Genomic DNA, 57,671 nt, shown 5'->3' on the forward strand with positions numbered 1-57,671 from the left:
GGCCGCGCAGATGAAGTCGTTTTCCGACAGGCCGCCGACATCGTGGGTCGAATACCGCACGACGACGCGGTCGTAGTGCACGCCGAGATCGGGATGGTGGTCCTCGCGGTGGGCGACGAACGCCAGGGCATTCACGAAGGCCATGGTGCGGTGATAGTCGTCGAACCGGAACGTCCGCGTCAGTGCCTGGCCGTCTTCGGCCAGCGTCCAGCCCGGGACATCGGGCAGCAGTTCGCGGATGCGGGCTTCGGGCAGGCGGTGCTCGGCGCCCCGGCGGGGCAGGCAGTGGGCATCGGCGAGCGGGATCAGATCGGTCATGGTGGCTCCTTGCGGGCGTGTGCGGTATTCATGCGACAGACGGACAGGGCCACGTGCCGCCGCGCGGGGCCGGTAGAATACGCCGCATGATCAACATCTCCGAAACCGCCCAGGCCCACTTCCGCAAGCTGATCGAACGCGAAGCGACGCCGGGACTGGGTGTCCGGCTGTCGGCCGTGCACGCCGGGACCAGTCGCGCCGACGTGCGGCTCGAGTTCGCCGACAGCGGCGAGCTGCTCGGAGACGAATGGGCGATCGACTGCGAGGGCTTCACGCTGTGGCTCGACGCGCCCAGCGTGCCCTACCTCGACGGTGCGGACATCGACTACGAGGCGCGTGCGACCGGCGGGCAGTTGCAGATCCGCGCGCCCAAGATCAAGGGCGAGGCGCCCCCGGAGGCCGCCTCGCTGGTCGAGCGCGTGCGCTGGGTGGTCGAGAACGACGTCAATCCGCAGCTGGCCCAGCATCGCGGCCACGTGACCGTGCAGGAAGTGACGGCCGACGGGGTCGTCGTGCTGCGCTTCGGCGGCGGTTGCCACGGCTGCGGCCTGGTCGACGTGACCCTGAAGCAGGGCATCGAGAAGACCCTGATGGACAAGGTGCCCGGCGTGACCGCGGTGCGCGACGCGACCGATCACGACACCGGCGACGCGCCGTATATGCCGCGCGACGTCGCGTAACCGGCCACGACGACGGGCGGCCGCGAACGGATGTTCACTTCCGCTGACCTGATCGAGGTCCTGCGCCGCCGTCGGCGGCGTTCGATCCGGCCCGAAGCCGCCGTCGATGGCCTGCCACCCGGCTGGGCGGCATGGCTGTCGGCGATGCGCGTCCGTGCCGGCGCCGTGACCGGGGCGACCGCGGCGGCGATCGTCGGGATCCTCGCGGCCCGTCCACCGGTGCCGCGGACGCGTTTCCCGGTGCCTGCGACCCGGCTCCAGGCCTGGGCGGGACTCCGGCATCCGCTGTGGGAACCCCCGCCGCGCGATCAGCGCGGCCTGCGCCGCTGGTCGCTCGGGGCGTCACTGCTGGTCCAGGTCGTCTGGATCAGCCTGCTGTTCGGACTGATGAACGCACAGTTTCTCGCCGACGCGCCCTCGGCGCTGGGCGAGGAGCACGTGGTCCAGGCCGTGTTCATCGGCACGGGCACTCCGGACGCCGCAGGTGGTGGCGCGGCACCGGAGATGCCACAGCCGGAGGATGCCGGCGCTGCGACCCCGGCCGATGCCGGGCCGCCGCCGGTGGCGTCGGCATCGCCGGTGTCGGCGATCGACCCGCCTGCCGAGCCCGTGCCCGAGACGGCGGCCGCTCCTGATGGCGAGGCCGCCGCAGCGCAGGTGCTGCAGATCACCGATACCCCGATGCCCGACATCGACTTCACCCTGCCGCCGCCGCGACCGTCGACGGCCCTGCCCGAGGTCGCGGTGCGCGAGCGTGCGGTGGCCGGCGCGCCGATGCAGACGGTCGAGGTCCCCGTTCTGCGTGCGCCCACGCCGGTGGCCGCGCCGGTGCCGGTGCCGCCACGCGAGGTCCGGATCGAGGTGCGCGAGCGGGCAATGGCCGAGATCGCCGAACGCGCACCGGCGCCGGTGATCGCGCAGCGCGACATCACGCTCGAGGCGCCGGCCGCCCCGGCGCGGTCGACCCCCGACGTGGCCGCGCGGGAACGGACGGTGCCGCTGCGCGATCCAGCACCTTCGGCCGCACCCGCCGCACCCGCCGCGCCCGCGGCGTCCGCGGCGCCGTCGTCCACGGCGTCGACCGCGCCCGCGGCGCCGCAGCCCGGGCAGGGCGCGCGTACGCCGGCGCCGACGGCCGGCCGCGGTCCCACCGCGGGTGCGCCGCCCGGTGCGACGCCGTCGCCACGGGCGGCCGATGACTGGGGGGATGGCGCGCGCGCGCGCGATGGCGGTCAGCGCGGTACCCCCTCGGGCCTGCTCGGCGCGGACGGCCGGCCGCGTCTGGCCGACGGCGGCCGTGTGGGCGGCGGGCTTCCGCCGGGCACGATCACCGAGGATTTCGCGCGGATCGACCGTGAGGGCACCTGGTTGCGGCGCCCGCCTACCGATTACGAACCCACCAGCTTCGACCGCTTCTGGGTGCCGAGCGAGACCCTGCTCGAGGAATGGGTGCGGCGCAGCATCAAGACCGTGCTGATCCCGATTCCGGGCACCAGCAAGACCATCCGCTGCAATGTCGCGCTGCTCGCCTTCGGCGGCGGCTGCGGCATCACCGATCCGAACATGCAGGACGTCGAGACCGACGGGCGGCCGCCGCCCGACGTGCCGTGGAAACCGGAGTTGCAGGAAGACCAGGGCAGCCTGGGCAACTGAGTCCGGCGCATCGCGGCACGGACGTGGCCGGGTCCGGTCGTGCCTGCCCGCGCGCGTCCGCGGGCACCGTCGACCTGGCTCGATCGCCTCAAGCGGAGGTTCCGTGTTGTCGCGTGGCGTCGTCCCGTCGCGCCGCAAGATGGTGCACAAGCGCGTGTACGGGCAGACGTCGGGACCGGCCGGCACACACCACGACGCGCTCGCCGCGCCTGGTTCCATGCGATGGACCGCATCCGCCCCTGTACGTCTCGATCCGTCCGGCATGCGGACCCGATCCCGGCTTCTCGCGAACGCCGGGGTCCAGCGGCTGCGGGTTCAGGCGCGCGCAGGCGCGGGCGACGCGTCGCCCGGCTGCTGCGAGGTGCCCCGCGGTCGCGGGAACACGGGTGTGCGGTGGCGGTGGTCCGAAATGGATGCAACGCCCGTCCGCCCTGCATCGAAGGGAACGTGCGACGCACTGGCGACGCCGCGTACAGGCGCGCGGCGCAACCGGCGGTCTGCGCTGCGGCGCCGGTCGATCCGACGCACACCGGTCGAGACTCCGGGCGCGTGCAGCGCCCGGACCTGCGGGATCAGTTGTCGTGCGCGCCGCGCAGGTCGCGCAGCCGGCTCGGCTGCGCCGCGAAGTAGGCGGCGAGGTCGGCGATCTGCTGGTCGCTCAGGTCGGCGGCCTGTTGCGACATCAATGCATGCTCGCGGTCGCCGTCGCGATAGGCCTGCAGCGCATGCGCCAGGTAGTCGCGGTACTGGCCGCCAATCTTCGGATAGGTCGGATCGAGCGGCTCGTTGCCGCCGGCGCCGTGGCAGTCGATGCAGGTCTGCCCGGTCGCCGCGCTCTTGACGTTGGCCGCCTGCTCGCCGGCGTCGATGCGACCGGTCGGCAGACCGGCCGAGGACGTGGTCCGCATCGGCTGGGCATCGGGATCGTGCTCGGCGCCGCCGCAGGCGGCCAGCAGGCCGACCAGCACCACGGGCAGGAGACGGACGGACAATCGGATCGAGGCACCGGTCACGGGGTCAGCTCCGAAAGAAAGGCGGCGATGTCGGCGATGTCCTGGTCCGAGAAGCTCTTCGCCTGCGCCTCCATCGTCGGGTGCCGGCGCGTGCCCCGGCGGTATTCGTGCAGGGCGTTGACCAGGTATTCGCTGGACTGGCCGCCGATCTTGGGCACGTGATAGTGCGGGTAGACGTTGCGATAGCCGTCGATGCCATGGCAGCCCTGGCAGGTATAGGTCAACGTGCGCCCGGTCGCCGCATTGCCCGTCAGCGGGGCGTTGCCGCTTTCCGGCGCCGCGGCTTCCTGGGCGAGAACGGGCGGCGTCATCGCGCCGAGGGCAAGACAAACGGCTAGCAGCAACGGTCGCGTCATCGTGGTTTTCCGCAATCCTGGAGGGCTGGAACGTGGCGATCTGGGCGGCGTGATGGCGTGGGGAACCGGCCGGCTGCATGAACCGGCGCACAACCGGGCCAGTATAGCCACGCCGTCACGGCAAACCCAACGTGCGATACCCGGTGTGCATCGCCATCACCATGACCAATGGCGCATGAACCAGCAGTTCTGGTGATGTACCTTGCTACTACACCGTAGGGGCCTTTCGAATCCAATGTCCACACCGCATGCCATCGCGTCCGCGGGACGCGTTCTCACCGGCGCCGCTCTGCTCTCCGCCGCCCTCGTCCTGTCCGCCTGCAAGGGGGGAGGGGGAGACGCCCAGGCCAAGTCCGCGGACGAGGCGCAACCGCCCGTTCCGGTGGAAACGGAGCAGGTGACGCGGCGCAGCGTGGCCGCGAGCTGGGTGGGCACGGCGGCGCTCGAGGTGCCGCGCGGCGCCGACGTGGTCGCCAAGACCTCGGGCATCGCGCTCGACGTACTGGTGGAGGAGGGCGACCAGGTCCGCGCCGGCCAGCCCCTGGTGCGGCTCGATCCCGACCGCGCCCGCCTCGCGGTGCAGCAGAGCCGCGCGACGATGGGCAAGCTCGACAACAGCTACCGGCGCGCGCAGCAGCTGGTGGGCCAGCAGATGATCAGCGCAAACGATCTGGACCAGATCAAGTTCGACCTCGACAACGCCCGCGCCCAGCACGAGATGGCGCAGCTGGAACTCTCCTACACGACGGTCACCGCGCCGATCTCGGGCGTGATCTCGCAGCGCATGATCCGCACCGGCAATTTCGTGCAGATCAACACGCCGATCTTCAGCATCGTCGACAACGCCCGCATCGAGGCCACGCTCAATGTGCCCGAGCGGGAACTGCGCGTGCTCAAACGCGGCCAGCCGGTGCGGCTGAGCGTGGACGCCTTGCCGGGCGAAGTGTTCGAGGGCGTGGTCGAGCGTGTGGCGCCGGTGGTCGAATCGCGCAGCGGCACATTCCGGGTGGTCTGCGCGTTCGAAGGCAACGAGGCGCTGCGGCCGGGCATGTTCGGGCGCATCCGTATCGACTACGACCAGCGCGCCGACGCGCTGGTGATTCCGCGCAGCGCCCTGCTCGAGGACGGCGACGAGACCGCGGTATTCGTCGTGCGTGACGGCAAGGCGGTGCGCATGCCGGTCACGCTGGGCTATGTGGACGGCGCGCTGATCGAAGTGCGTGACGGCCTCGCCGAGGGCGACGCGGTGGTCACGGCCGGCAAGGTGGCCCTGCGCGAGGGCAGCGCGGTGCAGGTCGTCGGCGCCGATACGCCGGCCGCGACGCCCGAGCCGGCCGCACCGGCGGCCGACGCCGCCCAGGGTGACGCGCCGTAATGACGACCACGCCGAACCAGGAGCCGGCGGGCGGCCCGCCTGCACACGCTCAGCCGATGGACCCGCATGCCGCGCCGGGGCGATTCGATCTGGTGGAGTTCTCCACCCGGCGCCGGGTGACCGTGTGGATGTTCGCGATCAGCCTGATGCTGTTCGGACTCATCGCGCTGACCAATCTCAAGGTCAACCTGCTGCCCGACCTCAGCTATCCCACGCTGACGGTGCGCACCGAATACACCGGCGCGGCGCCTGCCGAAATCGAGACCCTGGTCAGCGAGCCGGTGGAGGAAGCCGTCGGCGTGGTCAAGGGCGTGCGCAAGCTGCGCTCGATCTCGCGCACCGGCCAGAGCGACGTGGTGCTGGAATTCGCCTGGGGCACCGACATGGACCAAGCCAGCCTCGACGTGCGCGACAAGCTCGAGGCCTTGCAGCTGCCGCTCGAGGTGACGCCGCCGGTGCTGCTGCGCTTCAACCCCTCGACCGAACCGGTGATGCGCCTGGCGCTCACCGCCGGCGGCAGCGGCGATGCGGTGGCCGAACTCACGCGCATGCGTCGCTATGCCGACGACGACCTGAAGAAGAAGCTGGAGCCGGTGATCGGGGTGGCCGCGGTGCGGGTGGGCGGCGGTTTCGAGGACGAGGTGCAGGTGGATCTCGACCTGCAGCAGATGGCGCGCATCGGGCTGCCGATCGAGAACGTGATCCAGCGCCTGCAGCAGGAGAACATCAATCTTTCGGGCGGGCGCCTGGACCAGGGCACCCAGCGCTATCTGGTGCGCACGGTGAACCAGTTCGCCAGCGTCGAACAGATCGGCGAGATGCTGGTCGCCACCCAGGGCGGCGGCGACGACGCCGCGGCCAGCGCCGCGCAGCAGATGGCGGCGATCGCGGCGGCCAGTGGATCGCAGGCGGTGCTCGCGGCGGCTGCGTCGGTGCAGAGCACCTCGGGCGAGGGCAGCAGCACGATCGCCGGTGGTCGTGCGGTGCGCCTGCGCGACATCGCCACCGTGCGCCAGGGCTACAAGGAGCGCGAGAGCATCATCCGGCTCGGCGGCAACGAGGCCGTGGAACTGGCGATCTACAAGGAAGGGGACGCCAACACCGTGGCGACCGCCGATGCGGTGGACGCCCGGCTCGAGGCGATCCGCAAGGAACTGCCGGCGGACATGACGCTCACCGTGGTCGACGACCAGTCGAAGTTCGTGCGCGCCGCGATCCGCGACGTGCGCACCGATGCGCTGATCGGCGGCACGCTGGCGATCCTCATCATCTTCCTGTTCCTGCGCAACGGCTGGAGCACGCTGGTGGTCAGCCTGTCGTTGCCGGTATCGATCATCACCACGTTCTTCTTCATGGACCAGTTCGGCCTGAGCCTCAACGTCATGTCGCTCGGCGGCCTGGCGCTGGCGACCGGCCTGGTGGTCGACGACTCCATCGTGGTGCTGGAGAGCATCGCCAAGGCGCGGGACCGGGGCCTCGGCGTGCTCGAGGCCGCGATCGTGGGCACGCGTGAAGTGGGCATGGCGGTCGTCGCCTCGACGCTGACGATCATCGCGGTGTTCCTGCCGCTGGTATTCGTCGACGGCATCGCCGGTCAACTGTTCCGCGACCAGGCGCTGACGATCGCGATCGCGGTCAGTGTCTCGCTGCTGGTTGCGCTGACCCTGATCCCGATGCTGGCCTCGCTCAAGGGCCGTCCACCGCTCGCCTTCCCCGAAGAACCGCCGCATCCACAGTGGCGCCCGGAGCGCCGTTGGCAGAAGCCGATGGCGGCGACCGGACGCGGCCTCGGCGCCGGTATCCGCGGCGTGCTGTTCGGCATCGTCTGGCTGGTGGTGCGTGCGTGGCGCGGCGTGTCGCATGTCGTCGGGCGGATCATGGGCCGGGCCAGCGATGTGGCCATGGCGCCCTATGCACGTGCCGAACGCGGCTATCTGCGTGCGCTGCCCGCAGCGCTGGCGCGGCCGTGGCTGGTGCTCGGCGCGGCCTTCGCGGTCTTCCTGGCCAGTCTGCTCGCGGTGCCGCTGCTGGGCACGGACCTGATTCCGCAGCTGGCCCAGGACCGCTTCGAGATGATGGCCAAGCTGCCGCCGGGCACGCCGCTGCGCGAGACCGACCGCATCATGCGTGAGGTCCAGCTGGCCCACGCCGACGACGAGGGCGTCGAACTGCTGTTCGGCGTCAGCGGCAGCGGCACGCGGCTGGACGCCAATCCCACCGAGAGCGGCGAGAACATCGGCCGTCTGAGCGTGGTGATGAGCGGGGGCGGCAGCCGTGCGTTCGAGGCCGAGCAGAGCGATCGCCTGCGCGCGACCATGCAGCGGTATCCGGGCGTGGCCGTCGACTTCAGCCGGCCCGCGCTCTTCAGCTTCTCCACGCCGCTGGAGATCGAATTGCGCGGTCAGGACCTCGACGGGCTCGCCCGCGCCGGGCAGCGCATGGCCGAACTGCTGCGCGGCAATCCGCACTACACCGACGTCAAGAGCACGGTGGAGCAGGGCTTTCCCGAAGTGCAGATCATCTTCGACCAGGAACGCGCCGGCGCGCTGGGCCTGACCACGCGGCAGATCGCCGATGCGGTCGTGCGTGCGGTCCGCGGCGAGGTCGCCACGCGCTACAACTTCCGCGACCGCAAGATCGACGTGCTGGTGCGTGCCCAGGAAAGCGAGCGTGATTCGGTCGACCGGATCCGCAACCTGGTGGTCAATCCGGGCGGCGCCACGCCGGTGCGCCTGGACTCGGTGGCCGACGTGGTGGCGACGATCGGCCCCAGCGAGATTCACCGCGCCGACCAGGTGCGCGTGGCGGTGGTGTCGGCCAACCTGCGCGGCATCGATCTGGGTACCGCGGTGGCCGAAGTGCGGCAGATGGTCGCGGAGAATCCGCTCGGTCCCGAGGTCGGCATGCACATCGGCGGCCAGGGCGAGGAGCTGGCCGAGTCCCTCCGCTCGCTGCTGATGGCGTTCGCGCTGGCGATCTTCCTGGTGTATCTGGTGATGGCCTCGCAGTTCGAGTCGCTGCTGCATCCGTTCGTCATCCTGTTCACCATTCCGCTGGCGATGGTCGGCGCGATCGGTGCGCTGCTGCTGACCGGCAATACGATCTCGATCGTCGCCTTCATCGGCCTGATCCTGATGGTCGGCCTGGTGGTCAAGAACGCGATCATCCTCATCGACAAGATCAACCAGCTGCGCGAAGCGGGCGTGGCCAAGCGCGAGGCGCTGATCGAAGGCGCACGCTCGCGTCTGCGGCCGATCATCATGACCACGCTGTCGACGCTGTTCGGCTTCCTGCCGCTGGCGCTGGCCTTCGGTGAGGGCGCCGAGGTGCGCTCGCCGATGGCGATCACGGTGATGGGCGGCCTGGCCGTGTCCACACTGCTCACCCTGCTGGTGATTCCGGTGGTCTACGACCTGCTGGACCGCAAGTCCGATGCGCACTACGCCGAACGCGGGCGCCGCGCGCGCCTGGGCGCAGCGGCCGATCTGGAGGTCGCCGCGCAATGAGCATCGCCGAGCTGAGCCTGCGTCGCCCGGTCACGACCATCATGTGCTTCGTGTCGATGGTGGTGATCGGCCTGATCGCCTCGGTGCGCCTGCCGCTCGAAGCGCTGCCCGACATCACCGCGCCGTTCCTGTTCGTGCAGTTGCCCTACGCCGGCGCGACGCCGGCCGAGGCCGAGCAGAACCTGCTGCGGCCGGCCGAGGAAGCGCTGGCGACGATGAGCGGAATCAAGCGCATGCGCGGCCGCGCCAATGCCGACAGCGCCGACATCTTCATGGAGTTCTCCGACTGGGACCGCGACATCGCGATCAGCGCGTCCGAGGCGCGCGAGCGCATCGACGCGATCCGCGGCGAACTCCCGGATGATTTCCGCCGCTACTTCGTCTTCAAGTGGTCCAGCGGCGACCAGGCGGTGCTGCGGATCCGTCTGGCGGCGAACGTCGACCTGAGCGGCAGTTACGAGATGATCGACCGGCAGCTCAAGCGCCGGCTCGAACGCGTGCCGGGCGTGGCGCGGGTGGAGATCAGCGGCGCGCCGCCCAACGAGGTCGAGATCGCGGTCCAGCCCGACCGGCTCAACGCGCACGGCATCGAACTCAACGAGCTCGCCACGCGTCTGCGTGCGCTCAACTTCTCGGTGTCGGCCGGGCAGATTCTCGAGGGCGGGCAGCGCCTGCGGGTGCAGCCGATCGGCGAGATCGACGACCTGCAGGAACTGCGCGAGCTGGTGATCAACCCGCAGGGCCTGCGCCTGGGCGACGTCGCCGACGTGCGGTTCAAGCCGCAGCGCATGGACTACGGACGCCGCCTCGACGGTCGCGCCGCGGTGGGTCTGGACATCTACAAGGAACGCGACGCGAACCTGGTGGAGGTCTCGCGCTCCGTGCTGGCCGAGGTGGAGGCCGCGCGCAGCGAGCCCGGGCTCGAAGGCGTCGATCTGAAGGTGATCCAGAACATGGGCGACGAGGTGACCTCGTCGCTGCTCGAACTGGTGGAGGCCGGCGCGATCGGCCTGCTGCTGTCGATCATCGTGCTGTACTTCTTCCTGCGTCACTGGCCGTCGACGCTGATGGTGACGCTGGCGATTCCGATCTGCTTCGTGATCACGCTGGGCTTCATGCACTTCTTCGGCGTCACGCTCAACGTGCTGTCGCTGATGGGGTTGCTGCTGGCCGTCGGCATGCTGGTCGACAACGCCGTGGTGGTGGTGGAGAGCATCTACCAGGAACGCGAGCGCATGCCCGACCAGCCGTGGCTGGCGTCGGTGGTCGGCACGCGCAACGTGGCGATCGCGCTGTCGGCGGGCACGCTGAGCCACTGCATCGTGTTCGTGCCCAACCTGCTGGGCGAAACCAACAACATCAGCATCTTCATGACCCAGCTGGCGATCACCATCTCGGTGTCGTTGCTGGCGTCGTGGCTGGTCGCGGTGAGCCTGATCCCGATGATGTCGGCGCGGATGAAGACGCCGCCGGCGGTGGCGAAACCCGACGGCCTGATCCCGCGCCTGCAGCGCCGCTACGCCCGGCTGCTGCGCTGGTCGTTGCAGCATCGTGGCTGGACGCTGCTGGCGATCGGCGCGCTGGCGGCCGCCAGCCTGGTGCCGCCGACGCAGATGAAGTTCGACATGTTCGGTAGCGGCGAGGGCGGCAAGGAGATCAACGTCTTCTACCAGTGGAAGGGCAGCTACAACCTGGCCCAGCGTTCGGAGGAGGTCGCCCGCATCGAGGCCTTCCTGGACGCGCGCCGCGACGAATACCGGATCAAGCAGCTCTATTCGTGGTTCGGCGAAGGCGGCGACTCGGGCACGATCGTCACCTTCAACGACGACGTGGGCGATACGCGGCCGCTCAGCGAAGCGATCAGCAAGGCGCTGCCGAAATCCGCGCGGGCCGAGATCGGTGTCAACAGCGGCGGCGACCAGGGCGGTGGCGGCGGGGGCGGCGGCGTGCAGGTGCAGCTGGTCGGCGATTCCAGCCAGGTGCTGCGCGAACTGGCCGACGGCGTACTGCCGCTGCTGTCGGCCAATCCCGCGCTGCGCGACGTGCGCGTGAACGCCGGCGACCAGAACCAGGAGCTCACCATCCGCGTCGACCGTGACCGTGCGGCGGCCTTCGGCTTCAGCGCCGAGCAGGTGTCGAGCTACATCGGCCTCGCGCTGCGCGGCTCGCAGTTGCGCGAGTTCCGGCGCGGCGACGACGAGGTGCCGGTGTGGGTGCGTTTCGAAGGCGCGGAGCAGTTCGAGCAGTCGGACATCGCCAGTTTCATGGTGCGTACGCCCGATGGACGGAGCGTGCCGTTGACCAGTCTGGTGGACATGACGGTCGAGCCGTCGGCCAGCCGCATCGATCGATTCAACCGGCAGACATCGCTGACGCTGCAGGCGAATCTCGCCGGCGACGCGACCATGCCCGATGCGCGCAAGGCCATCGAGACCACGCTGGACAACGTGGTGTTCCCGCCGGGCTACGGCTACAGCTTCGCCGGCAGCGGCTTCGAGGACGACTCCGCGGCGGTGCAGCAAATGCTCTTCAACTTCGTGATCGCGCTGATCATGATCTACGTGGTGATGGCCGCCGTGTTCGAATCGCTGTTGTTCCCGGCCGCGATCATGAGCTGCGTGGTGTTCTCGATCTTCGGCGTGTTCTGGCTGTTCTGGCTCACCGGCACCTCGTTCACGGTGATGGCCTTCATCGGCATCCTCGTACTGATGGGCGTGGTGGTGAACAACGGCATCATCATGGTCGAGCACATCAACAACCTCAGGCGACGCGGCTTGCCGCGGCTCGAGGCGCTGGTGGAAGGCAGCCGTGAGCGTCTGCGTCCGATCCTGATGACCATGGGCACGGCGATTCTGGCGATGATTCCGATCTCGCTCAGTGACACGGTCGTACTCGGCGGCCTGGCGTATTCGCCGATGGCACGTGCGGTGGCGGGTGGCCTGGCGTTCTCGACCGTGGTCAGCCTGCTGTTCCTGCCGACGATCTACGCGATCCTCGACGACCTGCGACACGGCAGTGCGCGCCTGATCCGCCGGGCGCGGGGCGTGCAGCCGATGGCGCCGGCGGCGGACGCCGGCTGACCGCCGCCGTGCGCCGGAACGGGCCGCACGTGCGGCCCGCGTCCGGGCTCCAGGCACGGCGCCGTATCGCGCAAGCCCTGCCGCGCGCACGCGCGCCGACGGAGGCTGGATGGAGAAACGGGCCGATCGTGCGGCCCGTTTCCGCGTTTCGGACGCTGCGCCGCGATCAGCTGAAGACCTTGCCCGCGATCCGCAGTCCGGCAACCCACACGCCGATGCTGGAGCCGATGTTGGTCAGCATGAAGTTGAGGATCGTGCGCGACACGCGGTTGCGATACCAGCCGCGCAGGGTGCCGGCGTCGTCGCGCAGGGCGAGAAAATCGCCGTACGCCGGCTTGCGCACGTTGGCCTCGATCAGCGCGCTGAACAGGCCCGGCGAGATCCCCGGCGGCCGGATCGGCTTGAGCGGTGCGGCAATGGCCGCAGCGAGGATGCCCAGAGGATGCGCCAGCGCCGCGAGGGCGCCCAGCGCGGCGAACCCGGCGGTGATCAGCACCCATTCCTTGATCAGCTGGCGGCCCAGTTCCGCGCCGCCCTGGTAGTAGCCCCAACCGATCATCGCCAGGATCAGCAGGGTGATCAGGGTCATCACCCAGCGCAGGCTGCGTCCGGGCGGGGCGTGTTCGAGATCGGCGCGCGTCTGCGCCGGTGCCTCGGTGTCCTCGGCCAGGTGCTTGGCGAGGCCGGCCAGATGGCCGGCACCGACGACGGCGAGCACCTCGCGCGCCTCGCCCGCGCTCTCGCGCAGACGTGCGGCCATGTAGCGGTCGCGCTCGGCGATCACCGTGGCGTAGAGCTGGGGGCTGGACCTGGCGAACTCGCCGAAGCTCGATTCGAGCATGTCGCCCTGCTTGAGGTTCTCGATCTCGTCCTCGCCCAGTTCGTCCGACGCCAGCAGGCCGCCGAGCAGGCTGCCCATCAGCTTCATGCGGCCGAAGAAGCCGAGCTGGCGCGAGGCGCGCTTGAAGGTCAACCCCACGTCGCGGTCGATCAACGCCACCGGCAGGTCGCGGGCCTTGGCCAGCGCCACGGCCTGCTTGAGTTCGGCGCCCGGTTCGATGCCGAGCTGCTCGGCGAGCCGGCGCTGGTAGGCCGACAAGGCGAGATTCGCAGCGAACAGTGCCACCCGGCCCTTGCGGATCACATCGACCAGATTCAGCTTGCCCAGCGCATCGGGATCGGTGATCGCCTGCAGGCGCTGCGGATCGAGTTCGACCGCGACCGCGTCAAACGCGCCGCTGCCGATCGCATCCTCGACCGCCTCTACGCTCACGCGCGAGACATGGGCGGTGCCCAGCAGTGTGTAGCGCACCCCGTCGCGCTCCACGATCGCGTGCGGCTGGCTCTGCCAGGACGTTGAAGAGGCTTCGGTCATCGGAAAATCGTCATCATTCGAAAGGAGGCGTGGTGGCGCCGTCGCCCAGCGCGCGCTGCATCTGCAGTCCGTCGAGCCAGCGCCCGTGTTTGTGGCCGATGCCCGGGAAGCGCCCGCTGACGCGGAAGCCGAGGCGCTCGTGCAGCCGGCGCGACACCACATTGTCGGCGTCGCCGATCACGGCGATCATCTGCCGGAAGCCCTGCGCGGTGCAGCGGTCGATCAGCGTGGTCATCAGACGTCGGCCCACACCGGCGCCACGCGCGTGCGCGGCCACGTAGACCGTGCTCTCGACGGTCCAGCGGTAACCGGCGCGTGTGCGATACGCGCTGGCGTAGGCGTAGCCGGCGAAGCGGCCGTCGAGGTCCGCGGCGATATACGGATAGCCGCCCTCGACGAGTGTGCGCCAGCGCTGGCGCATCCCCTCGACGTCCGGTGCTTCGGTCTCGTAGGTCGCCACCCCGTGCTCGACCTCGTCCGCATACAGCGCGGTGATCGCATCGAAATCGGAGGCCGCGGCGTCGCGCAGGTCGACGTTCACGCTCAGTCGATGTAGCGCTTGAGCAGGTCGCCGTAGGCGTCGATGCGCCGGTCGCGCAGGAACGGCCAGATCCGGCGCACGTGTTCGCTGCGCTGCAGGTCGACTTCGCAGGTCAGCAGCGTCGGATCCGTGCCCGCTTCGGCGAGGAATTCGCCTTGCGGCCCGAGTACGTGGCTGTTGCCCCAGAAGTCGATGCCGGCGGCGCCGAGCGGGGAGGGCTCGTGGCCGACGCGGTTGCACGACAGCACCGGCAAGCCGTTCGCGACCGCGTGACCGCGGTGACTGAGAATCCACGCGTCGCGCTGGCGCGTCTTCTCGTCGTCGGCATCGGTGGGGTCCCAGCCGATCGCGGTCGGGTACAGCAGCAGATCCGCACCCGCCAGCGCCATCAGGCGCGCGGCTTCGGGATACCACTGGTCCCAGCAGACGAGCAGGCCGAGCCGGCCGACCGACGTGTCGATCGGCTTGAAGCCGATGTCGCCGGGGGTGAAGTAGAACTTCTCGTAGAAGCCCGGGTCGTCGGGGATGTGCATCTTGCGGTACTTGCCCGCGGTGCTGCCGTCGGCATCGAAGACCACGCCGGTGTTGTGGTACAGCCCGGCCGCGCGCCGCTCGAACAGCGAGCTCACGACGACGATCTTGTGCTGCCTGGCCAGCGCGGCCAGGCGCTCGGTGCTCGGACCGGGAATGGATTCGGCGAGATCGAACTCGTCCACCGATTCGTGCTGGCAGAAATAGGCGCCGTTGTGCAGCTCCTGCAGCAGCACGAGTTTCGCGCCCTGCTTGGCGGCCTCGGCGACGCGCGCTTCGATGACCGACAGGTTGGCGTCGGCGTTGCCGGCGCCCTGGTCGATGATGGCGCGCTCCTGGATCAGGGCGACGGGCAGCGTGGTCTTGCGGGACATGGATTCGAACCCTCGGGGGATGGCGGCAATGCTAACGCGGCGTCGCGGACGGGCCGGATGCACCGGCGCGCGTGGGCGTGGCCCGATTCATGGTGGCGGCGCGCGTGTGGGCAAGCCGTCGCGGCGCAGGTCGCGAGCCGCGGTACAGGCGGCCCGCGACGATGCGGACGGACTCACGCGCGCAGCAGGCCCTGCGGCAGTTGCATGGTGATGCAGTGCAGGCTGCCGTTCTGCCAGATCAACGCCCGGCAGGGGACCTGCACGATCTCGCGTCCCGGATGCGCCCGGGCGAGCACCGCAGCCGCGGCCTCGTCGGCCGGGTCGCCATAGGCCGGCATCAGCACGGCGCCGTTGACGATCAGGTAATTCGCGTAACTGGCCGCGAGCCGGCGGCCGTCGTCGAGGATCGGCTTGGGCCACGGCAGCGGGAACAGTCGATAAGGCTGGCCGCCCGGCGTACGCAGCGCGGCGATCTCGGCGGCCATCGCCTGCAGCTCGGCGTGATGCGGATCGGACGGATCGTCGCAGGCCTGGAACACGATGGCGTCGTCCGGCGCGAAGCGGGCGAGGGTGTCGATGTGGGCATCGGTGTCGTCGCCCTCCAGATACCCGTGGTCCAGCCACAGCACGCGTTCCTGCGCGAGCCAGTCGGAGAGCTGCGCGGTCAGGGTCTCGCGCGCGACGTCGGGATGCCGCTCGTGCAGGCAGCGCCAGGTCGTGAGCAGGGTGCCGGCGCCGTCGGTCTCGATCGCGCCACCCTCCAGCGCGAAGTCGATCTCGCGCCGTTCGGCGGATTCGGCGAACACGCCGGCGTCGTGCAGATGGCCCACGAGACGGTCGTCGCGGCTCGCGTCGAACTTGCCGCCCCAGCCCGTGAAGCGGAAATCGTTGAGCCGGAAGCCCGATTCGCCCCGCAGGGTGATCGGGCCGGAGTCACGCAGCCAGGTGTCGTCGTAGGTGGCTTCGACGAACTGCACGCGGTCCATGTCGATGCGATTCGACGCCAGGCGCACGAAGGCGTAGCTCTGCACATCCTCGTCCGGCACGCAGATGACGACCGGCTGGAAGCGGGTGATGGCCGCGACCAGCGCGATGTAGGTCTCTTCGACCTCGCCCAGGCGCGCGGCCCAGTCGGTGTCTTCGGTCGGCCATGCGATCAGGATCGCCGACTGGGGCTCCCACTCGGCGGGGAAACGCACTGCGGATTCGCTCATGGACTCAACGGATGGCGGGCTTGGGACCGACCTCGGACGCGGTGGCCCGGTTGGCGACCGTGTCGATGACCCGGTTGCGCTCGAAATAGACGGTGAAGGCGGGGTAGACCCAGCGATGGATCGTGGGCCACTGCTGCTTCTGGCCGCCGCGCGGGTCCAGACGCTCGCTCGGCGCACCGAAGCGGGCTTCGACATCCGCCATGCTCATGCCGCGCGTCGGCACGGGCACGCCGGCGGGCTGCTTGGTGCGATCCACCAGCAGGGTGTCGGCGGACGCCGGCGCTGCGGCCGACAGCAGGGCGCCGGCGAGCGCGGTCGCGGCGAGGACGGGCACGAAGGAACGCGACATGACGGAACTCCTGGAATGGATTCGACGGGCGGGCCGCCACGACCGGCGGTTCGCCCGCCTGTTTAACAGAAATACGGTCCGGGCGCTGTCGCGCGCGCCGGGATGCCGGCCACGAAAAAGGCCGCATCGCTGCGGCCTTCGTCGTGACCGGCCGCGGATGCGGCGGCGTCGCGAATCAGCGCTGGCGCGCCTTGAAACGCGGATTGGACTTGCAGATCACGAAGACCTTGCCGCGGCGACGCACAACCTTGCAATCGCGGTGGCGGGTCTTCGCCGACTTCAGGGACGACAGGACCTTCATGACAAACCTCTGGGATGGGATACGGACGCGAAGCCGGCTATTCTAACGTCTGATTTCCCCGCAATTCAAGCGCTTGGGCGATTGCCCCGCGCGACAGGAGTTCCGCATGACGGCCGAGGTGCCTGTACTGACGATCGACGGGCCGTCCGGCTCGGGCAAGGGCACCATCAGCCGGGCAGTCGCGCAGCGGCTGGGCTGGCATTATCTCGACTCCGGCGCCCTCTATCGCGCGGTCGGCGTGGCGGCCGGGTGGGCCGACCTCGACCTCGACGACGCCGGAGCCCTCGTGCGCTGCACCTTCGACACCACGATCGGCTTCCGAGACGACAGCGGCGGCGAGCCGCGCGTGATCGTCAACGGCCACGACGCCACCGACGAGCTGCGCACCGAAACCGCGGGCGCGGCGGCGTCGGCCATCGCGGCCATTCCGGAGGTGCGGGCTGCGCTGAAGGATCGGCAGCGCGCATTCAGGAAACCCCCCGGGCTTGTCGCCGACGGGCGCGACATGGGCACCGTGATCTTTCCGGACGCGCGGTGGAAAGTGTTCCTCACCGCGAGCGCCGAAGAGCGCGCCGAGCGCCGCTATAAGCAGTTGAAGAACAAAGGGGTTTCGGTGACAATGGACGGTCTGCTGCGCGAGATTCTCGCGCGTGACGCCCGCGACGCCAACCGCGCGGTGGCGCCGCTGCGACCGGCCGAGGAGGCCGTCCGCATCGATACCACCGGCCTCGGCATCGAGACGGTCGTTTCGCAGGTGCTGGCCCTGTTGCCGGCGCGCATGGACTGACGGTCCCGCGCCCGGTCATCCGAGGCCACGCCCCGGCAGATGCCGTCCGCCCGCATGGAATGCGGTGCGGGCGTCGTTCGCGTCGTACCGCTGTACCGCTCCACGGTTCCGGCATCCGCGTCCTGCGTGGATGGCCGGGTTTCGCAACACCACCAACACTCACGGCCATGCAATCCCGCGACGGCCGATCAACGGGTGGACCCCGGCATCGAGCGCCATGCTCGCCCGGCGGTCTGACACAAACCAGGTATTTACCAATGACCGAATCATTCGCAGAACTGTTCGAAGCCAGTCAGAACAATCTGGCCAAGCTCAAGCCGGGTGCCATCGTCACCGGCGTCGTCGTGCAGGTGCGCACCGACGTCGTCGTGATCAACGCCGGCCTGAAGTCCGAAGGCATCGTGCCGATCGAACAGTTCCGTAACGACGCCGGCGAGATCGACGTCGCGGAAGGCGACACCGTCAAGGTGGCGCTGGACTCGCTCGAGAACGGCTTCGGCGAGACCGTGCTGTCGCGCGAGAAGGCCAAGCGCGCCATGGTGTGGGACGAACTCGAGGAAGCGCTCGAGAAGAACGAGACCATCACCGGCCGCATCAGCGGCAAGGTCAAGGGCGGCTTCACCGTCGACATCAAGGACGTCCGCGCGTTCCTGCCGGGCTCGCTGGTCGACGTGCGTCCGGTGCGTGATCCGGTCTACCTTGAGGGCAAGGAACTCGAGTTCAAGCTGATCAAGCTCGACCGCAAGCGCAACAACGTCGTTGTGTCGCGCCGTGCGGTCGTCGAGAGCGAGCACTCGGAAGAGCGCGAGCAGCTGATGGAGAAGCTGGTCGAAGGCGCCGTGCTCAAGGGCGTCGTCAAGAACCTCACCGATTACGGCGCGTTCGTGGATCTGGGCGGCATCGACGGCCTGCTGCACATCACCGACATGGCCTGGAAGCGCGTGCGCCATCCATCCGAAGTGGTGGAAGTGGGCCAGGAGCTCGAAGTCCGCGTGCTCAAGTACGACCGCGAGCGCAACCGCGTGTCGCTCGGCCTCAAGCAGCTGGGCGAGGATCCGTGGGACAACATCGCCCGCCGCTACCCGTCCAACACCCGCGTGTTCGGCAAGGTCTCGAACGTCACCGATTACGGCGCGTTCGTCGAGATCGAGCCGGGCGTCGAAGGCCTGGTGCACGTGTCCGAGATGGACTGGACCAACAAGAACGTCAACCCGTCCAAGGTGGTGCAGGTCGGTGACGAGCTCGAGGTCATGGTGCTCGACGTGGACGAGGAGCGTCGCCGCATCTCGCTCGGCATCAAGCAGGTCACCTCGAACCCGTGGGAGACCTTCGCGGCCATCCACAAGAAGGGCGACAAGGTCGACGGCCAGATCAAGTCGATCACCGACTTCGGCATCTTCATCGGTCTGGACGGCGGCATCGACGGCCTGATCCACCTGTCGGACATCGCGTGGAACTCCACCGGCGAAGACGTGGCCCGCAACTTCAAGAAGGGCGACACCGTCGAGGCCGTCGTGCTGGCGGTCGATCCGGAGCGCGAGCGCATCTCGCTGGGCGTCAAGCAGCTCGAGCAGGACCCGATGGGCCAGTTCATGGGCAACACGCCGCGCGGTTCCAAGGTCACCGGCACCGTGAAGGAAGTGGACGCCAAGGGCGCTGTGATCGATCTGGGTGACGGTGTGGAAGGCTACGTGCAGGCGCGCGACATCAGCGACCAGCGCGTCGACGATGCCAGCCAGCACCTGAAGGTCGGTCAGGAGATCGAGGCCAAGTACTTCGGCGTCGACCGCAAGACCCGCGTGCTGCAGCTGTCGATCAAGGCGAAGGACGAGGCGGAAACCGCCGAGACCTTGGCCGAGTACAACAAGCAGGCGTCGGAAGCATCGAGCGGCACCACCAAGCTGGGCGCGCTGCTGCGCGAGCAGCTGGGCAACAAGGGCGAGTAAGCCCCTACGGCGCCGGTCCGGGTTCGTCCCGGACCGGCGCTGTCGCATTCGCAAGAACGAGACATGACGAAGTCGGAACTCATCGAACTGCTCACCCAGCGGCAGGCCCACCTCAAGGGCGAGGACGTCGACCTGGCGGTCAAGGCCATGCTCGAGATGATGGGCGGTGCGCTGGCGGCAGGTGATCGCATCGAGGTCCGCGGCTTCGGCAGTTTCTCGCTGCACTTCCGTCCCCCGCGGACAGGACGCAACCCCAAGACCGGCGATGCCGTCGCCCTGCCGGGCAAGCATGTGCCGCATTTCAAGCCGGGCAAGGAGTTGCGCGACCGCGTCAGCGACGTGCAGCCGATGCCGGCCGACGAGTGATGTCCGGCGCTGCGTTCGACGCGCAGGCCATCTGAGTTTCCGCGCGCCGCCAGGTGGTTGGCGCGGCCGATCCCCGAACAGGTAGGATCATCGACGGCCCGCCGGCGGGCCGGCGGATGCGCGCGACAGTCCGCGTGCTTCGCGCCCGTGCTCGCACGGCATGACCGGCACCCTATGGAGTGTGTGCATGGCGTTTGTGACCGAATGGTTCTGGTTCTTCCTGCTGCTGCCGATCGCCGCCCTCAGTGGCTGGGTCATCGGACGTCGCGGCGGTGAGCGACACAGCGACACCCAGGTCAGCCGGTTGTCGACGACCTACTTCCGCGGACTGAACTATCTGCTCAACGAGCAGCCCGACAAGGCGATCGAGCTGTTCCTGCACATCGCCGAGCTCGACAAGGACACGTTCGAAACCCAGGTCGCGCTGGGGCATCTGTTCCGCCGCCGGGGCGAGGTGGACCGCGCGATCCGGCTGCACCAGGGCCTGGTCCAGCGCGCCGATCTGACCGACCAGCAGAAGGTCCAGGCCTTGCTGGCGCTCGGCGAGGACTACATGAAATCGGGCCTGCTGGACCGGGCGGAGACCGTCTTCAGCGATCTGGCGCGCATCGATCAGCGCGCACCGCAGGCCCTGCGTCACCTGATCGGCATCTACCAGGCCGAGCGCGACTGGGCCAAGGCGATCGAGAACGCAACCCGCTACGAGACGGTGACCGGCGAGCCGATGGGCAAGCTGATCGCCCAGTTCGAATGCGAACTCGCCGACCGGTTGCGTTCGGCCGGCGATGCCGAGGGTGCACGGGCCGCGGTGGCCCGGGCCTATGCCGCCGATTCGGGCTCGGTGCGCGCCGGCATGCTGGAGGGACGCATCGAAATCGATGCCGGCAACGACGCTGCCGCGATCCGCGCCTTCGAACGCGCGGCGCGGCACGATCCGGATTTCCTGCCTGAACTGCTGGCTCCCCTGCTCGCCGCCTACGAGCGGGTAGGCGATGTGCCCGGCGCACGGAATTTCCTGTCGCAGATGACCGAGCATTACAAGGGCGTCGCGCCTGTTCTCGCGCTGACCCGCCTGGTCGAGCAGGAGGAGGGCGTGCGCGCCGCACGGACCTATCTCACGCGCCAGCTCAAGGATCGCCCCTCGGTCCGCGGCGAGGCGGCGCTGATCGAGCTCACCCTGGCCGATGGCGTCGACCACGCGGGGACGCTGCAGGAGCTCCGGCTGATCACCGAGCAACTGCTGGTGCGCAATCCGAGCTACCGCTGCAAGCAGTGCGGATTCGGCGCGCGCAGCCATCACTGGCAGTGCCCGAGCTGCAAGGAATGGGGCACGATCAAGCCCCTCCTGAACTACGCCGTGGTCTGAGTGCAGCCGTCCGGGTCATGGACGCTCGCGGCAGCGGTCTTCGTCGCGGCGCTGGTCGGCACCGGGTGCGCGCGGTGGTACGCGTTGCGGGCTCGGCTCATGGACGCCCCCGGCGCGCGTCGAAGCCATGTCGTGGCCACGCCGCGGGGCGGTGGGGTCGCCATTGTCGTCGCGGTCGTGCCCGTGCTCGCCTGGATGGCCTGGCAGAGTGCGGAGAGCAGGATGCTCGCGCTGGCAGCGATGTCGGGCCTGGTGCTGGTGGCCGGTGTCGGCTGGCTCGACGACCATCGGCCCCAGTCGGCCGCGCTGCGACTGCTCGTCCACGTCGCGGCGGCGACACTTCTGGCGATGGGCATGGCGGCAACGGGTGCTGCGCTGTGGTGGTGTGCATGCGTGTGGCTCCTCGCCGTCGGCCTGGTGAACGTCTGGAACTTCATGGATGGCATCGACGGCCTTGCGACCACCCAGGCGATCCTCGTTGGGGCCGGGGCGCTGCTCCTCGCAGGTGCGTCGGCGCTTCCGGTGGCGCTGGTTGCGGCCTGTACCGGTTTTCTGCCCTTCAATGCGCCGCGGGCGCGCATCTTTCTCGGTGACGTCGGCAGTGGAAGCCTCGGGTACCTGATCGCGTGCCTGTTCGCCTGGATGCCGGCGGAGGCCATGGCAGAGCAGTGGCTGCTCGCCCTTCTCCTAGCCGCATTCATGATTGACGCCACATTGACACTTCTTTCGCGCATGCTTCGCGGCGAACCATGGTGGCAGGCGCATGTCCAGCACCTCTACCAGCGCCTCGTGCAGAGAGGTGCCTCGCACATGCAGGTGACGCTTGCATATGCAGTGGCCACGCTGTTCGCCGTCGCGGTGCTGCACGTTTTGGAGGGTCGTCCCCTCGCCATCATCATCGGAGTGGTGTCCGCGTGGTACCTCAGTGCAGCCGCCATCTGGTTCATACTGCGTGCCGGGCTGGACGCCGGCACAGGCCGTCAGGGATGACACGCAATGACTGATATGAGAACCCGGCTCGGCGTGCTCGGGCCGCGCATTTCTGTGATCGGCCACGACCTGCTGATGGTCTGGCTGTGCTGGGTCGGCCTTCACCAGTTCCGTCATTCGGTGATGGAGCAGGCGCCGGCGTTTTCGATGTTCTCCGTCGAAACGGCGCTGATTCTCGCCGCCCAGGGGGTGATCTTCTGGCGCGTGGGCCTGTACCGCGGGGTGTGGCGCTTCGCGAGCGTTCCGGACCTGATGAACATCGTCAAGGCGTCGGTGCTCGGCCTGTTGTCGATCCTGCTGGTCCTGTTCGTCTACAACCGCCTGGCGCTGGTCCCCAGGACGGTACTGATCGCCTACCCGTTGCTGCTCGCGGCGATGCTCGGCATGCCGCGACTGCTGTACCGGGCATGGAAGGATCACGGCAGCATCCGCCTCGACCAGGCCGCGGTGCGGGTACTGATCCTCGGCGCCGGCCAGGCCGGCGAGACGCTCGTCCGTGACCTGCGCCGCACGGGTGCCTATGATCCGGTCGGCTTTCTCGACGACGCCCCCAAGCTGCGGGGCAGCCAGTTGCAGGGCGTGCCGGTGCTGGGCCGGGTGGACGAGGTGGAGAGGATCGCCCCGGAAACCGCGGCGAAACTTCTGGTGATCGCGATGCCGTCGGCGGACGCGCCGGCAATGCGCCGGGTGGTCGCCGCCTGTGAGCGGACCGGCCTGCCGTTCCGTACCGTGCCGCGGCTCGACGACCTGCTCGAGGGACGCTCGCTGCCGGGTGAACTGAAGGAGGTCGCGATCGAGGATCTGCTCGGTCGCAAGCCGGTGATGCCCGACTGGAAGGCGATCCGCGCGTGGCTGCATGGACGCAGCGTCCTGGTCACCGGCGCTGGCGGTTCGATCGGCTCGGAACTCTGCAGGCAATGTGCACGTCACGGCGCGGCGCAGATCGCGCTGGTCGAGATGGACGAGCTGGCGCTGACCCGGATCGAAAGCGAGCTGCGCCGTGACTTTCCGAACATCGAGATCACGCCGGTCCTCGGCGACTGCGGCGATACCGCGGTCATCGAGCACGCGCTCGGCCTCGCGTCGCCCGAGGCGGTCTTCCATGCCGCTGCCTACAAACAGGTGCCGGTGCTGCAACAGCAGCTGCGCGAGGGGGTCCGCAACAACGTGCTCGCCACGCGCACGGTGGCGCGCGCCGCGATCGCCGCCAAGGTCGGCACCTTCGTCCTGATTTCCACGGACAAGGCGGTCGATCCGGTCAATGTGCTGGGCGCGACCAAACGCCTCGCGGAAATGGTCTGCCAGGACCTCGCCGGCTCCGACAGCACCCACTTCGTGACCGTGCGGTTCGGAAACGTGCTGGATTCCGCCGGGAGCGTGGTGCCGCTGTTCCGTGAGCAGATCCGGCGCGGCGGCCCGGTGACGGTGACCGATCCCGACGTCACCCGCTACTTCATGACGATTCCGGAGGCCTGCCAGCTGATCATGCAGTCGGTCGCGATCGGGTCGCAGCAGGCGGTCTACACCCTCGACATGGGCGAACCGGTCTCGATCCGCCTGCTCGCCGAACAGATGATCCGGCTCGCCGGCAAGCAGCCCGAGCGGGATATCGCGATCATCTACTCGGGCTTGCGTCCGGGCGAGAAACTTCACGAGACCCTGTTCCACGCGGATGAGCGCTACCGTCCGACGGTGCATCCGAAGATCCTGCAGGCCGAAGCCCGACCCGTCCACGGCGAGCGGCTTGCCGCGGCGCTCGCCCGGCTCACCGACGGCGTCGCGCGCTACGACCTAGATCTGATCGGCACCGCGCTGCGCGATGCGGTTCCGGAATTCGCGCCCATGGAGGCATCACCTGCCCGCGAGACGGGCGCCACTATAGTGGCCTTTCCCCCACGACACGCGAGACTTTCATGACGCAGCGGATCCGCAAGGCCGTCTTCCCGGTTGCCGGCCTCGGCACACGCTTTCTTCCGGCCACCAAGACGGTGCCCAAGGAGATGCTGCCCATCGTCGACCGGCCCCTGATCCAGTATGCGGTCGACGAGGCGATCGAGGCGGGCTGCGATACGCTGATCTTCGTCACCAATCGGCACAAGCACGCGATCGGCGACTATTTCGACAAGGCCTACGAGCTGGAGGATCGGCTCGAGGCTGCCGGCAAGCACGAACTGCTGGAGAAGGTCCGGCGGCCGCTGCCCGACGGGGTGCGCGCGATCTTCGTCACGCAGCCCGAAGCGCGCGGCCTCGGGCACGCCGTACTTTGTGCCCGTCCCGTCGTCGGCGACGAGCCGTTCGCCGTCATGCTGCCCGATGACCTGCTGTGGAACCGCAACGGCGACGGCGCGCTCAAGCAGATGGCCGATGCCCATGCGGAGACGGGCGCGAGCATGATCGCCGTGCAGGACGTTCCCGCCGAAAAGACCGGCAGCTACGGCATCGTCGCGACCGATGCGTTCGAAGGCCGTCACGGCCGTGTGCGGTCGATGGTGGAGAAGCCGAAGCCGGAGGAGGCGCCCAGCACGCTCGCCGTCGTGGGGCGCTACGTGCTGGACGGTCGGATCTTTCCGCTGCTGGAGGACACCGCACCGGGCGCCGGAGGCGAGATCCAGCTGACTGACGCCATCTCGGCCCTGCTTCAGGAAAAGCCGGTACACGCCTACCGGTTCCGCGGCACGCGCTTCGACTGCGGCACCCATCTCGGTCTGATCGAAGCCACCATCAGCTATGCGCTCGACAACGAGACGCTCAGCGAACAGGCGGCCGCGCTGATGCGCAACGCCCTCGACGAGCTCGGCGTGCGCAATCTGGACTGACCCGGTCGGGTTGGCCTGCAAGTGACGCCCCGGCGTGTCCGGGGCGTTCGCGTTCAAGCGGATCGACAACAGTGCGCCTCGAGCGGGGCCGCCCTGTGCGCCGGCTTAGTTGCGGCGCTCACGCGGCCTGCGCGGCTGGTGCCGATGGCGCGTCGTCCGCGGCGGAAGCGCACGTTCCGACCGGTGCGGCGCGCATCCGGACCACGCCTGGAGAACAGGCGCGTCGTGGAGGCTGCCCCGGGCGTGCCGGCGGACCGGGTGCATCGATGCAATCGACTGGCGTCGCGGTCACTGGCCGTCCTACAAAAAAAGCACGCCCGGGGGCGTGCTTTTCGAGACGTCGCGGCGCGTGCGCGCCGGAGCGTGGTTCAGGCCAGACCGGCCTGCTTCATCACTTCGGCGGCGTAATCCTCGACCACCTTCTCGATGCCTTCGCCGACGGCCAGGCGCTGGAAGCCGATGACCTCGGCGCCCGCTGCCTTCAATACGGCCTCGACCGTCTTGTCGGTGTCGAGCACGTAGGGCTGGCCGTAGAGCGTGACCTCGTTGACGATCTTGTTGATCTTGCCGCTGATGATCTTCTCGAGGATGTCGGCCGGCTTGTTCTTGTCCTTCTCGGACATCTTGGCCAGTTCGATTTCCTTTTCCTTCTCGACGAAATCCGTCGGGACGTCGCTCGCCTTGTTGTACGGCGGGTTCATCGCCGCGACGTGCATCGCCAGGCCGCGGGCGAGTTCGGCGTCGCCGCCCTTCAGTTCGACCAGCACGCCGATGCGGCCGCCGTGCACATAGGCTGCGACATTGTTGGCGCTCTCGACGCGGGCCAGGCGACGCACCTGCACGTTCTCGCCGACCTTGGCGATGACCGCGGCGCGGGCTTCTTCGACCGTCTCACCCGATTCGACCGTGGCCGCCTTCAGCGCGTCGGCGTCGGTCGCGCCGGACGTCAGCGCGGTCTGGGCAACCACCTCGGTGAAGCGCAGGAAGTTGTCATCCTTGGCGACGAAGTCGGTCTCCGAGTTGATCTCGACCAGCACCGCGGTGCTGTCGTTCTGGGCGGCGGCGATGCGGCCCTCGGCGGCCACGCGATCGGCCTTCTTGTCGGCCTTGGCCAGGCCCGACTTGCGCAGCGCCTCGGCGGCCGCGTCGATGTTGCCGGCGTTCTCGCTGAGCGCCTTCTTGCATTCCATCATGCCGGCGCCGGTGCGCTCGCGCAGTTCCTTGACCAGGGATGCGGTGATTTCCATTGGGGACCTCTGAATGCTGGGAGTGTCGGACGGGCCGGGACCCGTCGGGGAATCGACGCCGGCGACGCGCGATCGGCGGCCGGCGTGATGCGCGGCCGCCCAGCATGGGGCGGCCACGTGTCGCCGCCGTTACTCGGCGGCAGGTGCCGAGGCGGCCTCGGGCTTCGCGTCGTCGGCCTTCTTGCCGCGCGGCGCGCGCGCCGGCTTTTCGCCGCCTTCGCTGAACTCGTCTTCGCGCACGGTGGCAGCGCTCGGCGCTGCGGCCTTGCCCTCGAGCACGGCATCGGCGGCGGCGTTGGCGTACAGCTGCACGGCGCGAATGGCGTCGTCGTTGCCCGGGATGGCGTAGTCGACCAGGGCCGGGTCGTAGTTGGTATCGACCACCGCGATCACCGGGATGCCGAGCTTCTTGGCTTCCTTGATCGCAATGTCCTCATGACCGATGTCGATCACGAACAGCGCGTCGGGCAGACGGTTCATGTCCTTGATGCCGCCGAGCGAGGCTTCCAGCTTCTCGCGCTCGCGGCGCAGGCCCAGCACCTCGTGCTTGACCAGCTTGTCGAAGGTGCCGTCGGTTTCGGCCGCTTCCAGCTCCTTCAGGCGCGACACCGACTTCTTCACCGTGGCGAAGTTGGTCAGCGTGCCGCCGAGCCAGCGCTGGGTCATGAACGGCATACCGCAACGCTCGGCTTCTTCCTTGATCGCGTCGCGCGCGCTGCGCTTGGTGCCGATGAACAGGATCATGCCGCGCTTCTGCGCGATGCCCGAGATGAAGTTCATCGCGTCGTTGAACAGCGGAACCGTCTTCTCGAGGTTGATGATGTGGATCTTGCCGCGGGCGCCGAAGATGTACGGCGACATCTTGGGGTTCCAGTAGCGCGTCTGGTGGCCGAAATGAACGCCGGCTTCCAGCATCTGGCGCATGGTGATCTGGGGCATTGCAGAACTCCTGATAGGGAACCGGCCGCCAGGCGTGTGGTGTTGGCGGTCCACGTCGCCGTGGGGCGACGCGGGGGGTTCCGGGGTTGGGCCTCCCCGCGGCCTCCGTCATCCAGATCCCATCGTCGAGCGACGGAACACCCCGGAAACGGGCAGTGGCAGCGGGTGTGTATTTGCCGGTGACGCCCGGCATGGGCGGCGCGGCCTCCGATGGAGTGTCCGCAGCCGGCGAAGTGTAGCAGCGCGCCCGGCCGGGCGCCAGCAGCCCCCGCGTCGGCGTGCCGCGCGCGTCGGCACGCCGGGTTCGCCGCCACGGCCGGGGATGCGCGCGGGGCAGGGGTGCGGCGTTTTGCGCGATAATGCGCGCATGAGCATCCACACCAAGACGCCCGAAGAAATCGAGAAGATGCGCGTGGCCGGCCGGCTGGCCGCCGAGGTCCTGCAGATCGTCGCGCCGCACGTGAAGCCCGGTGTGACCACCGAGGAACTCGACCGCATCTGTCACGACCACATCATCCGGGTCCAGCAGGCGATCCCGGCCAACGTCGGCTACAAGGGCTATCCCAAGACGACGTGCATCTCGGCCAACAACGTGATCTGCCACGGCATCCCGAGCGAATCGAAGGTGCTCAAGGACGGCGACATCATCAATATCGATGTCACCGTCATCAAGGACGGCTGGCACGGGGACACGAGCCGGATGTACTTCGTCGGCACGCCGTCGGTGATGGCGCGGCGCCTGGTCGAAGTGACCCGGGAAGCGATGTGGCGGGGCATCCACGCCGTGAAGCCGGGCGCGACGCTGGGCGACATCGGCCATGCGATCCAGACCTACGCCGAGGCCGAGCGCTTCAGCGTGGTGCGCGAGTATTGCGGTCACGGCATCGGCAAGGTCTACCACGACGAGCCGCAGGTGCTGCATTACGGCACGCCGGGCACGGGCGTGGTGCTGAAGGAAGGCATGACCTTCACCATCGAGCCGATGATCAACGAGGGCACGCGCTTCACCAAGGTGCTGCCCGACGGCTGGACCGTCGTCACCAAGGACCGCCGCCTCTCCGCACAGTGGGAGCACACGGTGGCGGTGACGGCCGACGGCGTCGATGTACTGACCCGCATTCCGGGGGACGACAACGACCCCTTCCTCGACGGCGCCGCCCGCTGACGTGACCGAACGCGCCGCCATGTCCGTTCACGGCGCCGACTGCGGCGATGCGGCATGGGTGGCGGAGGCGCGCGAGGCGCTGGCCGCGCACGACGCGCGGCTGAGCCAGGGCTTCGACGCCGGCCAGCACATCGATCGCCTGCTCGCCGCGCGCGCCAACGCCGTCGACGGCTGGGTGCGCAAGGCGTGGGCCCGCTGCATTCCGGGCGACGCGCCGCTGGCCCTGTTCGCCGTCGGGGGCTACGGGCGCGGCGAGCTGTTCCCGCACTCCGACATCGATCTGCTGGTGGTCGGCGCGTCCGACGTGCAGACGGCGCACGCGGACGCGCTCAGCCGGATGCTCGCCCTGCTGTGGGATCTCGGATTGCCGGTCGGCCACGCCGTGCGCAGCTTCGAGGAATGCACCCAGGCCGCGGGCGACGTCACCGTGCTGACGGCCTTGCTGGAAGCGCGGCCGCTGCTGGCGAATCTGGCGGAGGTGCGGGCGCTGATGGATGCCATCGGCGTCGACAAGGTCTGGCCGGCCGCGAATTTCTTCCAGGCCAAGCGCCGGGAGCTCGAAGTGCGCCATGCGCGTTTCGGCGACACGGCCGACAACCTCGAACCCAACATCAAGGACGGGCCGGGCGGCCTGCGCGACGTGCAGAACCTGCGCTGGATGGCGCGGCGCGTGCTGGGCGTCTACGGCACCGAGGAGCTGATCGCGCTCGGTCAACTCGGTGTCGATGAGCACGCCACGCTCGAACGCGAGCGGCGCACGTTGTCGCGACTCCGTTTCGGTCTGCACCTGGTGGCCGGCAAGGCGGAAGAGCGCCTGCGCTTCGACCATCAGAAGAGCCTGGCCGCGCGTCTGCACCATGTCGACGAGGCGGACAATCCGCTGGTCGAAAAGATGATGCAGGAGTTCTACCGCAGCGCGTCCGTGGTCCAGCGGATCAGCGAACGGATGCTGCAGCGCTTCGAGGAGCAGATCGAGGGCGAGGGCGAGCTGGTGCCCGTCGACGCCGAGTTCGCGACCCGGCGCGGCTATCTGGTGGCGCGCGACGACGTCTGGCCGGGCGGCGATCTCGCCCGCGTGTTCGACCTGTTCGCGGTCTGGGCCGATCACGCGTCACTGCGTGGCCTGCATTCGCAGACCGCGCGCGCGCTGGCGGAATCGCTGCACGCGCTGCCGGCATGGCGGCAGGCGCCGATGGCGCTGCGCGAGCAGTTCATGGCGCTGCTGCGCGGGCCGATGCCGGTGCGGACGCTCGAGCGCATGGCCCGGCTCGGCGTGCTGGGCGTGTGGATTCCCGAGTTCGCGAACGTGACCGGCCGCATGCAGTTCGATCTGTTCCACGTCTACACCGTGGACCAGCACACGCTCGCGGTCCTGCGCAACATGGCCAGCTTCGCGTCCGAGGCGCCCGACGAGCGGTTCTCGAGCGCGCATGAAGTCTGGCCGCAACTGCGCAAGCCCGAGCTGCTGCTGCTGGCGGGCCTGTTCCACGACATCGCCAAGGGGCGTGGCGGCGACCACTCGGAACTGGGCGCGGTCGACGCGCGCGAATTCTGCGAAGGCCACGGCCTCGGCGAAACCGACACCGCCCTGGTCGAATGGCTGGTGCGCCGGCATCTGCTGATGTCGACCAGCGCGCAGAAGCTCGACATTTCCGATCCCGCGGTGATCCACAAGTTCGCCACCGAAGTCGCCGATCGCGAACGGCTCGACTATCTCTATCTGCTGACCTGCGCCGACATCGCCGGCACCTCGCCCAAACTGTGGAACGCCTGGAAGGACCGGCTGCTGACCGACCTGCGCAGTGCGACCCGGCTGGCCTTGCGCCGCGGACTCGAACATCCGGTGGCCGCGGTCGAGCGCATCGCCGAGTCGCGCGACCGGGCGCGTGGGCTGCTGTCGGCGCACGGCGTGGACGATGCCGAAGCCGATGCCCTGTTCGCACGCATTCCGCAGGACAGCTTTCTGCGCGGGCGGGCCGACCAGGTGGTGTGGCAGGCCCTGGCCCTGCGCGAGGCGGGCGCCGGGGTTGTGGTGGTCGCTGTTCGCCGCCTGCGCGCGGGCGCCCAGGCGCTGGAGGTGTTCGTGCATTCGCCGGACCGCGACGGCCTGTTTTCCGCCATCGTCATCACGCTCGACCGGCTGGGCCTGGTGATCCAGCAGGCGCGCGCGCTGGATGGGCCGGGCAGCACCATCTTCGATCTCTTCCAGGTATTGCCGGCCGATTCACGCCAGACGCTCGACCTGCGCGCGATCGAGCACAGGATCGCCGAGGCCCTGGCCGGCGACCTGGACCAGCGCCCCGCACGCCGCGCGCAGCCGCGTCACCTGCGCCATTTCCGCGTGCCGCCGCGCATCGAGTTCAACACCAGCGTCGACGCGCGGCACACCGTCTTCAGTCTGGTCTGCACCGATCGCCCCGGTCTGCTGGCGGATGTCGCGCATGTGCTGCGCGCGCGCGGTGTACGCGTCCACGATGCGCGTGTGGCCACGTTCGGCGAGCGTGTCGAGGACGTGTTCCGGTTGAGCGCTCCGGACGGCGGGCTGCTGGACGAGGCCGCGCAGGAGGCACTGCGCGAGGCGCTGCTCGCGTCGATCGATGGCGACATGGCACGATAGCGCCCCGTTTTCGCGACACGACACGCCCATGACCGACGCCCTGCGCACCACCATCGAAGACGCGTTCGCGCGCCGCGCCGAACTGACCGCCGCCGAGATCGGCGACGCCGTCAAACCGGCCGTCGAACAGGCGATGCAGGGGCTGGAGTCGGGCGAGCTGCGCGTCGCCGAGCCGGACGGCAACGGCGGCTGGCAGGTCAACGAGTGGCTGAAGAAGGCGGTGCTGCTGTACTTCCGCACCAACGACATGGCCGTGGTCGACGCCCAGCCGGCGCCGTTCTGGGACAAGGTCGAACCGCGGTTCGCCGGCTACGACGAAGCGAAGTTCAAGGCCGCCGGCGTGCGCGTGGTGCCGGGTGCGGCCGTGCGCCGTGGCACCTACTTCGGCCGCGATGTGGTGCTGATGCCGAGCTTCGTCAACATCGGGGCGTATGTCGGCGAAGGCACGATGGTCGATACCTGGGCGACGGTCGGCTCCTGCGCGCAGATCGGCAAGCACGTCCACCTTTCGGGGGGCGCGGGCATCGGCGGCGTGCTCGAGCCGCTGCAGGCCAGCCCGACGATCATCGAGGACCACTGCTTCATCGGCGCGCGCTCGGAAGTGGTCGAGGGCGTCGTCGTCGGCCACCACAGCGTGATCGGCATGGGCGTGTTCATCGGCCAGTCGACGCGCATCTACAACCGTGCCACCGGCGAGATCAGTTACGGCTACGTGCCGCCGGGCAGCGTGGTGGTGTCCGGCCAGCTGCCGGCCAAGGACGGCTCGCATTCGCTGTATTGCGCGGTGATCGTCAAGCAGGTCGACGAGAAGACGCGCAGCAAGACCAGCGTCAACGATCTGCTGCGTGGCCTGGCGGACTGAGTGCCATGACCGCGACCGTCTACGGCCTGAAGAACTGCGACACCTGCAAGAAGGCGACGAAGTGGCTGGACCGCTTCGGCGTCGCATATACCTTCGTCGACTACCGCGACGCCAAGCCGACGCCGGAGAGGCTGGTCGAGTGGGCCGGCACGCTCGGCGGCTTCGAGGCGATGGTCAACAAGTCCTCGACCACCTGGCGCCAGCTGCCGGACAACCGCAAGGCCGCAGCCAGCGACGCGGAATGGAAGCTGTTGCTGCGCGAATACCCGCAGTTGATCCGGCGTCCGCTGGTGGTCACCGATGATGGCGCGATCACGCAGGGCTTTTCCGACAACGGGTTCAAGAAGCGCTTCGGCATCGGTTGATGCGGTGCGTGCACGGCATCGCGCCACGGTCGCGTGTTGGCACGCGGGGCGGTGCAGGGCGGGGCGACCCTGCCGCGGAATGCTTGATCGCGCGCGAGCGCGCGTCTATACGAGAGGCCCATGTCCGACGTCCTTGATCTCACCCGTGACCTGATCGCCCGCCGTTCCGTCACGCCCGATGACGCGGGCTGCCAGGCGCTGATCGCCGCGCGCCTGCAGGCCGCGGGGTTTTCGATCGAGTCGCTGCGCTACGGCGACGTCGACAATCTCTGGGCCACGCACGGGCAGGGCGCGCCTGTGCTGATGCTGCTGGGCCATACCGACGTGGTGCCGAGCGGGCCGGTCGAGGCCTGGACGTCCGACCCGTTCCTGCCCGAGATCCGCGACGGCGTGCTCTACGGCCGCGGCGCGGCCGACATGAAGAGCGGCGTCGCGGGATTCGTCGTCGCGGCCGAGCGTTTCGTCGCGGCGCATCCCGAGCACGCCGGCACGCTCGCACTGCTGCTGACCTCCGACGAGGAGGGCGATGCGATCGACGGCGTGCGACGCGTCGCGCGCACCTTCGAAGCGCGCGGCACCCGCATCGACTGGTGCATCACCGGGGAGCCGTCTTCGACGGAGACGCTCGGCGATCTGCTGCGCGTGGGCCGGCGCGGCAGTCTGTCGGCGACGTTGACCGTGCGCGGCGTGCAGGGCCACGTCGCCTATCCGGACAAGGCGCGCAATCCGATCCACGACGCGGCGCCGGCGCTCGCCGAACTCGTCGCCAGGCGCTGGGACGAGGGCTACGAATCCTTTCCGCCGACCAGCCTGCAGATCAGCAACATCGCCGCCGGCACCGGCGCGACGAACGTGATCCCCGGCACGGCGACCGTGCAGTTCAACCTGCGCTACACGCCGCACTGGGACGCGTCGCGACTGGAGGCGGAGATCGCCGCGCTGCTTGATCGCCACGGACTCGACTACACGCTCGCCTGGCACCGCAGCGGCGAACCCTTCTACACGCCGGAAGGTCCGCTGCGCGCCGCCGCGCGCGAGGTGCTGTCCGCGCATCTGGGCCGCGCGCCGGAGGAAAGCACCGGTGGCGGTACGTCGGATGCACGCTTCATCGCGCCGCTGGGCGCGCAGTGCATCGAGATCGGGCCGGTCAACGCCAGCATCCACCAGGTCGACGAGCACATCCGCGTCGCCGATCTCGACGCGCTGCCTGACCTGTACGAGGCGCTCATCACGCGTCTGCTGCCGCCGGCCGGCTGACCCCGCGCGTCGCCGGGCATCGACGCCTGCACGTGCATGCTCGTCCCTGCCGTTCCGCTGCGAGCCCGCCATGTCCGACTCTCTGATCGTCGCCTGCCCACGCTGTCACAGCCGCAACCGCGTCCCTGCCGCGCGCCTCGGCGATGCGCCCACCTGCGGCCGCTGCGCCGCCGCGCTGCGCCCGGAGACGCCGTTCGCACTCGATGCCGGCGGTTTCGATGCGCACGCCCTGCGCGCGGACGCGGCCCTGCTGGTGGATTTCTGGGCGCCGTGGTGCGGCCCGTGCCGGACGATGGCGCCGGCCTTCGTGGCGGCGGCACGCGTGCTGGCGCCGGAGGTCGCGCTGGCGAAGGTGGACACCGAGGCCGACCCGGTGCTCGGCGGGCGGCTCGGCGTGCGCAGCATCCCCACGCTGGTGCTGTTCGCCGGCGGTCGCGAACTCGCGCGCCAGTCCGGCGCGATGCCGGCGCAGGCGATCGTGCAGTGGACGCGCGCCCAGCTGCAGGCGGCGTCGCTCAGACCCAGCCGGTGAGGTAGTACAGCGCGATCACCGCGAATACCGCGGCGGTGCTGATCAGGGTGATCGCGAAGATGTCCTTGTAGCTCTGGCGGTGGGTGAGACCGGTCACCGCGAGCAGGGTGATCACCGCGCCGTTGTGCGGCAGCGTGTCCATGCCGCCCGAGGCCATCGCCGCCACCCGGTGCAGCACCTCCATCGGAATTCCGGCCGCCTGCGCATTGGCGATGAAGCTTTCGGCCATCGCCGCCAGCGCGATACTCATGCCGCCCGACGCCGAGCCGGTGATGCCGGCGAGCGCGGTCACGGTGACCGCTTCGTTGACCAGCGGATCGGGAATCGAGTTCAGCGAATTGGCGACCAGCAGGAAGCCCGGCAGCGCGGCGATCACCGCGCCGAAGCCGTACTCCGATGCGGTGTTCATCGAGGCCAGCAGCGCGCCGCCGACTGCGGTCTTCGTGCCCTCGGCGAACTTCGCCGTCACCGGCCGCCAGGCCAGGCACAGCACTGCGAGAATGCCGACCAGCAGTGCGCCCTGGACCGCCCAGATCGCGGCGACGCGCGAGATCTCCTGGACCACCGGTACCGCGTCCTGCATCGCCGATGAGGGGAACGTGTGACTGCTGCCGTAGAGGCGCGGGATCCACAGGGTGAACAGCTTGTTCGCCACGCCCACCAGCACCAGCGGCAGCAGCGCGATCAGCGGATGCGCCAGCCGGCCGCCGGCGAACGGCTCGGGTTCGTTGCGCAGTTCGCTGCCGTAGCCTTCACCGGCCGCCACCGCGCGGCGCCGGCGCCAGTCCAGATACAGCATGCCGAACGCGAAGATCAGCACCGAGCCCAGCGTGCCCAGCACCGGCGCGGCCCAGGAGTCGGTGCCGAAGAACGCGGTGGGAATGATGTTCTGGATCTGCGGCGTGCCGGGCAGGGCCATCATCGTGAAGGTGAAGGCGCCGAGCGCGATCGTGCCCGGGATCAGCCGCTTGGGAATGTCGCTCTGGCGGAACAGCTCGGCCGCGAAGGGGTAGACCGCGAACACCACGACGAACAGCGACACGCCGCCGTAGGTCAGCAGCGCGCACACCACGACGATCGACAACAGGGCCTGCTTCGGCCCGAACAGCCGGATCGTCGCGGCCACGATCGATTTCGAAAACCCCGAGATCTCGATCAGCTTGCCGAACACCGCGCCGAGCAGGAACACCGGGAAATACAGCTTGAGGAAGCCGACCATCTTGTCCATGAACAGGCCGGTGAACATCGGCGCGACCAGGCTGGGGTCGGTCAACAGCACGGCGCCCATCGCCGCGATCGGCGCGAACAGGATCACGCTGTAGCCGCGGTAGGCGACCACCATCAGGAACACCAGCGCGCCGAGCACGATCACGAAATCCATGGCGTCACACACTTCCCCGCGGCCGGACGGCCAGATGGGGCGCAGTGTCGGCAGCGCCGCCCGCCGCAGCCATTGGCCGAAGGTACGATGCCGCCCACCGCGCGGGCTCCCTAGTCTTGCCGTCGGGCGGCAGCGTGCCGCACGACCTGGCGACCCGTGGGAGGGGACACATGACGCGCAAGACGATCCGGTATTCGACACTCGGTCTGGCCATCGGCCTCGGCCTCGCCATGCCGGCGGTCCACGCCCAGCAGGCGGCGCCGCAGACGACCGCCGCGCAATCGAACGCAGCCACGACGCTCGATTCGGTGACCGTCACCGCACGCCGCCGCAGCGAATCGATCCAGGACGTGCCGGTCGCGGTCAGCGCCTTCGGCGAGGAACAGCTCAAGGACCTGCAGGCGAGCAACATCGACGGCCTGCAGGGCGCGGTGCCCAACCTCAATATCGTGCAGGGCCGCGGCTCGGCCAACAGCGTCAACGCCTTCATCCGCGGCATCGGCCAGCCCGATGCGCTGCAGACCTTCGATCCGGGCGTGGGCCTGTACGTCGACGACGTCTACTACTCGCGCATCAACGGTGCGTTGTTCTCGCTGTTCGACGTGCAGCAGGTCGAAGTGCTGCGCGGCCCGCAGGGCACGCTGTACGGCAAGAACTCCACGGGCGGCGCGATCAAGGTCACGACCAAGAACCCCTTCGACGACACCGGCGGCGCGGTCGAGCTCACCGGCGGCGACCACGGCCGCGCCGAAGGCCGGTTCTACGTGTCCGGCCAGCTCAGCGACACGGTGGCCGCCAGCATCGCTGGCGCCTGGCTCAACCACGACGGCTTCATCCGTGACCGCGACACCGGCAAGCACTACAACGACGACGACACCCGCGCGCTGCGCGCCAAGATCGCGTTCCAGCCCACCGACGTCTTCCGCGCGACGCTGTCGCTCGATTACACGAAGCAGGACGCCGCGCTGTCGCTGGGTCAGCCGACCGCCCCGCTGCGCCGGACCGACCTCGCGCTGGGCACGGTGACCCTGCTGCCGGCACCGACCGGCGAGTTCGACTTCACCGCGCGGACCTCCTTCCGCCCCGACCAGGGCCAGTCGCTGAAGCACTCGGGTGTCTCGCTCGCGGCCGAGTGGGACCTGAGCAACGCCGCGTTGTTCAAGAGCATCACCTCCTACCGCGAGCTGGAAACGAATTCCTTCATCGACATCGACGCATCCGAGTTCGAGCTCGGCGACGTGCTGGTCGCGCTGGACCAGAACCAGTTCAGCCAGGAATTCCAGCTCCAGCTCGACAACGGCGGCAACCTGCAGACGACGTTCGGCGCGTACTACATGAAGGAGGACGTGCCGTCCTACCAGGAGGCCTATGCGGACGATCTGTTCGCGTTCGCCGGCGTGCCGATCTCGTTCCTGCGCACGATCGGCGACGACCTCAGCACCGAGAGCATCGCCGCGTTCGCGCATGCCAACTGGGAATTCGTGCCGACCTGGACGCTGGCCGCCGGCCTGCGCTGGACGCGCGACACCAAGACCTATGACCGCAGCACCAGCACGTTCTGGGGAGCGCCGTTCACCGCGCTCGGTGAAACCGTCGCGTTCAGCGCGAAGAAGAGCTGGACCGCGTGGACGCCGTCGGTGAGCCTGCAGAAGGCGTTTTCCGACAACCTGATGGGCTACGTGTCGGCGAACCGCGGCTTCAAGTCCGGTGGCTTCAACGGTCGTGCGAACAGCGCGGCCGATGCGGCGGCGCCGGACTTCGATCCGGAGTTCGTCTGGACCTACGAACTCGGCATGAAGGGCAGTTCGGCCGACAACCGTCTGCGCGGCAGCGTCGCCGCGTTCTGGAGCGAGTACAAGGATTTCCAGGCGCGCGTGTCGCAGGATGTCGGCACGTTCCCGGTGCTCAATGCCGCCGAGCTCGAAATCAAGGGCATCGAGTTCGAGGGCACCGCGCTGCTCGGCGAGACGACGACCCTCAGCGCGCAGCTCGGATATCTCGATGCGCAGTACAAGCGGTTCGACGATTTCCGCCTCGATCCCGCGTTCCCGGGTTTCGACCCCAGCGTCAACCACGACCACGTGCCGTTCTCGCCGGAATGGACCGCGCGCGTGGCCCTGCAGCACGGGTTTCCGCTCGCCAACGGCGGCATGGTCAGCGTCGGCGGCGACGTGTCGTATCGCAGCGACACCTGGCTGTCGGTCGACAACCGCCCCAACCTGAGCCAGGACGCCTACACCCTGGTCGGCGCCTACGGGGTGTGGGATTCGCCGCAGTACGTCTGGCAGGTGCGGGCGGGCGTGCGCAACCTCACCGATCGCACCTACAAGGTCGAAGGCCAGGAGTTCGCCAGCGTCGGCAACATCCAGACCGCGTACTACGGCTGGCCGCGGAACTGGTACGTGTCGGTGCGCTACAACTTCTGATGCGCCCGGCTCGCGCATCCGTGTCGAAGGCCGCCTCCGGGCGGCCTTCGTGCGTCGGGCGGCTGCGGTATGCTCGGCCGCGATTTTCGGGGGATCGCCACGCCGTGACGCTGCGTTCGACATCGGGCCGGGCACCGACGACATGCTGAGCGTCGGCGTGGTGATCGCCGCGGTCGGCCTCTGGCTGGTCGCGATGTTTGCCGCCGCGGTCTACGGCGAGCGGCACGCCGACGCCTTCGCCGCGCGCTGGCGCCACGTCTACGTGCTGTCGCTGGCGGTGCACTGCACGTCGTGGACCTTCTACGGCACGGTCACCCAGGCGGCGCGTTACGGCTGGCCGCTGCCGCCGACCTTCCTCGGCGCGATCCTGTTCCATCTGCTCGCCTGGCCGGTGCTGGTGCGGCTGGTGCGGCTGGCGCGCGAGAGCAATGCGACCTCGCTGGCCGATCTCATCGCCACGCGGCTGGGCCGGGACGCGTGGCTCGCGGCCACGGTGACGCTGGTCGTCGCCCTGGGGCTGGTGCCCTACATCGCGCTGCAGCTCAAGGGCATCGCGATGAGCTACGCGACGCTGCTCGGCCATCCGCCGGCGCAGGCCGAAGCCGCGGCGCCGTGGCAGGACAGCGCCCTGTACGTGGCGCTGGCGATGGCGGCCTTCACGATGCTGTTCGGCACCCGGCGCGCCAGCGCGGCCGAGCACAACCGCGGCCTGGTGCTGGCGATGGCCTTCGAATCGCTGTTCAAGCTCGCGGCGATGCTGGCGTTGGGCCTGTTCGTCTGGTTCGGGCTGCGTGGCCTGCCGGAGGTGCCGGCGTCGCCGCTGATCACGTCGGCCGGTGGCTTCGTGCCGCTGGTGCTGCTGGGTGCGGCGGCGATGTTCATCATGCCGCACCAGTTCCATGTAGGCATCGTCGAATGCCGCGACGAGGCCCACGTGCGCGCGGCGCGCTGGCGGTTTCCGCTGTACCTGCTGCTGATCGCGCTGCCGATGCTGCCGCTGGCGCGTGCGGGCCAGGCGCTGCTCGGTGATTCGGTGTCGTCGGACATGTACGCGCTGGCGCTGCCGCTGGCGATGGGGCAGGAGGGGCTCGCGCTGCTGGTGTTCCTCGGCGGGCTGAGCGCGGCGACCGGCATGGTGGTGGTCAGCACGCTGACCCTGAGCCTGATGATCGGCAACCACTGGTTCGCGCCCGGGCTGCTGCGTGGCGTGTGGTCGCGCGGCGACGGCAACGACCATCGCGGTGCGTTGCTGCTGCTGCGGCGGGGCGTGATCGTCGCGATCATGCTCTCGGGCTGGCTCTACAGCCGGCTGGTCAGCGGCAACGATGCACTGGCCGATGTCGGCGCGGTCTCGTTCTCGGCTCTGGCCACCCTGGTGCCGGCGCTCGGCTTCGCGGTGTTGCGGCCGCAGACGCCGCCGGCGGCGGCACTGGCGGGCGTGGTCGCGGGTTTCCTGGCCTGGTGCTGGGTGATGCTGCTGCCGATGCTGATGCTGGTGGTGGACGCCCAGCCGCAGTGGTTGCGCGACGGCCCGCTGGGCCTGGTCTGGCTGGCGCCCGATGCGCTGTTCGGTCTGACCGGCTGGAGCCGCCTCGGCCGCGCGGTCGGGGCCAGCCTGTTCGTCGGCACCACGGTCACGCTGATCGCAGGCCTGCGCCACGGCCCGGTCGTCGAGCCGACGCCACGGCCGGGCGCGAGCCGACAGACGCTGGCCAGCGCGGGGCGACGCTTTCTGCCACCGGCCCGGGTCGAGCGCCTGCTGCGTGATGCGCCGATGCAGGGGCCGGTGCCGGTCGCCATCCAGGCCCGGCTCGAGCGTGAACTCTCCGCCGTGCTCGGCGCGGCCTCCGCGCGCCTGCTGCTCGAGGCCGCGCGGCGCGATGCCGGCCCGGACCTGGAAACCGTGGTGCAGATCGTCGGCCAGGCCTCGCAGGATCTGCGCTTCAACCAGCGGGTGCTGGAAGCTGCGCTGGAGAACATGAGCCAGGGCATCAGCGTCGTCGACGAGCGTCTGCGCCTGGTGGCATGGAATGCGCGCTACGCCGAACTCTTCGCGTATCCGCCTTCGCTGCTGCGCGTCGGCGTGGAGGTCGCCGCGCTGGTGCGCCACAACGTGAGCACCGGCCTGATCGGTGCGGTCGCCGTGGAGACGGAGGTCGAGAAGCGCCTGCGCCACATGCGTGCGGGCACACCCTACGTCGCCGAGCGCGCACTGCGGGGCGGCCAGGTGATCGAGATCCGCGGCAATCCGATGCCCGGCGGCGGCTTCGTCGCCACGTTCACCGATGTCACCGCGTTCCGCCGCACCGAGCACGCGCTGCGCCTGTCGAACGAGACGCTGGAGCAGCGCGTGGCCGAGCGCACCGACAGTCTCGACCAGGCACGGCGCGAGGCCGAGCGCGCGAATCTCGCCAAGACACGCTTCCTGACCGCGGTCGGCCACGACCTGATGCAGCCGCTGCACGCGGCCCAGCTGTTCACCGATGCGCTGGCGCAGCAGGTGCCCGGCGACGTGGCGCCGCGCCTGCGTCAGCTGCGCGGCGCGCTGGAGTCGACCAGTGACCTGCTGACCGGCCTGTTCGACATGTCGCGGCTCGAAGCCGGCGGCCTGGTGCCGCAGCCGCGCGCGTTTCCGCTGGCCGAGGTGCTCGCGCCCTTGGCGTCCGAGTTCGCCGCCCTCGCCGCGGACCGCGGGCTGGTGTTCCGCCACGTGTCCAGCCGGCTCTGGGTCGACAGCGATCCGCAGCTGCTGCGTCGCGTGCTGCAGAACTTCCTCGGCAACGCGGTGCGCTACACCGCGCACGGCGGGGTGCTGATCGGCGTGCGGCGGGCCGGCGGGCGCGTGCGCATCGAGGTGCACGACACCGGCCCGGGGATCGACGCCGCGCAGCAGGCGGTGATCTTCGAGGAATTCCGGCGCGGCGACGGCGCGGCCGGGCAGGGGCTCGGTCTCGGGCTCGCGATCGCCGACCGTATCGCGCAGCTGCTGCAGGCTCCGATCACGCTGCGCAGCCGGGCGGGGCACGGCACCGTGTTCTCGATTGCCGTGCCGCGCGCAGCGGCTGCGCATGCGGCCCTGCCGCCGGCGCGGGCCGGGTTGCGTGATGCGCGGGTGCTGGTGGTCGACAACGACCCCGCCGCGCTGACAGCCCTGGGCGAACTGCTGCGTGGCTGGGGCTGCCGTGTCGATGCGGTCGCCGACGGCGTCGCCGCCGAACAGGCGCTGGCCCGGACGCCCGCCGACCTGTGGGTGTTCGACTACCACCTCGACGCCGGCGACACCGGCATCGCATTGCAGGCCCGGCTGGCGGCCCGCTTCGGTGCGCGGCCGACCCTGATTGTCAGCGCCGACGATACCGGCGCCGTGCGCGGCGACGCGCTCGCCACGGGCCTGTCGCTGCTGCCCAAGCCGGTGCGACCGCTGGCGCTGAAGTCGGTGCTCGATCGCATGCGCGCGATGCGCGGCTGAGGACGGCTGGTTCCATCGCGGCAATGTTCGGGACGGGGCGGTGTGCGCGGAACGCTACAATCGCCGGCCCCGATTCGCCGGCCTTGCCCGATGCCCTATACCCCGATCGTCGCCACCCTCGGCTACGTACTCTCGCCCGATCGTCGCCAGGTGCTGATGATCCATCGCAATGCGCGGCCCGGCGATCATCATCTCGGCAAGTACAACGGCCTCGGCGGCAAGGTCGAACCGGACGAGGATGTCGTCGCCGGCATGCGCCGCGAGATCATGGAAGAGGCCGGTATCACCTGCGAGGCGATGACCCTGCGCGGCACGATCAGTTGGCCCGGCTTCGGCAAGCACGGCGAGGACTGGCTCGGCTTCCTGTTCGTGATCGACGCCTGGAGCGGCACGCCGATGACCTCGAATCCGGAGGGCACGCTGGAGTGGGTCGATGTCGACCGCATTCTCGAGCTGCCGCTGTGGGAAGGCGACCGCCAGTTCCTGCCGCTGGTGTTCGACGCCGACCCGCGCGCGTTCCACGGGGTGATGCCCTACCGCGACGGACGCATGCAGTCCTGGTCGTTCTCGCGGCTGTGACCGCGCACGCGGGACCGGAGCGCTGACGCCGCCGGCCTGATCCCGCGGGGGCGGCCCGGCGTGCCTCGCCGACGCCGCGGCGGATGGCGGCCTGTCACGCGCTCAGCCCTTGCCCGCCGGCGCCAGCGCGATCAGCAGCCCGCGCGCGGTCTTGATGCGGGCCTCCGCGTCCGGCAGGTCCAGGGTGATGCGCAGCTTGTCGGGGCCGTCCATCTTGTAGTGTTTGGGTTGGCCCTGGATCAGCCGGATCACCGCCATCGGATCGACGCTGGGTTTCTCGGTGAACTGCACGCGGCCGCCGGCCTCACCGAGGTCGAGCTTGCGCACGCCGAGCGCGGTCGCCTGCAGCTTGAGGTCGGCGATCGCGAACAGATGTTTGGCCGCGTCGGGCAGCAGGCCGAAGCGGTCGATCATCTCCACCTGCAGTTCGCGCAGCTTGTCCGTGTCGCGCGCGCTGCTGATGCGCTTGTAGAGCATCAGGCGCGTGTGCACGTCGGGCAGGTAATCCTCGGGGATCAACGCCGGCACATGCAGTTCGATGTCGGCGCCGCGGGCCTCGACGGCGTCGACGTCCGGCAGCTTGCCCTGCTTGATGCTGCGTACGGCGCGTTCCAGCAGCTCGGTGTAGAGGTTGAAGCCCACCTCCGCCATCTGCCCGCTCTGGCCTTCGCCGAGCAGCTCGCCGGCGCCGCGGATTTCCAGATCGTGGGTCGACAGCGTGAAGCCCGCGCCCAGTTCGTCCATCGACGCGATGGCCTCCAGGCGCTTCTTCGCATCGCTGCTGATCGAGCGCTGGTCGGAAATCACCAGATAGGCATAGGCGCGATGGTGCGAGCGACCGACGCGCCCGCGCAGCTGGTGCAGCTGGGCGAGGCCGAACTTGTCGGCACGGTTGATGATGATGGTGTTCGCATTGGGGATGTCGATGCCCGATTCGATGATCGTCGAGCACAGCAGCACGTTGAAGCGCTGCTTGTTGAAATCCAGCATCACCTTCTCGAGTTCGCGCTCGGGCATCTGGCCGTGCGCGATGCCAATGCGCGCCTCGGGCACGAGCTCTTCGAGTTCGCGCTGCATGCGGCCGATGCTCTCGACATCGTTGTGCAGGAAATACACCTGGCCGCCGCGGCTGAGTTCGCGCTGGAAGGCCTCGCGCAGCTGCGCGTCGTCCCAGGGCACGACGAAGGTCTGCACCGCCAGGCGATGCGCGGGCGGGGTGGCGATGATGGACAGGTCGCGCAGCCCGGCCATCGCCATGTTGAGCGTGCGCGGAATCGGCGTGGCCGTGAGCGTGAGCAGATGCACGTTGGCGCGCAGCGCCTTGAGCGCTTCCTTCTGGCGCACGCCGAAACGTTGTTCCTCGTCGACGATCACCAGGCCCAGATCCTTGAACTTCACGTCGCTCTGCAGCAGGCGGTGCGTGCCGACGATGACGTCGAGCGTGCCGTCGGCGATCTTGCCGATCTCGGCCTTGATCTCCTTGGTGCTCTTGAAGCGCGACAGCACCTCGACCCGAATCGGCCAGTCGGCGAAGCGGTCGGCCATCGTGCGGTAGTGCTGTTCGGCGAGCAGCGTGGTGGGGACCAGCACCGCGACCTGTTTGCCGGCCGTGGCGGCCACGAAGGCCGCACGCACCGCGACCTCGGTCTTGCCGAAGCCGACGTCGCCGCAGACGACGCGGTCCATCGGCTGGCTGGAGCCGAGGTCGCGGATCATCGCCTCGATCGCCGCGTGCTGGTCCGGCGTTTCCTCGAACGGGAATGCGGCCGCGAACGGCTCGTACATCGTCCGGTCCACTTCCAGCGCGAGGCCCGCGCGCGCCTGGCGCTTGGCCTGGATTTCCAGCAGCTCCGCGGCGACGTCGCGCACCTTGTCGGCGGCTTTCTTGCGTGCCTTGGTCCAGGCCTCGCCGCCGAGCGAGTGCAGCGGCGCGGTCTCGGGCGAGGCGCCCGAATAGCGGTTGACCAGGTGCAGCTGCGAGACCGGCACGTACAGGCGATCGCCCTTGGCGTATTCGATGTCGAGGTATTCGCCCGGCTGGCCGCCGGCCTCGAGCACGACGAGCCCGCGGTAGCGGCCGACGCCGTGGTCCTCGTGGACGATCGGCGCGCCTTCGCTGAGCTCGCCGAGATCGCGGATGATGCTCTCGGGATCGCGCGCCGCGACGCGGGTGCGGCGGCGCGGCTGCGCGGCGCGCTCGGGAAACAGCTGGCGTTCGGTGAGCAGGGTCAGCGGCGGCGCATCGAGCGCGAAGCCGTTGTCGAGCGGCGCCACCGCGATCGCGAAGCGGGTTTCGGTGTCGGCCAGGAAACCCGGCACGTCCGGCAGCACGACGGGGCGCAGCCCGCCGGCATGCAGGATTTCCAACAGCGCCTCGCGCCTGCCGGCCGAATCGGCGGCGATCAGCACGCGGCCCGGATACGTGTCGAGGAAACGCAGCAGGGCATCGGCCGGGACGTGATCGCGCGCAGCCAGCGGCAGATCGGGCGCGGGCTGGTCGCCGAGCGTCGATGCCTGGGCATGGCGCGGATGCTCGGCATCGCAGATCTCGATGCGCGCGCCCTGGTTGAGCCGCTCGCGCAGCACGTCCGGCGCCATCCACAGCTCACCCGGCGGCAACAGCGGCCGTTCGATGTCGTGGCGCAACTGGTCGTAGCGGTGGGCGATCTGCTGCCAGAACTGGTCGGCGCAGGTCGAGGTGCCGATGTCGATCACCGGCAGGGTGTTCTGGGGCAGGTAATCGAACAGCGTGGCCGTCGCCACCGGTGCCGTGCCGGCGTCGATCAGGGCGCGTCGCGGCGCCTCGAAGAACAGCGGCAGGTAGTACTCGATGCCCGCCGGGGCCGCGCCGGCCTTGAGGTCCTGGTAGAGACCGCTGCGCCGGGTGTCGATGTCGAAGCGCTCGCGCAGCGCATCCATCGCGCGCGTGGTGGCGGCCTCGTCCAGCGGCACCTCGCGGCCGGGCAGCATGCGCAGCGCGTCGATCCGCTCGAGCGAACGCTGGGATTCCGGATCGAACGCGCGGATCGACTCGATCGCATCGTCGAACAGCTCGATGCGATACGGCCGGTCGGCGCCCATCGGATAGACGTCGAGCAGGCCCCCGCGCACGGCGAAATCGCCGGGATCGTGGACCTGGGGCACGTGGCCGTAGCCCGCGCTCTCGAGACGGCGCTTCTCCGCCTCGAAATCCAGTGTCTGACCCACGCGCAGGTCGAAACTGTTGCCGACCACGTGGCGCACGGGCGCCAGGCGTTGCATCAGCGTCTGCACCGGCACCACGACGATGCCGCGGGCCAGGCCCGGCAACCGGTGCAGCGCGGCCAGACGCTGGGAGACGATGTCCGGGTGCGGGCTGAACCGGTCGTAGGGAAGGGTTTCCCAGTCCGGAAACGGCAGCACGGGCAGGGAGTCGTCACCGGCGCCGAGCGTTTTCAGATCGTGTTCGAGCTGATGCGCGCCGTGGTTGTCACGCGTGACCAGCAGCAGCGGACCCGGATGCGCGGCGGCCGCCTGGCGCACCGCCCAGGCCAGGGCACTGCGGCTCGCAGGCGCGCGCCACCACGCACGGGACTGGCCGGCGGCGGGCAGAGGCGGAGTGGAGACGACGGATTTGGGCATGCGGGAGTTCGGCAACGGGCGCGGATACGACAGCAGCGCCCTGGGCCTCGCGGCCGGCGCTGCATGCGCAGAAGTCTAAACGAAGGCGTCTCGGGACCTGCGACCGCCGCAGGCCCGCGGTGCTCAGCCCAGCGTCATGCCCGGCGTCGGTTCGGGCGTCGCCGCGCGCTTGAGTTCCAGTGACACGCGCACCATGCCCGGCGTGTCGATCGACTCGCGCTGGAAGCCGAGCGACTTGGCCAGCGCCAGCATCGGTTCGTTCTCCTCGAGCACATCCCCGTACAGGCGTTCGAGGCGCTTGCCCTTGGCCCAGCGGACGAGGCGGCGCATCAGGTGCCGCCCCAGGCCCATGCCGGCCACGTAGTGGCTGACCAGAATGTGGAACTCCGCCTGCCGCGTGCCGGGCAGGATCGCCGCCCGCGCCACCGCACCCACCAGCGCATCGCCGGGCGTCAGCGGTTCTGCCGCCACGAGCACGAACTCGGACTTCGGATTGGGCTGGGTCAGCCGGCTGGCGGTTTCCGGGGAGAGTTCGGGCTTCGCGTACAGGAAGCGTTGCCGCACTTCGTCGGGTTCGAGCAGGGCGAAGGCCGCGCGCAGCGGCTCGGCATCGGCCGGACGGATCGGGCGGATCAGGACCTGGCGGCCATTGGCGAGGCGGATCTCCTCATGCCACGGGGGAAGGCGGTTGCGTGCGGTCATCGAGGGGAGACACGGAGGCGGTGACCGGACCTTAACCGGAGGCGCGATTCAGGCCTCGTGAAGAGATGAACACGCGCACGGCCGGCCTACGCATTCACTTCGTCCTGCCCAGGTCGCCTCTCAGGCCGGTTCGCGCAGCCAGTGCAGGCGCGTGCTGCCCATGCGGTCCTCGCCGAGGCGTTGCCGCAGTTCCTCCAGGGCAGGGGCCAGGGCGGTCGCCAGCTGCCAGGGGGGATCGAGCAGCAACAGGCCGCTGCCGTTCATGCGCAGCGGCGAATCGTCGGGCCGGACCAGCAGTTCCACCGCCAGGGTGGAGCGGGTCTGCAGCTTGCCGGCGGCCCGGAAGAACGGCGTCAGCGTGCGGCGCTGCTTGATCGGATACCACAGCGCCTGGATGCCCTGCGGCCAGCGGGTCATCGCCTCGCGCATCGCCGCCAGCGCCGTGTCGAACTCGGCCCGCTGCGCCTCGTAGGGCGGATCGATCAGCACCAGGCCCCGCGCGAAGGCCTGACCGCCCTGGCGCGGCGGCAACAGGGCCCGGCAGGCCTCGTAGCCGTCGCGGCCGTGCACGGCCACACGCGGGTCGCGGCCCACCGCCTGCCGCAGTGCGGCCTGGGCGCCGGATTCGATCTCGCAGCAGGCGATCCGGTCCTGCTCGCGCAGTGCATGCGCCAGCAACCAGGGCGAGCCGGGATAGGTCGCCTCGCCGTGCGCGGTGCGGCACGCGGCGACGGCGTCGAGATAGCGGGCGACCGCCGGACTTCGCGCCGGTGCGTCCATCAGCCGGCCGATGCCGCCCTCGGCCTCGCCGGTGCGCTGCGCCTGTTCGTCGAGCAGGCTGTAGACACCGGCGCCGGCATGGGTGTCGAGCGCGAAGCAGGGCGCGGGCTTCACCGTCAGCGCGTCGCAGATGGCGAGCAGCACGACGTGTTTGAGGACATCGGCATGGTTGCCGGCGTGGAAGGCGTGGCGGTAATTCATCGCGACAGCGTACCCGGGACGCAGGCGAACCGGCGCCTGAGGTGCAGGACACACCGGCAGCCGCGGCATGGAATCGCCGTCAGGCGGACGGGATTGCCGGCGGCGCCGTGCACGTCGCCGCGTCGTTCCGGTTCGGCGCGGTCTCGAACTGCCTCCGCGACGCGCGAGGCGGTCCGGGCGCCCCGAGCGACACCAGAGGGGAACGCAACGAATCGATCGTGATGGGCATGGCGTGTGCGTCGTCGCTCTTGTGACCGTGAGTTTGGCCGGTGCCCGGAACGTGCCGATGTCGATGCGCAGTCGCGCCCGCGCACCCGGGGCGCCGACCGGTCTCCGGCCGCGGACGAAGCCTTGCGGCGTCCGGTGGACATCGGTCAGTGCGGGCGCCCTCCGCCGCGCGCGCTTTGGGGGAGCGCTGTTCCGGGACAGGCGGCCGCTGACCAACGAGGTCATGCAGCGCCAGGTCCGTGATCCCGCATCGAGACGTGTGGGCTGCTGCGAGGCACCGACCACGCACCACGCAACCGCGGCGGATCGCGGATTCCCCCGTGGCGGGACGCGTGGTCGGGCTGTATCCGTAGGGGCCGATCGTTCCGCAGGACATCGTGTCGCGCTGGCGGCATTCGGGATGCAGATGCGTGCAGGGCCGCAACGGCCCGTCCGGGTGACATCGGTTCCGCCCATGACGTGATCGGCCGCGGTCGTCGGATCGGCCCGGCGCCGGGGCGCTCGGTCCCGCCGCATGCCGCGTCCGGCGCATCCCGCAGGTTAGGATGCGCGCACTTCCGATGTCGTGGGTGACATGAGCGCCATCCTGCTGGTCGAGGACGAAATCGCGATCGCCGAGACCGTGGTCTACGCGCTGCAGGCCGACGGCCACACCGTGCGCCACTGCCTCGACGGGCAACAGGCACGGGCGGCGATACGCGACGCCGCGTTCGACCTGGCGATCCTCGATGTCGGCCTGCCCGACGTCAGTGGGTTCGCGCTGTGCGGCGAACTGCGCCGTGCGGCCCCCGTGCCCGTGATCTTCCTCACCGCGCAGGCGGCCGAAGCCGAACGCGTGCTGGGCTTCGATCTCGGCGCCGACGATTACATCGCCAAACCCTTTTCGCTGCGTGAGCTGGTCGCACGCGTGCGTGTCGCGCTGCGCCGCGGCGCGCCTGCGGAGCAGGACGGCGAGACCCGGCGCGTCGGCGCATTCGAACACGATGTGGCCGGGCGGCGCATCCGCTACCACGGCCAGGCGCTGGATCTCACGCGTTACGAGTACGGCCTGCTCGCAGCGCTGCTGGCGCGGCCGGGCGCGGTGCTCTCGCGCATGCAGCTGATGGAGCGCGTGTGGGAAAACGCGTCCGACAGCAGCGACCGCACCGTCGATACCCACGTCAAGACACTGCGCGCGAAACTGCGCGCCGCCGCGCCCGCTTGCGATCCTCTGCGCACGCATCGCGGCATCGGCTACGCGCTGGACCTCGACTGACGTGCGCATCGGCCTGCGCATCCTGCTCGGCTACTTCCTGATCGTCGCCCTGGCGGCATTCCTGCTGATGCGCGTGTTCACCCAGGAGATCAAGCCCGGCGTGCGCCAGGCGATGGAGGACACCCTGGCCGATACCGCCAACGTGCTCGCCGAACTGGCCACCGACGATTTCCTGGCCGGGCGCATCGACGACGGCCGCTTCGCCGCCCGCGTGCGTGCGCTGGGCGCACGCGACATCGGCGCCAACATCTGGGGCTTCCGCAAGTCCCAGGCCGAGTACCGCGTCTACGTCACCGATGCCGCCGGCGTCGTGGTGTTCGATTCGACCGGGCGCGATCTCGGCCGTGACTATTCGCGCTGGAACGACGTGCTGCTGACGCTGCGCGGGCAGTACGGCGCCCGCTCCACGCGCAGCGATCCCGACGACGACAGCACCTCGGTGATGCACGTGGCCGCACCGATCCGCGACGGCCGGCGCATCGTGGGTGTGCTGACGGTGGCCAAGCCCAACAGCGCGATCGCACCGTTCATCGCCCGCAGCGAGCGCACGATCCTGCGCTGGGGCTTCGTGCTGCTGGGCACCGCGCTCGCGGTGGGTCTGCTCGCGGCCTGGTGGCTGTCGCGCCAGCTCGGCGGCCTGCGCCGGTACGCCGATGCGGTCACGGCGGGAGCGCTCGCGACCTTGCCCGACGCCGCGGGCGAATTCGCCGACCTCGGCCGGGCGCTGGAGACCATGCGCGAACGCCTGGAGGGCAAGCAGTACGTGGAGCGCTACGTCCACGCACTCACCCACGAGCTCAAGGCGCCGCTGTCGGCGATCCGCGGCGCGGCCGAGCTGCTGGAGACGCCGCTGCCGGAGGCGGACCGTCGCCGCTTCGCCGCCACCGTCGTCGCCCAGGGCGAGCGCATGACCCAGATGATCGACAAGCTGCTGGCGCTGGCGGCGGTGGAACATCGCCAGCGGCTTGAACAGCCCGAACCCGTGCCGGCGGCGGCCATGCTCGAAGCGGCCCTGACCCCGTTCCGCGACGACCCGCGCCGCGTGCCGGTGGCGCTGGACATCGACGCCCGCTGCCGCACGGCGAGCCTGTTCGGAGATGCCTTCCTGTTGCGGCAGATGGTCGCCAACCTGGTCGACAACGCCTGCGATTTCGCACCGGCCGGCAGCGTGGTGGACGTCACGCTCGCGCCGGTCGCGGGGGGACGGCTCGCGATCACCGTGGCCGACCGCGGCCCCGGTGTGCCGGCGTATGCACTCGACCGTGTGTTCGAGCGCTTCTATTCGTTGCCGCGGCCCCACGGCGGCAGCCGCAGCAGCGGGATCGGCCTGGCGTTCGTGGCGGAAGTGGCGGCCCTGCACGGCGGGCGCGCCACGCTCGGCAACCGCGACGGCGGCGGCGCGGTGGCGACGCTCGAGCTGCCGCAGTGGCCGGGCGCGACTTCATAGCGACTTCACACACGCCCCATCGTCCGCCCATGTACGCCGCGCAGGCTGCGCACGGGTTCCGAATGGAGAGAGACGATGCGCCTGGCGTTGAAGATCGTGATCGTGGCGGGGCTGAGCCTCGCCATCCTGTTGCCGCTGCTGATGATCCGGGGCGTGATCCACGACCGGCAGCGGTTCCGCCTGGAAGCGGTCGAACGGATCGCGCGGAGCGAGGCAGGCCGTCAGGCCGTGGCGCCGCCGGTGCTCGTGGTGCCCTACACCGAGACCGTCGCCGTCGAAGACCTCGATGCGCAGGGCCGCGTGCTCGGCGTCGTGAACCGCGAGCGCACGGGCACCTGGCTGTTCTTTCCGGAGACGGCCACGCTGACCGGCACGCTGGCGCCGTACAGCCGCCGGCTCGGCCTTCACGAGGTGCGGATGTACAGCCTGGGCGGGCAGCTGGGCGCGGCGTTCGAGGCGCGCATCCCGGAGGAGGCGGCCGACGCGGTTGCGCCGCGCAGGATCGGACGTCCGTACCTGAGCTACGGCATCGCCGACGTGCGCGGCCTGCGCGGCACGCCGCGGCTGAGGGTGGACGGCGCGACGGTCGCCGTGGAGCAAGGCGCCGGCGACGGCCTGGGCGCGGGCGTGCATGCGACGCTTGCGCCGGTGTCGGCGGGCGAGGTGCTGCGCGTCGGCACGGCCTTCGAGTTCGAGCTCGCCGGCAGCGCCTCGCTGGCGGTGGTGCCGCTGGGGTCCGAGACCCGGGTCGCACTGGATTCGCCGTGGCCGCATCCGCAGTTCAACGGCCGCTTCCTGCCGCAATCCAGTGCCATCGCTGCCGACGGCTTCCGCGCCGAATGGGCGGTGTCCTCGCTCGCCAGCGATGCCCAGCGCCAGTACCGGCAAGGCACCCGGATCGATCGCGAGCTCGCGTCGCTGGTGTTCTTCGAGCACAGCGGTGCGAATCTCGACGTGCTGGGAATCTCGCTGGTGGATCCGGTCGATGCCTACGTGCGGGCGGACCGGGCGAGCAAGTACGGCGTCCTGTTCGTGCTGCTGACGTTCGCGGCGTTCTTCATGTTCGAACTGCTGCGGCAGCTGCGCATCCATCCGATCCAGTACGCGCTGGTGGGCCTGGCGCTGGCGCTGTTCTTCCTGCTGCTGGTGAGCCTGTCGGAGCGGATCGCGTTCGGCATGGCCTATCTGGCCGCGAGCGTGGCCTGTATCGGCTTGATCGGCCTCTATCTCGCGGCCGTGCTGCGCAGCCGGGTCTGGGGCTTGGGGTTCGCCGGCATGCTCGGTCTGCTGTATGCCGCGCTGTATGGCCTGCTGGTGTCGGAGGACAACGCGCTGGTCCTCGGCGCGGGGCTGCTGTTCGTGATCCTCGCCGCGGTCATGCTGGCCACGCGCCGGGTGGACTGGTACGCACTCGGCAACGCGCCGGCGCAGCCCCACGCCGCCGCCGCCGCACGATGCCTGAGGCCGGAGACCCGATGCCGGGCCGCGTGTTCGCGGCCTTGGCGTGTCGCCCACGGCGCGCGTGCAACACTCCGGGCATGACCGAATCCGCCCTTTCCGTACGCGTGCTGTCGGGGGACGCGTTGATCCCCTATCTCGACGACGTCGCACGGCTGCGCATGCGTGTGTTCCGCGACTGGCCCTATCTCTATGCCGGAGATCCGGCGTACGAGCGGGCGTACATGGCCGCCTACGCGCGCTCGCCGCGCAGCGTGTTCGTGCTCGCATTCGACGGTGAGCGCGTGGTCGGGGCGTCGACCGGTCTTCCGCTGGCCGATGAGGATCCGGGCTTCCATACACCCTTCGTGGACCAGGACCTGGCGGTGGCCCGGGTGTTCTACCTCGGCGAGTCGGTGCTGTTGCCCGACTACCGCGGCCGTGGCATCGGCCACGCGTTCTTTGATGCGCGCGAGGCCCACGCCCGCGCGCTGGGCGGGTTCGATGTGACCGCGTTCGCGGCCGTGGACCGGGCCGACGACGATCCGCGCCGGCCTGCCGCTCACCGGGACAACACGGCTTTCTGGCGCAAGCGCGGCTACGTGCGCCAGCCCGGAATGAGCATGCTGCTGCGCTGGGACGAGGTGGAGGTCGGCGACGTGCTGCATCCGATGACGTTCTGGACCCGCCCGCTGGACGCGGTGGAATGAGGGTCGCGGCGGCGCGGTACCGGATTGGCATGCCGGCGGATTTCGACGCCTTCGCCGAACATCAGCGGCGTCTGCTGACGGAGGCGGCCGCCGCGGGGGCCGAGGTGGCGGTGCTGCCGGAGTATCTGGCACTGGAGCTCGCCGCAACGTTCGATGAGCGGGTGCGTGGCGATGCGTTGGCGTCGTTCGCGGCGATCCAGCGCTACCGCGGCGACTGGCTGGCGCTGTTCTCTGGCCTCGCGCGCGACACCGGCATGACCATCGTCGCCGGAAGCTTCCTGCTCGATCCCGGCGACGGCCGCTATCGCAACCGCAGTGACGTCTTCGCGCCGGGCGGCACGCACGACTGGCAGGACAAGCTGCAGCTGACCGCCTTCGAACAGGCGACCGGCGTGATCGCGCCGGGCGACCATTTGAAGGTGTTCGATCTGGGGGCCCTGCGCGCAGCGGTGGCGATCTGCTACGACATCGAGTTTCCGCTGCCGGTACGTGCGCAGTGGAGCGCGGGCGCACGGCTGTTCCTCGTGCCCAGCTGCACCGATACCGCGGCCGGCGCCACCCGTGTGCGGGTGGGATGCCTGGCCCGCGCGCTCGAGAACCGCAGTTTCGTGGTCCAGTCCGTCACGGCCGGCGACGCGCCCTGGACGCCGGTGCTCGACACGAATACCGGCCACGCCGCCGTCATCGCGCCGATGGACGCCGGCTTCCCCGCCGACGGGGTGCTGGCCGAGACCACCGATACGGACGTCTGGGCGATCGCGGACATCGACGTCGCGGCGCTGGAGGCGTCCCGGAGCGCGGCGCAGGTCGCCAACGACCGCGACTGGCCCGCCCAGCAGCAGCCTGCGCTGGCGCGCGCAGTGGTGGCGCCGCTGCGCTGAGTGCGGGCACCGGCGATCAGACGGCCGGCAGCCCCAGCCACAGCGACGCGGCCGCGAGCGCGCTGCCGATGGCCGTGGCCGCCAGCACGTCGCTCGGATAGTGCAGGCCCAGCACGACGCGCGAGGCACCGACCAGCAGCGTGAACGGCACCAGCACGATCGCCAGCACCGGGTAGTGGGCGATGGCGACGATCGAGAACGCCACCGCGTGCAGGGTGTGACCGGACGGAAAGCTGTACTCGTCGAGCGGCGCGACCCAGGCGCGGATCCGCAGATCGGTGGCGAAGGGGCGCGGGCGGCGCGTCCAGCGCTTGAGCCGCCGGTACATCAGCAGTGCGACGCCGCCGGTGGCCGCCATATGGGCTGCGGCCGACAGCCCGTCGAGTCCGTCCAGGACCACCAGCGCACCCATCAGCACGTACCAGAACACGCCGTCGCCGAGCCGGCTCACCAGGGCGAAGCCGCGCCGCAGCCATCCGTGTGCGCAGGCGCGATTGGCGCGCAGGCACCAGCCCGTGTCGTGCGCCAGCAGACGGCTACGCGGCGGTGCGTGCATGGTGGCGCTCCGGCAGTGAGGGTTCGACGGGCGTGCCTTCACCGCGCACACCCGAGAGCAGGGCGTCCAGTTCGCGCACCACCTGCACCGGGGCCAGGCGCAGCATCGCTTCGCGGCCGGCCAGCGCCATCGCACGACGTCCCTCCGCGTCGTCGGCCAGGCGCAACGCGGCGTCGACGAAGTCCGCGTCGCTGCCGCTCACGCACGCGCCGTGCAGGCCGTCGCACAGGTGTTCGGCGGCCGCGCCGAGGGCGAAGGCCACCTGCGGCACACCGCTGGCCATCGCCTCGAGCACCACGTTGCCGAAGGTCTCGCTGCGGCTCGAAAACAGAAACAGATCGGCGCTCGCCAGATGCCGTGCGAGATCCCGACCGCGTCGGGTGCCGACGAACAGGATGTCGGGGTGGGCCCGCTGCAGCGGCTCGCGCAGCGGGCCGTCGCCCACGAACACCATGCGCGCACCGGGCTGCGTCTGCTGCAGGGCGCGAAATGCGCGGATCGCGAGATCGAGATTCTTCTCGGCGGCCACGCGGCCGACATGGATCACCGCCAGCGCGCCGGGTGCGAGGCCCCAGGCCTCGCGCAGCGCCGGGTCGCGCCGCGCGGGATCGAACCGCGTGCAATCCACCGCGCGAGGCAGCACGACCGGGCGCGGGATGCCCTGCGCGTCCAGCCAGGCGGCCAGCGCGCGCGTGGCGACGACCGTGGCATCGGCCGAGCGATGGAAGCGCCGCATCCAGCCCAGCGCGGCCGGCTCCAGTGCGCGCAGACCGTAATCAGCCATGTACAGGTCGAACCGGGTGTGCAGCGCGGTGACGACCGGAATCCCCAGGGCCCGCGCGGCGCGGATCGCCGAGGCGCCGAGCAGGCCTTCGGTGGCGACATAGATCGCGTCCGGACGCCGGCGGCGCCAGTGGCGACGCAACTGCATGCCCGCAGGCAGCGCGATGCGCAGGGCGCGATACAGCGGCAGACGCATGCCGCGGACGCGGAGGGTGCCGTCGGCATCGGTACCGGTCGGTTCGTCGGGCCGCGCCGGGCGGACGATGTCGACGGCGTGGCCGCGCTGGCGCAGGCCGTCGGCGTAGGACTGCAGCGTGAGTGCCACGCCGTTGACCTCGGGCGGGTAGGTGTCGGTGACGATCGCGTAGCGCATCGTGACGGTCCATGCCTGGGCTTGACGCATGGTCGGCGCCGGTGATGCCGGGGCGGTGACAGCGCCTTGACCGTTCCGTGACGGCGACGGGCGGCTGCGACGTCGGCGGACCGCGGCCAGCCGCACGGCCGCGCGCACGCGAACGACGCGGCGCCAGGCGGGCGCGCAGGCGCCGTATGCCTTATTCCGCGCCCAGCACCAGACGGATGCCGAGCGGGGCGATCTCGTCGGGCTCGCCTTCCAGATCGATACGCAGCAGCGGGCGCGCATCCAGCCAGCGCTGTGAGAAACGCAGCGTCAGCACGTCGTCGGCCACGCCGGCCTGCAACAACGGAATGTCGTCGGCCTCGTGGCTGCGGTGCAGCAGCACCGCCAAGCGCAGCAGCGCGGCCGTGCGGCGTGCCTGTACCAGCAGGCGATCGGGCACGGCATCGAAGGCGGACTTGGGCACCTTGCGCCGGTGGCAGCGTACGAGCGCCGCGAGGAACTGCTGCTCCTGGCGCGAGAAACCGGCGATGTCGGAATGCTCGAGCACGTAGGCCCCGTGCACGTGGTACTGGCTGTGCGCGATCACCAGGCCCAGCTCGTGCACCCGCGCCGCCCAGACCAGCATGCGCAGATCGTCGCCGTCGAGCTGCCAGGTGCGTGCCACCTGGTCGAACAGCCGCAACGCCGTCGCTTCCACGCGGCCGGCCTGGACGCGATCGATTCCGTAGCGCTGCATCAGCGCCTCGACCGAGGCCTCGCGCGGATCGTCCTCACCGGCGCGGCCGAGCAGGTCGCGCAGCACGCCTTCGCGCATCGCCGCCTTGCTGACCTGCATGCGCTCGATGCCGAACACGTTGAACGCCGCTTCGAGCACCAGCACGCCGCCGGCGATGATCGGCCGCCGGTCATCGGACAGGCCGGGCAGTGCGATGCCGTCGACGTGACCGGCCTCGAGCAGGCGGTCGCGCACCTGCGGCAGGGCCGCGGCGGTCACCGCGCCCTTGGTGAGCTTCATGGCCGCGCAGATCTCGCCGATCGCCTTGTTGGTGCCCGAGGCGCCGACCACTTCCTGCCAGCCGAGCGCGCGATAGGTACTGGCGAACTGCTGGAACTCGGCCGAGACCTCGGCCAGCGCGCTGCGCCAGCGACGCTTGGACAGCTTGCCGCCGGGAAAGAACCGGCGTGTGCTCGCCACACAGCCGATCTGCAGGCTCTCGCGTTCCAGCGCCTCGAAACCGCTGCCGATGATGCATTCGGTGGAGCCGCCGCCGATGTCGATGACCAGGCGGCGCTGCCCCGGCTTCGGCGGCTGCGCATGGGCCACGCCGAGATAGATCAGGCGTGCCTCCTCGCGGCCGGCGATGACCTCGATCGCATGACCGAGCGCGGTTTCCGCCGGCACCAGGAAGGCCTGCGGCGCGGCCAGCCGGCGCACCGTGTTGGTGGCCAGTGCGCGCACGTTCTGCGGCGGGATGTCACGGATGCGTTCGCCGAAACGCGACAGGCAGGCCAGTGCGCGCTGGCGCACCTCGGCGGTGAGGCCGCCGCGGGTGTCCAGGCCTTCGGCCATGCGCACCGTTTCGCGCAGGCGATCGACCACGCGCAGCTGCCCGAGGGTGTAGCGCGCCACGATCATGTGGAAGCTGTTGGAGCCGAGATCGATCGCGGCGAGCATGTCGCCGTCCGCGATGGAGGGCGTCATGGCGTCGACGCGTGCGGACGTGTCCTGGCCGATCATGCCGTTCCTGCGCAAGGCACGGCGCGCGATGCGCCCCGTGCGGACGATGGGGACCGGCATGGTAAAGCATGCCGGCCCACGGCCGTCAGTCGCGACCGCAGAGTCGCGCCAGCAACCAGCCCTGCGCCGAGTGCGCGGCCGCCCCGTCTTCGGGCGCGAGGTGCACGTAGCTGCCGTCCTCGCGCAGCTCCCAGGCGTTGACGTTGTCGGCGAGGTAGTTGTCCAGCGACTCCTCGCGCACGCGCACGGCGATCTCGCGGTCGAGGATCGGGAAGCAGGTTTCGACCCGGCGCAGCAGGTTGCGCTCCAGCCAGTCGGCGCTGGCGCAGAACAGCTCCGGCGTCCCGCCGTTCTGGAACCAGTAGACGCGGTGGTGTTCGAGAAAACGGCCGACGATCGACCGCACGCGGATGTTCTCCGAGATGCCGGGCACGCCGGGCCGCAGCGCGCAGGCCCCGCGCACGATCAGCTCGATCTGCACGCCGGCCTGCGACGCGGTGTAGAGCGCGCGCATCACCTGCGGTTCGTTGAGGGCATTCATCTTGGCGACGATACGCGCCGGCAGCCCCTGCCGGGCGTTGGCCGCCTCGCGATCGATGCGCGCGATCAGGCCGGCGTGCAGCGTGAACGGCGACTGCAGCAGGCATTTCAGTTCGATCGCCGGCGCCAGGCCCGACATCTGCTGGAACAGCAGATGCACGTCGTTGCCGATATCGGGGTTGGCGGTGATCAGGCCGAAGTCGGTATAGCCGCGCGCGGTGCCGGCGTGGTAGTTGCCGGTGCCCAGATGCACGTAGCGCCGCAGCTTGCGCCCCTCGCGGCGCACGATCAGCAGCATCTTGGCGTGGGTCTTGTAGCCGACCACGCCGTAGACCACCTGCACGCCGGCCTCCTGCAGGCGATCGGCGAGGCCCAGGTTGGCCTCCTCGTCGAAACGCGCGCGCAGCTCGACCACCACGGTCACGTCCTTGCCGTTGCGCGCGGCCTGCACCAGGTGCTCGACGATCGGCGAATCCTTGCCCGCGCGGTAGAGCGTCTGCTTGATCGCCAGCACGTTCGGATCTTCGGCCGCCTGCTTGATCAGCTCCAGCACCGGGGTGAACGCGTCGAACGGGTGATGCAGCAGCACGTCGCCGTCGGCCACCAGTTCGAACATCGCATCGCTGCCCGGCAGCTGGCGCTGCTGGAAGGTCGG

44 protein-coding genes and 1 pseudogene (2 of these 45 only partly in view) are annotated in these 57,671 nt (G+C 69.8%); 26 read left to right on the forward strand and 19 right to left on the reverse strand.

Going from position 1 to position 57,671, the window contains the following annotated elements; translation table 11 throughout:
- Nucleotides 1-318 carry the 5' portion of a 4a-hydroxytetrahydrobiopterin dehydratase gene (locus tag PQS31_RS07220; RefSeq protein ID WP_272761984.1) on the reverse strand. 24 nt of this gene lie to the left of the window's left edge, so only the first 318 of its 342 coding nucleotides appear in the window; its start codon is at nucleotides 316-318; the stop codon falls past the left edge of the window.
- Nucleotides 319-404: 86 nt separating this feature from the next.
- On the opposite strand from PQS31_RS07220, the gene PQS31_RS07225 reads away from it, so the two are divergent.
- Entirely contained in the window at nucleotides 405-998 is a 594-nt protein-coding gene (locus tag PQS31_RS07225; protein ID WP_272761985.1) for an NfuA family Fe-S biogenesis protein, read from the forward strand.
- Nucleotides 999-1,028: 30 nt separating this feature from the next.
- The gene (locus PQS31_RS07230; protein ID WP_272761986.1) at nucleotides 1,029-2,651 is read left to right on the forward strand and encodes a hypothetical protein; all 1,623 of its coding nucleotides are present in this window, start codon (nucleotides 1,029-1,031) and stop codon (nucleotides 2,649-2,651) included.
- A gap of 572 nt (nucleotides 2,652-3,223) precedes the next feature.
- Here PQS31_RS07230 and PQS31_RS07235 read toward each other — a convergent pair.
- Together PQS31_RS07235 and PQS31_RS07240 are read right to left on the reverse strand one after the other, a co-directional pair.
- Nucleotides 3,224-3,559: a cytochrome c gene (locus PQS31_RS07235; RefSeq protein WP_272762136.1), complete on the reverse strand. Its 336-nt coding sequence runs from the start codon at nucleotides 3,557-3,559 to the stop codon at nucleotides 3,224-3,226.
- A 101-nt stretch (nucleotides 3,560-3,660) separates the two neighbouring features.
- Nucleotides 3,661-3,975 carry a cytochrome c gene (locus PQS31_RS07240; protein WP_272762137.1) on the reverse strand — a complete coding sequence of 105 codons (315 nt, stop codon included), beginning with the start codon at nucleotides 3,973-3,975 and terminating at the stop codon, nucleotides 3,661-3,663.
- 280 nt (nucleotides 3,976-4,255) lie between these two features.
- Between PQS31_RS07240 and PQS31_RS07245 the strand changes: the two genes are divergently transcribed.
- The 3 genes from PQS31_RS07245 to PQS31_RS07255 are packed head-to-tail and all read left to right on the forward strand — an operon-like array spanning nucleotide 4,256 to nucleotide 11,981.
- Nucleotides 4,256-5,395 (forward strand): efflux RND transporter periplasmic adaptor subunit, encoded by a 1,140-nt coding sequence (locus tag PQS31_RS07245; protein ID WP_272761987.1) that lies wholly within the window; start codon nucleotides 4,256-4,258, stop codon nucleotides 5,393-5,395.
- Nucleotides 5,396-5,451: 56 nt separating this feature from the next.
- Nucleotides 5,452-8,901 (forward strand): efflux RND transporter permease subunit, encoded by a 3,450-nt coding sequence (locus PQS31_RS07250; protein ID WP_272762138.1) that lies wholly within the window; start codon nucleotides 5,452-5,454, stop codon nucleotides 8,899-8,901.
- Entirely contained in the window at nucleotides 8,898-11,981 is a 3,084-nt protein-coding gene (locus PQS31_RS07255) for an efflux RND transporter permease subunit (protein ID WP_272761988.1), read from the forward strand. Before PQS31_RS07250 ends, PQS31_RS07255 begins: the two co-directional genes overlap by 4 nt.
- Before the next feature lie 166 nt (nucleotides 11,982-12,147).
- On the opposite strand, the gene PQS31_RS07260 is transcribed toward PQS31_RS07255, so the two are convergent.
- From PQS31_RS07260 to ykgO, 6 genes are all read right to left on the reverse strand, one after another.
- Nucleotides 12,148-13,356, reverse strand: a complete 1,209-nt coding sequence (locus PQS31_RS07260; RefSeq protein WP_272761989.1) for a TraB/GumN family protein — start codon at nucleotides 13,354-13,356, stop codon at nucleotides 12,148-12,150.
- Between the two features lie 13 nt (nucleotides 13,357-13,369).
- Complete coding sequence (locus PQS31_RS07265) at nucleotides 13,370-13,897, reverse strand: GNAT family N-acetyltransferase (RefSeq protein ID WP_272761990.1); 528 nt, start codon at nucleotides 13,895-13,897, stop codon at nucleotides 13,370-13,372.
- Nucleotides 13,898-13,899: 2 nt separating this feature from the next.
- The gene (locus PQS31_RS07270; RefSeq protein WP_272761991.1) at nucleotides 13,900-14,802 is read right to left on the reverse strand and encodes a carbon-nitrogen hydrolase; all 903 of its coding nucleotides are present in this window, start codon (nucleotides 14,800-14,802) and stop codon (nucleotides 13,900-13,902) included.
- Between the two features lie 173 nt (nucleotides 14,803-14,975).
- Nucleotides 14,976-16,016, reverse strand: a complete 1,041-nt coding sequence (locus tag PQS31_RS07275) for an agmatine deiminase family protein (protein ID WP_272761992.1) — start codon at nucleotides 16,014-16,016, stop codon at nucleotides 14,976-14,978.
- A gap of 4 nt (nucleotides 16,017-16,020) precedes the next feature.
- Nucleotides 16,021-16,365: a hypothetical protein gene (locus PQS31_RS07280; protein ID WP_272761993.1), complete on the reverse strand. Its 345-nt coding sequence runs from the start codon at nucleotides 16,363-16,365 to the stop codon at nucleotides 16,021-16,023.
- Between the two features lie 175 nt (nucleotides 16,366-16,540).
- The gene (gene ykgO, locus PQS31_RS07285; RefSeq protein ID WP_005913193.1) at nucleotides 16,541-16,666 is read right to left on the reverse strand and encodes a type B 50S ribosomal protein L36; all 126 of its coding nucleotides are present in this window, start codon (nucleotides 16,664-16,666) and stop codon (nucleotides 16,541-16,543) included.
- Between the two features lie 106 nt (nucleotides 16,667-16,772).
- Here ykgO and cmk point away from each other — a divergent pair, with 106 nt between their 5' ends.
- The 7 genes from cmk (at nucleotide 16,773) to galU (ending at nucleotide 24,937) form a co-directional block, all read left to right on the forward strand.
- Nucleotides 16,773-17,453, forward strand: a complete 681-nt coding sequence (cmk, locus tag PQS31_RS07290; protein WP_272762007.1) for a (d)CMP kinase — start codon at nucleotides 16,773-16,775, stop codon at nucleotides 17,451-17,453.
- Between the two features lie 257 nt (nucleotides 17,454-17,710).
- Nucleotides 17,711-19,399 carry a 30S ribosomal protein S1 gene (gene rpsA / locus PQS31_RS07295; protein ID WP_272762008.1) on the forward strand — a complete coding sequence of 563 codons (1,689 nt, stop codon included), beginning with the start codon at nucleotides 17,711-17,713 and terminating at the stop codon, nucleotides 19,397-19,399.
- Nucleotides 19,400-19,462: 63 nt separating this feature from the next.
- Entirely contained in the window at nucleotides 19,463-19,765 is a 303-nt protein-coding gene (locus tag PQS31_RS07300) for an integration host factor subunit beta (protein ID WP_272762009.1), read from the forward strand.
- A gap of 187 nt (nucleotides 19,766-19,952) precedes the next feature.
- A complete protein-coding gene (lapB, locus tag PQS31_RS07305) occupies nucleotides 19,953-21,131 on the forward strand; it encodes a lipopolysaccharide assembly protein LapB (protein ID WP_272762010.1) in 1,179 nt (392 codons plus the stop codon).
- 99 nt (nucleotides 21,132-21,230) lie between these two features.
- Entirely contained in the window at nucleotides 21,231-22,121 is an 891-nt protein-coding gene (locus PQS31_RS07310; RefSeq protein ID WP_272762011.1) for a lipopolysaccharide biosynthesis protein, read from the forward strand.
- A gap of 6 nt (nucleotides 22,122-22,127) precedes the next feature.
- The gene (locus tag PQS31_RS07315) at nucleotides 22,128-24,038 is read left to right on the forward strand and encodes a nucleoside-diphosphate sugar epimerase/dehydratase (protein ID WP_272762012.1); all 1,911 of its coding nucleotides are present in this window, start codon (nucleotides 22,128-22,130) and stop codon (nucleotides 24,036-24,038) included.
- Nucleotides 24,035-24,937, forward strand: a complete 903-nt coding sequence (gene galU, locus PQS31_RS07320) for a UTP--glucose-1-phosphate uridylyltransferase GalU (RefSeq protein WP_272762013.1) — start codon at nucleotides 24,035-24,037, stop codon at nucleotides 24,935-24,937. The genes PQS31_RS07315 and galU overlap by 4 nt, the downstream gene beginning before the upstream one ends.
- Before the next feature lie 368 nt (nucleotides 24,938-25,305).
- Here the strand turns inward: galU and tsf are convergent, their stop codons facing one another.
- Together tsf and rpsB are read right to left on the reverse strand one after the other, a co-directional pair.
- Complete coding sequence (gene tsf / locus PQS31_RS07325) at nucleotides 25,306-26,184, reverse strand: translation elongation factor Ts (protein ID WP_272762014.1); 879 nt, start codon at nucleotides 26,182-26,184, stop codon at nucleotides 25,306-25,308.
- A gap of 129 nt (nucleotides 26,185-26,313) precedes the next feature.
- Nucleotides 26,314-27,123 carry a 30S ribosomal protein S2 gene (gene rpsB / locus PQS31_RS07330; protein WP_272762015.1) on the reverse strand — a complete coding sequence of 270 codons (810 nt, stop codon included), beginning with the start codon at nucleotides 27,121-27,123 and terminating at the stop codon, nucleotides 26,314-26,316.
- A gap of 367 nt (nucleotides 27,124-27,490) precedes the next feature.
- On the opposite strand from rpsB, the gene map reads away from it, so the two are divergent.
- The 6 genes from map (at nucleotide 27,491) to PQS31_RS07360 (ending at nucleotide 33,921) form a co-directional block, all read left to right on the forward strand.
- Nucleotides 27,491-28,288, forward strand: coding sequence for a type I methionyl aminopeptidase (gene map / locus PQS31_RS07335; RefSeq protein ID WP_272762016.1), 798 nt, complete (start codon nucleotides 27,491-27,493; stop codon nucleotides 28,286-28,288).
- Between the two features lie 19 nt (nucleotides 28,289-28,307).
- A complete protein-coding gene (glnD, locus tag PQS31_RS07340) occupies nucleotides 28,308-30,905 on the forward strand; it encodes a [protein-PII] uridylyltransferase (protein ID WP_272762017.1) in 2,598 nt (865 codons plus the stop codon).
- Nucleotides 30,886-31,767 (forward strand): 2,3,4,5-tetrahydropyridine-2,6-dicarboxylate N-succinyltransferase, encoded by an 882-nt coding sequence (dapD, locus tag PQS31_RS07345; protein WP_272762018.1) that lies wholly within the window; start codon nucleotides 30,886-30,888, stop codon nucleotides 31,765-31,767. Before glnD ends, dapD begins: the two co-directional genes overlap by 20 nt.
- Before the next feature lie 5 nt (nucleotides 31,768-31,772).
- A complete protein-coding gene (locus PQS31_RS07350; protein WP_272762019.1) occupies nucleotides 31,773-32,132 on the forward strand; it encodes an arsenate reductase in 360 nt (119 codons plus the stop codon).
- Nucleotides 32,133-32,252: 120 nt separating this feature from the next.
- The gene (dapE, locus tag PQS31_RS07355) at nucleotides 32,253-33,389 is read left to right on the forward strand and encodes a succinyl-diaminopimelate desuccinylase (RefSeq protein WP_272762020.1); all 1,137 of its coding nucleotides are present in this window, start codon (nucleotides 32,253-32,255) and stop codon (nucleotides 33,387-33,389) included.
- A 70-nt stretch (nucleotides 33,390-33,459) separates the two neighbouring features.
- Nucleotides 33,460-33,921, forward strand: coding sequence for a thioredoxin domain-containing protein (locus PQS31_RS07360; RefSeq protein WP_272762021.1), 462 nt, complete (start codon nucleotides 33,460-33,462; stop codon nucleotides 33,919-33,921).
- Here the strand turns inward: PQS31_RS07360 and PQS31_RS07365 are convergent.
- The gene (locus PQS31_RS07365; RefSeq protein WP_272762022.1) at nucleotides 33,905-35,302 is read right to left on the reverse strand and encodes a GntP family permease; all 1,398 of its coding nucleotides are present in this window, start codon (nucleotides 35,300-35,302) and stop codon (nucleotides 33,905-33,907) included. The two genes, PQS31_RS07360 and PQS31_RS07365, sit on opposite strands and share 17 nt — an antisense overlap.
- 170 nt (nucleotides 35,303-35,472) lie before the next feature.
- Between PQS31_RS07365 and PQS31_RS07370 the strand changes: the two genes are divergently transcribed.
- The 3 genes from PQS31_RS07370 to PQS31_RS07380 all read left to right on the forward strand — a co-directional run bounded on the left by PQS31_RS07370 (nucleotide 35,473) and on the right by PQS31_RS07380 (nucleotide 41,776).
- Nucleotides 35,473-37,728 (forward strand): TonB-dependent receptor, encoded by a 2,256-nt coding sequence (locus PQS31_RS07370; RefSeq protein ID WP_272762023.1) that lies wholly within the window; start codon nucleotides 35,473-35,475, stop codon nucleotides 37,726-37,728.
- Nucleotides 37,729-37,870: 142 nt separating this feature from the next.
- Nucleotides 37,871-41,197, forward strand: coding sequence for a PAS domain-containing hybrid sensor histidine kinase/response regulator (locus PQS31_RS07375; RefSeq protein WP_272762024.1), 3,327 nt, complete (start codon nucleotides 37,871-37,873; stop codon nucleotides 41,195-41,197).
- A gap of 90 nt (nucleotides 41,198-41,287) precedes the next feature.
- Nucleotides 41,288-41,776 (forward strand): 8-oxo-dGTP diphosphatase, encoded by a 489-nt coding sequence (locus tag PQS31_RS07380; protein WP_272762025.1) that lies wholly within the window; start codon nucleotides 41,288-41,290, stop codon nucleotides 41,774-41,776.
- A gap of 102 nt (nucleotides 41,777-41,878) precedes the next feature.
- Here PQS31_RS07380 and mfd read toward each other — a convergent pair whose 3' ends face one another.
- The 3 genes from mfd to rlmJ all read right to left on the reverse strand — a co-directional run bounded on the left by mfd (nucleotide 41,879) and on the right by rlmJ (nucleotide 47,080).
- Complete coding sequence (gene mfd / locus PQS31_RS07385; protein WP_272762026.1) at nucleotides 41,879-45,397, reverse strand: transcription-repair coupling factor; 3,519 nt, start codon at nucleotides 45,395-45,397, stop codon at nucleotides 41,879-41,881.
- Nucleotides 45,398-45,520: 123 nt separating this feature from the next.
- Nucleotides 45,521-46,099: a GNAT family N-acetyltransferase gene (locus PQS31_RS07390; protein WP_272762028.1), complete on the reverse strand. Its 579-nt coding sequence runs from the start codon at nucleotides 46,097-46,099 to the stop codon at nucleotides 45,521-45,523.
- 120 nt (nucleotides 46,100-46,219) lie between these two features.
- Nucleotides 46,220-47,080 (reverse strand): 23S rRNA (adenine(2030)-N(6))-methyltransferase RlmJ, encoded by an 861-nt coding sequence (gene rlmJ / locus PQS31_RS07395; RefSeq protein WP_272762029.1) that lies wholly within the window; start codon nucleotides 47,078-47,080, stop codon nucleotides 46,220-46,222.
- Between the two features lie 802 nt (nucleotides 47,081-47,882).
- Here rlmJ and creB point away from each other — a divergent pair.
- The 5 genes and pseudogenes from creB (at nucleotide 47,883) to PQS31_RS07420 (ending at nucleotide 53,038) form a co-directional block, all read left to right on the forward strand.
- Complete coding sequence (gene creB / locus PQS31_RS07400) at nucleotides 47,883-48,563, forward strand: two-component system response regulator CreB (RefSeq protein WP_272762030.1); 681 nt, start codon at nucleotides 47,883-47,885, stop codon at nucleotides 48,561-48,563.
- 1 nt (nucleotide 48,564) lies between these two features.
- Entirely contained in the window at nucleotides 48,565-50,010 is a 1,446-nt protein-coding gene (gene creC / locus PQS31_RS07405) for a two-component system sensor histidine kinase CreC (RefSeq protein WP_272762031.1), read from the forward strand.
- Between the two features lie 75 nt (nucleotides 50,011-50,085).
- Nucleotides 50,086-51,432: pseudogene (gene creD, locus PQS31_RS07410) on the forward strand (cell envelope integrity protein CreD); the annotation flags it as partial.
- Nucleotides 51,433-51,548: 116 nt separating this feature from the next.
- Entirely contained in the window at nucleotides 51,549-52,157 is a 609-nt protein-coding gene (locus tag PQS31_RS07415; protein ID WP_272762033.1) for a GNAT family N-acetyltransferase, read from the forward strand.
- A complete protein-coding gene (locus PQS31_RS07420) occupies nucleotides 52,154-53,038 on the forward strand; it encodes a carbon-nitrogen hydrolase family protein (protein ID WP_272762034.1) in 885 nt (294 codons plus the stop codon). The genes PQS31_RS07415 and PQS31_RS07420 overlap by 4 nt, the downstream gene beginning before the upstream one ends.
- A gap of 16 nt (nucleotides 53,039-53,054) precedes the next feature.
- Here the strand turns inward: PQS31_RS07420 and PQS31_RS07425 are convergent, their stop codons facing one another.
- The 4 genes from PQS31_RS07425 to ppk1 all read right to left on the reverse strand — a co-directional run.
- Nucleotides 53,055-53,594 carry a phosphatase PAP2 family protein gene (locus PQS31_RS07425; protein ID WP_272762035.1) on the reverse strand — a complete coding sequence of 180 codons (540 nt, stop codon included), beginning with the start codon at nucleotides 53,592-53,594 and terminating at the stop codon, nucleotides 53,055-53,057.
- On the reverse strand, nucleotides 53,575-54,750 hold the full coding sequence (locus tag PQS31_RS07430) for a glycosyltransferase family 1 protein (RefSeq protein WP_272762139.1): 1,176 nt from the start codon (nucleotides 54,748-54,750) through the stop codon (nucleotides 53,575-53,577). Before PQS31_RS07430 ends, PQS31_RS07425 begins: the two co-directional genes overlap by 20 nt.
- Nucleotides 54,751-54,931: 181 nt before the next feature.
- A complete protein-coding gene (gene ppx, locus PQS31_RS07435; RefSeq protein ID WP_272762036.1) occupies nucleotides 54,932-56,440 on the reverse strand; it encodes an exopolyphosphatase in 1,509 nt (502 codons plus the stop codon).
- A gap of 121 nt (nucleotides 56,441-56,561) precedes the next feature.
- Nucleotides 56,562-57,671: the 3' portion of a polyphosphate kinase 1 gene (ppk1, locus tag PQS31_RS07440; RefSeq protein WP_272762037.1), read on the reverse strand. It continues 1,047 nt past the right edge of the window; 1,110 of the gene's 2,157 nt are visible here — the last part of the coding sequence; the start codon falls outside the window, past its right edge; it ends in the stop codon at nucleotides 56,562-56,564.

The sequence above is a fragment of the Luteimonas sp. BLCC-B24 genome (genome assembly GCF_028550595.1).
Taxonomy (GTDB): domain Bacteria; phylum Pseudomonadota; class Gammaproteobacteria; order Xanthomonadales; family Xanthomonadaceae; genus Luteimonas.

Excerpts from the sequence above, each read along its gene's own strand:
- PQS31_RS07415 (WP_272762033.1), top strand. The coding sequence starts at position 51,549 with ATGACCGAATCCGCCCTTTCCGTACGCGTGCTGTCGGGGGACGCGTTG.
- PQS31_RS07245 (WP_272761987.1), top strand. The coding sequence starts at position 4,256 with ATGTCCACACCGCATGCCATCGCGTCCGCGGGACGCGTTCTCACCGGC.
- PQS31_RS07390 (WP_272762028.1), bottom strand. The coding sequence starts at position 46,099 with ATGACCGCACGCAACCGCCTTCCCCCGTGGCATGAGGAGATCCGCCTC.
- cmk (WP_272762007.1), top strand. The coding sequence starts at position 16,773 with ATGACGGCCGAGGTGCCTGTACTGACGATCGACGGGCCGTCCGGCTCG.
- PQS31_RS07255 (WP_272761988.1), top strand. The coding sequence starts at position 8,898 with ATGAGCATCGCCGAGCTGAGCCTGCGTCGCCCGGTCACGACCATCATG.
- PQS31_RS07250 (WP_272762138.1), top strand. The coding sequence starts at position 5,452 with ATGGACCCGCATGCCGCGCCGGGGCGATTCGATCTGGTGGAGTTCTCC.
- galU (WP_272762013.1), top strand. The coding sequence starts at position 24,035 with ATGACGCAGCGGATCCGCAAGGCCGTCTTCCCGGTTGCCGGCCTCGGC.
- PQS31_RS07430 (WP_272762139.1), bottom strand. The coding sequence starts at position 54,750 with ATGCGCTACGCGATCGTCACCGACACCTACCCGCCCGAGGTCAACGGC.
- rpsA (WP_272762008.1), top strand. The coding sequence starts at position 17,711 with ATGACCGAATCATTCGCAGAACTGTTCGAAGCCAGTCAGAACAATCTG.
- PQS31_RS07365 (WP_272762022.1), bottom strand. The coding sequence starts at position 35,302 with ATGGATTTCGTGATCGTGCTCGGCGCGCTGGTGTTCCTGATGGTGGTC.
- PQS31_RS07275 (WP_272761992.1), bottom strand. The coding sequence starts at position 16,016 with ATGAGCGAATCCGCAGTGCGTTTCCCCGCCGAGTGGGAGCCCCAGTCG.
- PQS31_RS07425 (WP_272762035.1), bottom strand. The coding sequence starts at position 53,594 with ATGCACGCACCGCCGCGTAGCCGTCTGCTGGCGCACGACACGGGCTGG.
- rpsB (WP_272762015.1), bottom strand. The coding sequence starts at position 27,123 with ATGCCCCAGATCACCATGCGCCAGATGCTGGAAGCCGGCGTTCATTTC.
- dapE (WP_272762020.1), top strand. The coding sequence starts at position 32,253 with ATGTCCGACGTCCTTGATCTCACCCGTGACCTGATCGCCCGCCGTTCC.
- map (WP_272762016.1), top strand. The coding sequence starts at position 27,491 with ATGAGCATCCACACCAAGACGCCCGAAGAAATCGAGAAGATGCGCGTG.
- glnD (WP_272762017.1), top strand. The coding sequence starts at position 28,308 with ATGTCCGTTCACGGCGCCGACTGCGGCGATGCGGCATGGGTGGCGGAG.
- PQS31_RS07350 (WP_272762019.1), top strand. The coding sequence starts at position 31,773 with ATGACCGCGACCGTCTACGGCCTGAAGAACTGCGACACCTGCAAGAAG.
- PQS31_RS07310 (WP_272762011.1), top strand. The coding sequence starts at position 21,231 with ATGGACGCCCCCGGCGCGCGTCGAAGCCATGTCGTGGCCACGCCGCGG.
- creB (WP_272762030.1), top strand. The coding sequence starts at position 47,883 with ATGAGCGCCATCCTGCTGGTCGAGGACGAAATCGCGATCGCCGAGACC.
- PQS31_RS07260 (WP_272761989.1), bottom strand. The coding sequence starts at position 13,356 with ATGACCGAAGCCTCTTCAACGTCCTGGCAGAGCCAGCCGCACGCGATC.
- rlmJ (WP_272762029.1), bottom strand. The coding sequence starts at position 47,080 with ATGAATTACCGCCACGCCTTCCACGCCGGCAACCATGCCGATGTCCTC.
- PQS31_RS07280 (WP_272761993.1), bottom strand. The coding sequence starts at position 16,365 with ATGTCGCGTTCCTTCGTGCCCGTCCTCGCCGCGACCGCGCTCGCCGGC.
- PQS31_RS07225 (WP_272761985.1), top strand. The coding sequence starts at position 405 with ATGATCAACATCTCCGAAACCGCCCAGGCCCACTTCCGCAAGCTGATC.
- dapD (WP_272762018.1), top strand. The coding sequence starts at position 30,886 with ATGGCGACATGGCACGATAGCGCCCCGTTTTCGCGACACGACACGCCC.
- PQS31_RS07315 (WP_272762012.1), top strand. The coding sequence starts at position 22,128 with ATGACTGATATGAGAACCCGGCTCGGCGTGCTCGGGCCGCGCATTTCT.
- PQS31_RS07380 (WP_272762025.1), top strand. The coding sequence starts at position 41,288 with ATGCCCTATACCCCGATCGTCGCCACCCTCGGCTACGTACTCTCGCCC.
- PQS31_RS07240 (WP_272762137.1), bottom strand. The coding sequence starts at position 3,975 with ATGACGCCGCCCGTTCTCGCCCAGGAAGCCGCGGCGCCGGAAAGCGGC.
- PQS31_RS07375 (WP_272762024.1), top strand. The coding sequence starts at position 37,871 with ATGCTGAGCGTCGGCGTGGTGATCGCCGCGGTCGGCCTCTGGCTGGTC.
- PQS31_RS07230 (WP_272761986.1), top strand. The coding sequence starts at position 1,029 with ATGTTCACTTCCGCTGACCTGATCGAGGTCCTGCGCCGCCGTCGGCGG.
- PQS31_RS07270 (WP_272761991.1), bottom strand. The coding sequence starts at position 14,802 with ATGTCCCGCAAGACCACGCTGCCCGTCGCCCTGATCCAGGAGCGCGCC.
- PQS31_RS07370 (WP_272762023.1), top strand. The coding sequence starts at position 35,473 with ATGACGCGCAAGACGATCCGGTATTCGACACTCGGTCTGGCCATCGGC.
- PQS31_RS07235 (WP_272762136.1), bottom strand. The coding sequence starts at position 3,559 with ATGCGGACCACGTCCTCGGCCGGTCTGCCGACCGGTCGCATCGACGCC.
- tsf (WP_272762014.1), bottom strand. The coding sequence starts at position 26,184 with ATGGAAATCACCGCATCCCTGGTCAAGGAACTGCGCGAGCGCACCGGC.
- lapB (WP_272762010.1), top strand. The coding sequence starts at position 19,953 with ATGGCGTTTGTGACCGAATGGTTCTGGTTCTTCCTGCTGCTGCCGATC.
- PQS31_RS07360 (WP_272762021.1), top strand. The coding sequence starts at position 33,460 with ATGTCCGACTCTCTGATCGTCGCCTGCCCACGCTGTCACAGCCGCAAC.
- ppx (WP_272762036.1), bottom strand. The coding sequence starts at position 56,440 with ATGACGCCCTCCATCGCGGACGGCGACATGCTCGCCGCGATCGATCTC.
- PQS31_RS07300 (WP_272762009.1), top strand. The coding sequence starts at position 19,463 with ATGACGAAGTCGGAACTCATCGAACTGCTCACCCAGCGGCAGGCCCAC.
- mfd (WP_272762026.1), bottom strand. The coding sequence starts at position 45,397 with ATGCCCAAATCCGTCGTCTCCACTCCGCCTCTGCCCGCCGCCGGCCAG.
- PQS31_RS07420 (WP_272762034.1), top strand. The coding sequence starts at position 52,154 with ATGAGGGTCGCGGCGGCGCGGTACCGGATTGGCATGCCGGCGGATTTC.
- ykgO (WP_005913193.1), bottom strand. The coding sequence starts at position 16,666 with ATGAAGGTCCTGTCGTCCCTGAAGTCGGCGAAGACCCGCCACCGCGAT.